This is a genomic window from Terribacillus aidingensis, assembly GCF_900215625.1.
Taxonomy (GTDB): domain Bacteria; phylum Bacillota; class Bacilli; order Bacillales; family Amphibacillaceae; genus Terribacillus; species Terribacillus aidingensis.
Genome location: NZ_OBEK01000003.1, coordinates 170202 through 226387, shown reverse-complemented (window position 1 = coordinate 226387; position 56186 = coordinate 170202). Strand labels below are relative to the sequence as shown.

Annotated in this window: 63 protein-coding genes (1 of these 63 only partly in view); 46 read left to right on the top strand and 17 right to left on the bottom strand. The window is 43.1% G+C overall.

Going from position 1 to position 56186, the window contains the following annotated elements; genetic code table 11:
• The first annotated feature begins 57 nt into the window (after positions 1 to 57).
• A complete protein-coding gene (locus CRO17_RS11705) occupies positions 58 to 678 on the top strand; it encodes a YhcN/YlaJ family sporulation lipoprotein (RefSeq protein ID WP_097042441.1) in 621 nt (206 codons plus the stop codon).
• A 29-nt stretch (positions 679 to 707) separates the two neighbouring features.
• Here the strand turns inward: CRO17_RS11705 and ltaE are convergent, their stop codons facing one another.
• Positions 708 to 1739 (bottom strand): low-specificity L-threonine aldolase, encoded by a 1032-nt coding sequence (gene ltaE, locus CRO17_RS11700; protein ID WP_097042439.1) that lies wholly within the window; start codon positions 1737 to 1739, stop codon positions 708 to 710.
• A gap of 193 nt (positions 1740 to 1932) precedes the next feature.
• Between ltaE and CRO17_RS11695 the strand changes: the two genes are divergently transcribed.
• From CRO17_RS11695 to CRO17_RS11680, 4 genes are read left to right on the top strand one after another with little or no spacing between them, the layout of a single operon-like run.
• Entirely contained in the window at positions 1933 to 2571 is a 639-nt protein-coding gene (locus CRO17_RS11695) for a class I SAM-dependent DNA methyltransferase (protein ID WP_097042437.1), read from the top strand.
• Between the two features lie 15 nt (positions 2572 to 2586).
• Positions 2587 to 3051: an S-ribosylhomocysteine lyase gene (locus CRO17_RS11690; RefSeq protein WP_097042434.1), complete on the top strand. Its 465-nt coding sequence runs from the start codon at positions 2587 to 2589 to the stop codon at positions 3049 to 3051.
• Positions 3052 to 3060: 9 nt separating this feature from the next.
• Entirely contained in the window at positions 3061 to 3987 is a 927-nt protein-coding gene (locus CRO17_RS11685) for a PLP-dependent cysteine synthase family protein (protein ID WP_097042432.1), read from the top strand.
• On the top strand, positions 3984 to 5123 hold the full coding sequence (locus CRO17_RS11680) for a bifunctional cystathionine gamma-lyase/homocysteine desulfhydrase (protein WP_097042430.1): 1140 nt from the start codon (positions 3984 to 3986) through the stop codon (positions 5121 to 5123). The genes CRO17_RS11685 and CRO17_RS11680 overlap by 4 nt, the downstream gene beginning before the upstream one ends.
• A 16-nt stretch (positions 5124 to 5139) precedes the next feature.
• Here the strand turns inward: CRO17_RS11680 and CRO17_RS11675 are convergent, their stop codons facing one another.
• Positions 5140 to 5910: a type 1 glutamine amidotransferase domain-containing protein gene (locus CRO17_RS11675; protein ID WP_179637006.1), complete on the bottom strand. Its 771-nt coding sequence runs from the start codon at positions 5908 to 5910 to the stop codon at positions 5140 to 5142.
• A 113-nt stretch (positions 5911 to 6023) separates the two neighbouring features.
• Between CRO17_RS11675 and CRO17_RS11670 the strand changes: the two genes are divergently transcribed.
• Positions 6024 to 7391, top strand: a complete 1368-nt coding sequence (locus tag CRO17_RS11670) for a dipeptidase (RefSeq protein WP_097042425.1) — start codon at positions 6024 to 6026, stop codon at positions 7389 to 7391.
• Between the two features lie 86 nt (positions 7392 to 7477).
• Positions 7478 to 8887 carry a SpoVR family protein gene (locus CRO17_RS11665; protein ID WP_097042423.1) on the top strand — a complete coding sequence of 470 codons (1410 nt, stop codon included), beginning with the start codon at positions 7478 to 7480 and terminating at the stop codon, positions 8885 to 8887.
• A 29-nt stretch (positions 8888 to 8916) separates the two neighbouring features.
• Here CRO17_RS11665 and CRO17_RS11660 read toward each other — a convergent pair whose 3' ends face one another.
• On the bottom strand, positions 8917 to 9282 hold the full coding sequence (locus CRO17_RS11660) for a thiol-disulfide oxidoreductase DCC family protein (protein WP_097042421.1): 366 nt from the start codon (positions 9280 to 9282) through the stop codon (positions 8917 to 8919).
• A gap of 169 nt (positions 9283 to 9451) precedes the next feature.
• Between CRO17_RS11660 and CRO17_RS11655 the strand changes: the two genes are divergently transcribed.
• From CRO17_RS11655 to CRO17_RS11640, 4 genes are all read left to right on the top strand, one after another.
• Positions 9452 to 9757 carry an MGMT family protein gene (locus tag CRO17_RS11655; protein ID WP_097042419.1) on the top strand — a complete coding sequence of 102 codons (306 nt, stop codon included), beginning with the start codon at positions 9452 to 9454 and terminating at the stop codon, positions 9755 to 9757.
• Complete coding sequence (locus tag CRO17_RS11650) at positions 9744 to 10337, top strand: nucleotidyltransferase family protein (RefSeq protein WP_097042416.1); 594 nt, start codon at positions 9744 to 9746, stop codon at positions 10335 to 10337. The genes CRO17_RS11655 and CRO17_RS11650 overlap by 14 nt, the downstream gene beginning before the upstream one ends.
• Positions 10338 to 10859 carry a GNAT family N-acetyltransferase gene (locus CRO17_RS11645; RefSeq protein WP_097042414.1) on the top strand — a complete coding sequence of 174 codons (522 nt, stop codon included), beginning with the start codon at positions 10338 to 10340 and terminating at the stop codon, positions 10857 to 10859.
• 156 nt (positions 10860 to 11015) lie between these two features.
• Positions 11016 to 11675, top strand: a complete 660-nt coding sequence (locus CRO17_RS11640) for a class I SAM-dependent methyltransferase (RefSeq protein ID WP_179637004.1) — start codon at positions 11016 to 11018, stop codon at positions 11673 to 11675.
• Positions 11676 to 11707: 32 nt separating this feature from the next.
• On the opposite strand, the gene CRO17_RS17305 is transcribed toward CRO17_RS11640, so the two are convergent.
• Positions 11708 to 11842, bottom strand: a complete 135-nt coding sequence (locus CRO17_RS17305; protein WP_101896434.1) for a small, acid-soluble spore protein L — start codon at positions 11840 to 11842, stop codon at positions 11708 to 11710.
• Positions 11843 to 11977: 135 nt separating this feature from the next.
• Here CRO17_RS17305 and CRO17_RS11635 point away from each other — a divergent pair, with 135 nt between their 5' ends.
• The 4 genes from CRO17_RS11635 to CRO17_RS11620 all read left to right on the top strand — a co-directional run bounded on the left by CRO17_RS11635 (position 11978) and on the right by CRO17_RS11620 (position 14319).
• Entirely contained in the window at positions 11978 to 12733 is a 756-nt protein-coding gene (locus CRO17_RS11635) for a C39 family peptidase (protein WP_245864779.1), read from the top strand.
• 84 nt (positions 12734 to 12817) lie between these two features.
• On the top strand, positions 12818 to 13348 hold the full coding sequence (locus CRO17_RS11630) for a mismatch-specific DNA-glycosylase (RefSeq protein ID WP_097042410.1): 531 nt from the start codon (positions 12818 to 12820) through the stop codon (positions 13346 to 13348).
• Positions 13345 to 14100, top strand: a complete 756-nt coding sequence (locus CRO17_RS11625; RefSeq protein ID WP_097042409.1) for an SDR family NAD(P)-dependent oxidoreductase — start codon at positions 13345 to 13347, stop codon at positions 14098 to 14100. The genes CRO17_RS11630 and CRO17_RS11625 overlap by 4 nt, the downstream gene beginning before the upstream one ends.
• 81 nt (positions 14101 to 14181) lie before the next feature.
• A complete protein-coding gene (locus CRO17_RS11620; RefSeq protein WP_097042407.1) occupies positions 14182 to 14319 on the top strand; it encodes a YjcZ family sporulation protein in 138 nt (45 codons plus the stop codon).
• A gap of 44 nt (positions 14320 to 14363) precedes the next feature.
• Here the strand turns inward: CRO17_RS11620 and CRO17_RS11615 are convergent, their stop codons facing one another.
• Together CRO17_RS11615 and CRO17_RS11610 are read right to left on the bottom strand one after the other, a co-directional pair.
• Positions 14364 to 15998 (bottom strand): putative ABC transporter permease subunit, encoded by a 1635-nt coding sequence (locus CRO17_RS11615; protein WP_097042405.1) that lies wholly within the window; start codon positions 15996 to 15998, stop codon positions 14364 to 14366.
• Positions 15991 to 16713 (bottom strand): ABC transporter ATP-binding protein, encoded by a 723-nt coding sequence (locus tag CRO17_RS11610; RefSeq protein ID WP_097042404.1) that lies wholly within the window; start codon positions 16711 to 16713, stop codon positions 15991 to 15993. Before CRO17_RS11610 ends, CRO17_RS11615 begins: the two co-directional genes overlap by 8 nt.
• Before the next feature lie 144 nt (positions 16714 to 16857).
• On the opposite strand from CRO17_RS11610, the gene psiE reads away from it, so the two are divergent.
• Positions 16858 to 17280, top strand: a complete 423-nt coding sequence (gene psiE, locus CRO17_RS11605) for a phosphate-starvation-inducible protein PsiE (RefSeq protein WP_097042402.1) — start codon at positions 16858 to 16860, stop codon at positions 17278 to 17280.
• Positions 17281 to 17377: 97 nt separating this feature from the next.
• Positions 17378 to 18133, top strand: coding sequence for a type I methionyl aminopeptidase (gene map, locus CRO17_RS11600; RefSeq protein ID WP_097042400.1), 756 nt, complete (start codon positions 17378 to 17380; stop codon positions 18131 to 18133).
• 41 nt (positions 18134 to 18174) lie between these two features.
• On the opposite strand, the gene CRO17_RS11595 is transcribed toward map, so the two are convergent.
• Positions 18175 to 19035, bottom strand: a complete 861-nt coding sequence (locus CRO17_RS11595; RefSeq protein WP_097042397.1) for a cation diffusion facilitator family transporter — start codon at positions 19033 to 19035, stop codon at positions 18175 to 18177.
• 119 nt (positions 19036 to 19154) lie between these two features.
• Between CRO17_RS11595 and CRO17_RS11590 the strand changes: the two genes are divergently transcribed.
• The 6 genes from CRO17_RS11590 to CRO17_RS11565 all read left to right on the top strand — a co-directional run bounded on the left by CRO17_RS11590 (position 19155) and on the right by CRO17_RS11565 (position 24015).
• Entirely contained in the window at positions 19155 to 19376 is a 222-nt protein-coding gene (locus CRO17_RS11590; protein ID WP_097042395.1) for a hypothetical protein, read from the top strand.
• 94 nt (positions 19377 to 19470) lie between these two features.
• Positions 19471 to 20733 carry an MFS transporter gene (locus tag CRO17_RS11585; RefSeq protein WP_097042393.1) on the top strand — a complete coding sequence of 421 codons (1263 nt, stop codon included), beginning with the start codon at positions 19471 to 19473 and terminating at the stop codon, positions 20731 to 20733.
• Positions 20734 to 20815: 82 nt separating this feature from the next.
• Complete coding sequence (locus CRO17_RS11580; protein ID WP_097042391.1) at positions 20816 to 21055, top strand: IDEAL domain-containing protein; 240 nt, start codon at positions 20816 to 20818, stop codon at positions 21053 to 21055.
• A gap of 121 nt (positions 21056 to 21176) precedes the next feature.
• A complete protein-coding gene (locus CRO17_RS11575) occupies positions 21177 to 22001 on the top strand; it encodes a M15 family metallopeptidase (protein WP_097042390.1) in 825 nt (274 codons plus the stop codon).
• A gap of 334 nt (positions 22002 to 22335) precedes the next feature.
• Positions 22336 to 23721 (top strand): class II fumarate hydratase, encoded by a 1386-nt coding sequence (fumC, locus tag CRO17_RS11570; protein ID WP_097042388.1) that lies wholly within the window; start codon positions 22336 to 22338, stop codon positions 23719 to 23721.
• Positions 23722 to 23808: 87 nt separating this feature from the next.
• Entirely contained in the window at positions 23809 to 24015 is a 207-nt protein-coding gene (locus CRO17_RS11565) for an alpha/beta-type small acid-soluble spore protein (RefSeq protein ID WP_097042386.1), read from the top strand.
• A 139-nt stretch (positions 24016 to 24154) separates the two neighbouring features.
• On the opposite strand, the gene CRO17_RS11560 is transcribed toward CRO17_RS11565, so the two are convergent.
• Entirely contained in the window at positions 24155 to 25033 is an 879-nt protein-coding gene (locus tag CRO17_RS11560; protein ID WP_097042384.1) for a PucR family transcriptional regulator, read from the bottom strand.
• A gap of 113 nt (positions 25034 to 25146) precedes the next feature.
• Here CRO17_RS11560 and CRO17_RS11555 point away from each other — a divergent pair, with 113 nt between their 5' ends.
• The 8 genes from CRO17_RS11555 (at position 25147) to CRO17_RS11520 (ending at position 34059) form a co-directional block, all read left to right on the top strand.
• Positions 25147 to 26253, top strand: coding sequence for a DUF445 domain-containing protein (locus CRO17_RS11555; protein ID WP_179637002.1), 1107 nt, complete (start codon positions 25147 to 25149; stop codon positions 26251 to 26253).
• 72 nt (positions 26254 to 26325) lie between these two features.
• Positions 26326 to 26679, top strand: a complete 354-nt coding sequence (locus CRO17_RS11550) for a YlbF/YmcA family competence regulator (RefSeq protein ID WP_097042380.1) — start codon at positions 26326 to 26328, stop codon at positions 26677 to 26679.
• A gap of 113 nt (positions 26680 to 26792) precedes the next feature.
• On the top strand, positions 26793 to 28022 hold the full coding sequence (locus CRO17_RS11545) for a metallophosphoesterase family protein (RefSeq protein WP_179637000.1): 1230 nt from the start codon (positions 26793 to 26795) through the stop codon (positions 28020 to 28022).
• A 2-nt stretch (positions 28023 to 28024) separates the two neighbouring features.
• Complete coding sequence (locus CRO17_RS11540; protein ID WP_097042376.1) at positions 28025 to 30838, top strand: AAA family ATPase; 2814 nt, start codon at positions 28025 to 28027, stop codon at positions 30836 to 30838.
• A gap of 86 nt (positions 30839 to 30924) precedes the next feature.
• The gene (locus CRO17_RS11535; RefSeq protein ID WP_097042374.1) at positions 30925 to 31473 is read left to right on the top strand and encodes a GbsR/MarR family transcriptional regulator; all 549 of its coding nucleotides are present in this window, start codon (positions 30925 to 30927) and stop codon (positions 31471 to 31473) included.
• A 70-nt stretch (positions 31474 to 31543) separates the two neighbouring features.
• Positions 31544 to 32491, top strand: coding sequence for a 3'-5' exoribonuclease YhaM (yhaM, locus tag CRO17_RS11530; protein WP_097042372.1), 948 nt, complete (start codon positions 31544 to 31546; stop codon positions 32489 to 32491).
• Between the two features lie 30 nt (positions 32492 to 32521).
• Entirely contained in the window at positions 32522 to 33790 is a 1269-nt protein-coding gene (locus CRO17_RS11525) for an MDR family MFS transporter (protein ID WP_097042371.1), read from the top strand.
• 62 nt (positions 33791 to 33852) lie between these two features.
• The gene (locus tag CRO17_RS11520; RefSeq protein ID WP_097042369.1) at positions 33853 to 34059 is read left to right on the top strand and encodes a sporulation YhaL family protein; all 207 of its coding nucleotides are present in this window, start codon (positions 33853 to 33855) and stop codon (positions 34057 to 34059) included.
• A gap of 21 nt (positions 34060 to 34080) precedes the next feature.
• Here the strand turns inward: CRO17_RS11520 and CRO17_RS11515 are convergent, their stop codons facing one another.
• Positions 34081 to 34959: a peptidylprolyl isomerase gene (locus CRO17_RS11515; RefSeq protein ID WP_097042367.1), complete on the bottom strand. Its 879-nt coding sequence runs from the start codon at positions 34957 to 34959 to the stop codon at positions 34081 to 34083.
• A 153-nt stretch (positions 34960 to 35112) separates the two neighbouring features.
• Positions 35113 to 35544 carry a DUF3267 domain-containing protein gene (locus CRO17_RS11510; RefSeq protein ID WP_245864785.1) on the bottom strand — a complete coding sequence of 144 codons (432 nt, stop codon included), beginning with the start codon at positions 35542 to 35544 and terminating at the stop codon, positions 35113 to 35115.
• A gap of 280 nt (positions 35545 to 35824) precedes the next feature.
• Here CRO17_RS11510 and CRO17_RS11505 point away from each other — a divergent pair, with 280 nt between their 5' ends.
• Entirely contained in the window at positions 35825 to 36172 is a 348-nt protein-coding gene (locus CRO17_RS11505) for a DUF1878 family protein (protein WP_097042364.1), read from the top strand.
• Between the two features lie 2 nt (positions 36173 to 36174).
• Here the strand turns inward: CRO17_RS11505 and CRO17_RS11500 are convergent, their stop codons facing one another.
• Positions 36175 to 36642: a GbsR/MarR family transcriptional regulator gene (locus CRO17_RS11500; protein ID WP_097042362.1), complete on the bottom strand. Its 468-nt coding sequence runs from the start codon at positions 36640 to 36642 to the stop codon at positions 36175 to 36177.
• A gap of 310 nt (positions 36643 to 36952) precedes the next feature.
• On the opposite strand from CRO17_RS11500, the gene CRO17_RS11495 reads away from it, so the two are divergent.
• From CRO17_RS11495 to CRO17_RS11485, 3 genes are read left to right on the top strand one after another with little or no spacing between them, the layout of a single operon-like run.
• Entirely contained in the window at positions 36953 to 38149 is a 1197-nt protein-coding gene (locus CRO17_RS11495; protein ID WP_097042360.1) for a quaternary amine ABC transporter ATP-binding protein, read from the top strand.
• Positions 38142 to 38996: an ABC transporter permease gene (locus CRO17_RS11490; protein WP_097042359.1), complete on the top strand. Its 855-nt coding sequence runs from the start codon at positions 38142 to 38144 to the stop codon at positions 38994 to 38996. The genes CRO17_RS11495 and CRO17_RS11490 overlap by 8 nt, the downstream gene beginning before the upstream one ends.
• A gap of 57 nt (positions 38997 to 39053) precedes the next feature.
• Positions 39054 to 39938, top strand: a complete 885-nt coding sequence (locus tag CRO17_RS11485; RefSeq protein WP_097042357.1) for a glycine betaine ABC transporter substrate-binding protein — start codon at positions 39054 to 39056, stop codon at positions 39936 to 39938.
• A gap of 136 nt (positions 39939 to 40074) precedes the next feature.
• On the opposite strand, the gene CRO17_RS11480 is transcribed toward CRO17_RS11485, so the two are convergent.
• Positions 40075 to 40443 carry a YtxH domain-containing protein gene (locus CRO17_RS11480; RefSeq protein ID WP_097042355.1) on the bottom strand — a complete coding sequence of 123 codons (369 nt, stop codon included), beginning with the start codon at positions 40441 to 40443 and terminating at the stop codon, positions 40075 to 40077.
• Positions 40444 to 40517: 74 nt separating this feature from the next.
• Positions 40518 to 40940: an HIT family protein gene (locus CRO17_RS11475; RefSeq protein ID WP_097042353.1), complete on the bottom strand. Its 423-nt coding sequence runs from the start codon at positions 40938 to 40940 to the stop codon at positions 40518 to 40520.
• Positions 40941 to 41378: 438 nt separating this feature from the next.
• On the opposite strand from CRO17_RS11475, the gene CRO17_RS11470 reads away from it, so the two are divergent.
• From CRO17_RS11470 to CRO17_RS11460, 3 genes are read left to right on the top strand one after another with little or no spacing between them, the layout of a single operon-like run.
• Positions 41379 to 42125 carry an ABC transporter ATP-binding protein gene (locus tag CRO17_RS11470; protein ID WP_097042352.1) on the top strand — a complete coding sequence of 249 codons (747 nt, stop codon included), beginning with the start codon at positions 41379 to 41381 and terminating at the stop codon, positions 42123 to 42125.
• Positions 42118 to 43332 carry an ABC transporter permease gene (locus CRO17_RS11465; protein ID WP_097042350.1) on the top strand — a complete coding sequence of 405 codons (1215 nt, stop codon included), beginning with the start codon at positions 42118 to 42120 and terminating at the stop codon, positions 43330 to 43332. Before CRO17_RS11470 ends, CRO17_RS11465 begins: the two co-directional genes overlap by 8 nt.
• A 12-nt stretch (positions 43333 to 43344) precedes the next feature.
• Entirely contained in the window at positions 43345 to 44058 is a 714-nt protein-coding gene (locus CRO17_RS11460; RefSeq protein WP_097042348.1) for an EcsC family protein, read from the top strand.
• Positions 44059 to 44094: 36 nt separating this feature from the next.
• Here CRO17_RS11460 and CRO17_RS11455 read toward each other — a convergent pair whose 3' ends face one another.
• Positions 44095 to 45258, bottom strand: coding sequence for a M20 metallopeptidase family protein (locus CRO17_RS11455; RefSeq protein WP_097042347.1), 1164 nt, complete (start codon positions 45256 to 45258; stop codon positions 44095 to 44097).
• A 191-nt stretch (positions 45259 to 45449) separates the two neighbouring features.
• Positions 45450 to 45911, bottom strand: a complete 462-nt coding sequence (locus CRO17_RS11450) for a ferritin-like domain-containing protein (protein WP_097042345.1) — start codon at positions 45909 to 45911, stop codon at positions 45450 to 45452.
• 98 nt (positions 45912 to 46009) lie between these two features.
• On the opposite strand from CRO17_RS11450, the gene CRO17_RS11445 reads away from it, so the two are divergent.
• Positions 46010 to 46663 carry a phosphatase PAP2 family protein gene (locus tag CRO17_RS11445; protein ID WP_097042343.1) on the top strand — a complete coding sequence of 218 codons (654 nt, stop codon included), beginning with the start codon at positions 46010 to 46012 and terminating at the stop codon, positions 46661 to 46663.
• Positions 46664 to 46730: 67 nt separating this feature from the next.
• On the opposite strand, the gene CRO17_RS11440 is transcribed toward CRO17_RS11445, so the two are convergent.
• A complete protein-coding gene (locus CRO17_RS11440) occupies positions 46731 to 47228 on the bottom strand; it encodes an antibiotic biosynthesis monooxygenase family protein (protein WP_179636997.1) in 498 nt (165 codons plus the stop codon).
• A gap of 165 nt (positions 47229 to 47393) precedes the next feature.
• Between CRO17_RS11440 and CRO17_RS11435 the strand changes: the two genes are divergently transcribed.
• From CRO17_RS11435 to hemY, 4 genes are all read left to right on the top strand, one after another.
• Positions 47394 to 49577 (top strand): transglycosylase domain-containing protein, encoded by a 2184-nt coding sequence (locus CRO17_RS11435; protein WP_097042339.1) that lies wholly within the window; start codon positions 47394 to 47396, stop codon positions 49575 to 49577.
• A 124-nt stretch (positions 49578 to 49701) separates the two neighbouring features.
• A complete protein-coding gene (hemE, locus tag CRO17_RS11430) occupies positions 49702 to 50751 on the top strand; it encodes a uroporphyrinogen decarboxylase (protein ID WP_097042337.1) in 1050 nt (349 codons plus the stop codon).
• Positions 50752 to 50766: 15 nt separating this feature from the next.
• Positions 50767 to 51714, top strand: a complete 948-nt coding sequence (gene hemH, locus CRO17_RS11425) for a ferrochelatase (RefSeq protein WP_097042335.1) — start codon at positions 50767 to 50769, stop codon at positions 51712 to 51714.
• Positions 51707 to 53128 carry a protoporphyrinogen oxidase gene (gene hemY / locus CRO17_RS11420; RefSeq protein ID WP_097042333.1) on the top strand — a complete coding sequence of 474 codons (1422 nt, stop codon included), beginning with the start codon at positions 51707 to 51709 and terminating at the stop codon, positions 53126 to 53128. Before hemH ends, hemY begins: the two co-directional genes overlap by 8 nt.
• Before the next feature lie 196 nt (positions 53129 to 53324).
• On the opposite strand, the gene CRO17_RS11415 is transcribed toward hemY, so the two are convergent.
• Positions 53325 to 53888, bottom strand: coding sequence for a DUF6434 domain-containing protein (locus tag CRO17_RS11415; RefSeq protein ID WP_097042332.1), 564 nt, complete (start codon positions 53886 to 53888; stop codon positions 53325 to 53327).
• Positions 53889 to 54048: 160 nt separating this feature from the next.
• On the opposite strand from CRO17_RS11415, the gene CRO17_RS11410 reads away from it, so the two are divergent.
• From CRO17_RS11410 to CRO17_RS11400, 3 genes are all read left to right on the top strand, one after another.
• A complete protein-coding gene (locus CRO17_RS11410) occupies positions 54049 to 54780 on the top strand; it encodes an MBL fold metallo-hydrolase (protein WP_097042330.1) in 732 nt (243 codons plus the stop codon).
• An 89-nt stretch (positions 54781 to 54869) separates the two neighbouring features.
• Positions 54870 to 55865: a lipoate--protein ligase gene (gene lplA, locus CRO17_RS11405; protein WP_097042327.1), complete on the top strand. Its 996-nt coding sequence runs from the start codon at positions 54870 to 54872 to the stop codon at positions 55863 to 55865.
• Positions 55866 to 55916: 51 nt separating this feature from the next.
• On the top strand, positions 55917 to 56186 hold the start of the coding sequence (locus CRO17_RS11400) for a M48 family metalloprotease (RefSeq protein ID WP_097042325.1). 909 nt of this gene lie beyond the right edge of the window; the window shows 270 of its 1179 coding nt (coding positions 1-270); the start codon lies at positions 55917 to 55919; the stop codon falls past the right edge of the window.

Below are 56186 nucleotides of genomic sequence, written 5' to 3'. Positions count from 1 at the left end.
TGATTGAATCCGTACATACTAAGCGCAGTATTGCACTTTTAAAGGAGGAAACACAAGATGAAGAAATGGAAATTGTTAAGTATGGCTGCACTAGCTGCTATCACGCTTACAGCATGTCAGAATGACGATAATAATGAATCAGGAATGGGAGGTAATGTTGAGCCGACCAGATTTAATAATACGGATAATAATCTTGTTCATCGTAATAGTGATGATACGATGGATGTAGATGACCGTCAAAAAAACGGAAATGACCAGCAGCCGCGTTATCAAGTTGCAGATGATATTTCAAGAAAAGTTAAAGAAGTAAAAGGCGTAGATAATGCGTATGTCTTTACAACGGATAACAACGCTTATGTTGCAGTTGACATGCAGAACAACAACGATGACAATGACAATTCCGGTAATAATGGAATGGGTAACATCAGTACCGGAGATACCCAAAACACGGGGGATAACCAAAACAATGATGTAACAGATGAAATGAAAAAAGATATAGAAAAAGCGGTTAAGTCAGTAGACGAAGACATTGATAATGTGTACGTATCAGCTGATCCGGATTTCTTAGGAATGGCAGAGGATTATAATAATAAGATCGATGAAGGACAGCCTGTTAAAGGATTCTTCCTTGAGTTCGGCAACATGCTGAATCGTGTCTTCCCGAATAACGAAAGATAAAAGAGAGGCTCCCCGCAAAGGGAGCCTCTTTAATTTGGCTGTTTAGTTAAAGATGCTGCAATAGACAGCGCTTTTTTTATGGCGCCTTTTCCAACATCATAATGTGTGACAAATCGGACGCTATGTGGTCCAAAACTATTTGCTAACACCTGCTGCTCCTTCAAAAGCTGCACATACGCATCAGCAGTCATACCCGTACCTTGAACATCGGCCAGTACAATATTTGTTTCCACTCTGTTTATAATTTCAATTCCGTCAATCTCAGCTAGTCCATCTGCTAAGAGCTTGGCATTATCGTGGTCCTCGGATAGCCGGTCCGCATTGTCACGCAGCGCAACAAGACCAGGAGCAGCTAGAATGCCTGCCTGTCGCATGCCGCCGCCGAGACGTTTTCTCCACTTTCGGGCTTTGTCTATAAATACTTTTGAGCCAGCGATAACAGAACCAACTGGGGCACCGAGCCCTTTTGACAGACAGATTTGAACCGTGTCCGTCAGCTGCGCGTATTTTGCCACACCAATACCAGATGCAGCGGCTGCATTGAAAAGACGTGCGCCATCCAAGTGAATCGGTATATGGTGTTCACGTGCTATCTGTGCAATTACCATCATGTTCTCAATCGGTATAACAGCACCGCCAGCTTTGTTATGCGTATTCTCAAGGCATATCAAGCCTGTCTCCGGGAAATGGATATCGTCCTTACGAATAGCAGAAACCAATTCTTCTGGGCAAATAGCGCCTCGCTCACCCTTCATTGTCCGTGTTTGCACGCCTGCAAAAATGGATGCAGCAGCTCCTTCATAAAGGAAGATGTGGGAATCTTCCTGCAATATAATTTCATTACCTGGACTGCAATGAGTAAGTATGGCGATTTGATTACCCTGGGTACCGCTAGGCACGAATAGTGCGGCCTCTTTTCCGAGTAAATCGGCAACCGTTTCTTCTAACTCATTTACAGTTGAATCTTCTCCGTATACGTCATCTCCCACTTCCGCTTCATAAGCTGCCTTGCGCATTGCTTCCGTTGGTTTGGTGACCGTATCACTGCGTAAATCAATCATTCGAACACTCCTCTCCTTCCTATTATATAGCAAGAATTTATAACTTTTCCACTATTTTATAGTTTAAAACAGCAAGACTGTCACCGTATGTTTTCATTGAATATATTGCGATATTATGGTATTCTTCTTGCATAAACATGATAATTCTTATTCGTTTACTTGGATATAAGACTATTACACTTGAGGTGATGAAATGGGTCGCGAATTTATCGATATGTTCGATGAATGGGCAAAATCGTATGATGATACAGTTACTGGCCAAGATCCGCAATATAAAGATGTGTTCGAGAAATACCACGAAATCTTACAATCAGTTGCGGATGCAGCAGAGGGAAATACGTTGGAATTCGGCGTTGGCACCGGCAACCTTTCCGAAAAACTGCTTGCAAAAGGGTTGAAGATTACTGGGATTGAGCCATCTAAAGAAATGCGAGAGCATGCATCCCGTAAGTTTCCGATGCTTTCCATTACCGATGGAGATTTTCTGTCATTTCCGGAACCTGCAGAGCAGGTTACTTCTATAGTGAGTACGTGGGCGTTCCACCATCTGACCGACCATGAAAAAGACCAGGCCATTGGCAGCTATGCTGCACTTTTGCCGAAAGGCGGGAAGATCATCTTTGCGGATACTGTTTTTTCAAGTGAAGATGACCGTGATAAACTTATTCAGGGTGAGACGGAGAAAGGTTATGACCGGCTTGTTAAAGACTTGACGACGGAATATTATACAACAATGGAAGTACTCGAGAAGATTTTCCTAGCTCACGGATTCTATGTTACATTTAAGCAAATGAACCGCTTCGTCTACTTGATTACAGCAGAAAAAGCGTAAGAGGAGAGAGATACAATGACTAAAAAAATGAATGTAGAAAGTTTTAACCTGGATCACACAAAAGTTGCTGCACCGTATGTGCGTCTTGTCGGTATTACAGAGGGAACACAAGATAAAGTATACAAATACGATATCCGCTTCAAACAGCCGAACCAGGAATATATGGAGATGCCGGGACTTCATTCTTTGGAACATCTGATGGCTGAGAATATCCGCAATCATATTGAAAACATCCTTGATATCGGACCGATGGGCTGCCAGACAGGTTTTTACGTATCAGTTTTGAATAACGACAGCTACGATGAAATTTTGGATGCATTAGAAAAGACACTCCAAGATGTTCTGCATGCAACAGAAGTGCCAGCATGCAATGAAGTACAGTGCGGCTGGGCTGCCAACCACAGCTTAGAGGGTGCCCAAGAGATTGCAAAAGAAATGCTTGCTAAAAAAGATGAATGGCGACAAGTCTTCGCTGAATAGAGGGAGAAAATGGCTGTTTATAAATCTGTACATGATCTCATTGGAAACACACCAGTTGTGCAAATTACGAACTTCTCTCTGCCTGAGGGAGTGCGTTTATTTGCGAAGCTGGAGTTTTATAACCCCGGTGGAAGTGTGAAGGATCGGCTTGGTGTTCATTTGATAAATGAGGCCGTCCGCACAGGCAAGCTGAAGGAAAACGGCACAATTATTGAGCCGACTGCAGGTAATACTGGTATCGGTCTTGCGCTAGCTGCACAGCAGCGCAATATATCCGTTGTTTTCTGTGTGCCAGAGAAATTCAGTCAGGAGAAGCAGGAGCTAATGCGAGCGCTCGGAGCAAAGGTGGTTCATACCCCAACATCGGAAGGGATGACGGGTGCTATTAAGAAAGCGAAAGCGCTGCTGGATGAGATTCCTGACAGCTATTGCCCGCAGCAGTTCGCAAATCCTTCTAATCCAGAAACATATTATAAGACGCTTGGTCCGGAGCTATGGCGTGACCTCAAAGGCGATATCGATATTTTTGTCGCAGGGGGCGGTACGGGCGGCACCTTTATGGGAACAGCGCGTTACCTGAAGCATCAGAATCCGGAGGTAAAGACCGTTATCGTAGAACCAGAAGGCTCTATCCTAAACGGCGGGGCTCCTGGCTCGCACCGGACAGAGGGGATTGGTATGGAATTCTTGCCAAGTTATATGGATACCGCTTATTTTGACACCATTCATACCATTACAGATGATGATGCATTTTATTACGTGAAAGAGCTGGCGGCGAAAGAAGGTTTACTTGTCGGGAGTTCATCGGGGTCTGCTTTCTGTGCGGCTTTGAAAGAAGCGGCAGACGCAAAGCCAGGAACGACAATTGTAACGATTTTTCCGGATAGCAGTGAACGTTACCTAAGCCAGCAGATCTATCAAGGAGGGTTAAAATGAGACGGAAAACAAAAATGATTCATGGCGGAATTACAACAGATGAAAAAACGGGAGCCGTAAGTGTTCCAATCTATCAGGTGAGTACGTATAAGCAGCCAGGACCAGGTGAACATACAGGATACGAATATTCCCGGACAGGCAACCCAACGCGACATGCGCTGGAAGAAACAATTGCAGCGTTGGAGAATGGAAAAGCGGGATTTGCCTTCAGTTCTGGTATGGCAGCCATCACTTCTATTATGATGATGTTTAAATCTGGTGATCACGTAGTAATGACGGATGATGTATACGGCGGCAGCTACCGTCTTATCACAAAAGTGCTGACACGTTATCAGCTAGGCCACACGTTTGCTGATACAAGTTCACCGGAAGCGGTGGAACAAGCAATCAAGCCGGAAACCAAAGCAATATATGTGGAGACACCAACGAATCCATTATTGAAAATTACAGACATAAAGAAAATGGCGGAAATCGCAAAGAAACATAACTTGCTGTTAATTGTTGATAACACATTTGCAACACCTTACTGGCAAAATCCAATTGATTTAGGAGCCGATATTGTGCTTCACAGTGCTACGAAATATATTGGCGGCCATAGTGATGTAGTGTCTGGTCTAGTTGTCGTAAACAGTGACAAACTGGCAGAAGAACTTCACTTTATCCAGAATTCAGCTGGTGCTGTACTTGGACCGCAAGACAGCTGGCTGCTTCTGCGCGGCATCAAGACGCTCGGTATTCGGATGGAAGCGATTGAAAAGAACAGTGCGAAACTGGTAGAGTTCCTTAAAGGTCATCCTGGTGTGAGCACAATTTATTATCCGGGATTAGCTGAGCATCAAGGGCATGATATCGCTGCAAAACAGACAGAAGGATTTGGCGGTATGATTTCCTTTGATGTCGGCAGCGGAGAAAAAGCAGACCAAGTATTGCGTAAAACGAAGTACTTTGTATTGGCGGAAAGTTTGGGAGCGGTAGAAAGTCTCATTTCGCTACCTGCTAAAATGACACATGCATCCATTCCGAAAGATCGCCGTGAAGAATTAGGCATCACAGAAGGACTGATCCGAATTAGTGTTGGTATTGAAGACAGTGAGGATCTTATTGACGATTTAAAACAAGCGATGACGACAGAATAAGCAAAGCCAGTCCCATTCAAGGGGCTGGCTTTCTTCTTAATATTTGATCCTCTTCTGAAATGCGCAAAACAGCGCGGAAAGAATCTGGATGCTCAGCGAATGCTTTCTGTTCTAATCGGTTAATAACGGCTTTCGCTACACCTTTAACGCTGGCTGGATTCTGACCAGTAATCACTCTGTCGTCTGCTTCTACATGTCCTTTGAATGGCATCTTGGCTTTACGGTAAGTGAGCGCACGATTTTTCAGCTGTTCTTCTAACGAATAAGGAATTTCGTGCTTGTTCAGGCTGGCTGTTTCTTCGCGATCCGAATAACCTGTGACCGTTTTATTTTGGATTAAGTATGATCCGTCTGACAATTTGACGTTAAGTAATGCTGCCGGACCATGGCAGACCGCAGCTACAACGCCGCCATTTTCATAAATCTCTCTTGTAAGCTGCTGCAGCTCTATGCTTTCTGGGTAATCCCACATAGTGCCGTGACCTCCAGTGAAGTAAATGGCATCATAATCAGCAGCTCTTACATCTTTAGGCGATAAACTTTCGCGTAATAATCTCCGAAAACCAGGTGCTCGATAATATTTGCGCAGTTTGTGACTCTTGAACAAGCCTGTCAGACTGCGATGATCAATCGGTATATTGCCTCCTCTGGGACTGATAACGGTCATATAATGGCGATTTTTCAGCTTGTCATAAAAGTTCGTCATCTCGCTGAACCAGAGACCTGTCGTTTTAGGTGTCTGCTTCAAGCTGTCATGATTGGTTGCAACAATTAATACCTTACCCATTTGGTAGCCTCCTGCAAATGTCATATTTCTTTTACGATTCCACTAGCAGGTGCAAGCTAAACAAGAAGCGCAAGAATTATGCTAAACTAGAAAGAAAAGAAAGGGTGGCATACATGACCAATCAAGTAGTCGCTTATTTGCAGGAAAATCGGGAGAGGCTGCTGGAAAAGCTTTATAGCTATCTGCGTATCCCAAGTATCAGCACAGACAGTACATACAAAGAAGATGTTGCAAAGGCAGCAGCCTTTACAGCTGATTATTTAAAAGACATCGGTTTTGATAGAGTGACCGTTCAACAGACAGAAAAACACCCTATCGTAACAGGAGAATGGCTTGGTGCAGGTTCTGATAAACCGACGGCGCTTTTTTATGGACATTATGATGTCCAGCCAGCTGACCCGCTCCCGCTTTGGGACAGTGAGCCATTTGAGCCGACAGAACGCAATGGACGCATTTACGCTCGCGGTGTGAGTGACGATAAAGGACAAGTATTCATGCATCTAGCTGTGTTCGAAGCCTTCATGAAAACAGGAGGAGCTCTCCCGATTAATATGAAAGTATGTATTGAAGGGGAAGAAGAAATCGGCAGCACGAATTTGCATGCTGTTCTGCATGAACAAACAGAGCAGTTCCAAGCTGATTTCGCGATTATCAGCGATTCTGGTATGGTGGAATCAGGACAGCCAACCATGCTGTATGGTTTAAAAGGAGCAGCCGCACTCGAGTTCTCGGTGTACGGACCAGACCGCGATTTGCATTCCGGCTTATATGGCGGAGCCGTCCGCAATCCGCTGCAAGCGATGACGCATATTTTAAGTTCTCTAAAAGATACAGAAGAAGTAATTCAAGTGGAAGGTTTCTATGACGGCATAGAGGAATTGCCGGAAGAAGAGCGCAAGTTAATGGCACAAGCGCCTGGAGAAAACTTTACAAAAACAGTGGGCGTCCCGGAAGCAGTTTCAGAAAAAGGCTACACAGCGAAAGAACATACAATGGCCCGGCCAACATTAGAAGTTAACGGCATGTATGGCGGTTATCAAGGAGAAGGCACGAAAACGATTATCCCATCTGAAGCAACTGCAAAAATAACGAGCCGCCTTGTGCCAGGACAGGATCCAGCGGACATTGTGGAAAAAATCATGGCGCATATTAAGAAGCATACGCCAGCTGGGGTGCGTGTCGAGGTAAGACCCGAACCTTTCAAAGCAAAAGCTTATAAAGTAGATCCAAATCATCCGCTGATACAAAAAGCAGCGGAAAGTTTAACTCAAGCCTTTGGCAAAGAAACAGTCTTTGTACGAATGGGCGGATCTATTCCAGTTGTGGAGTGGATTGATACAGTCTACCAAATGCCAGTCATCCTGCTTGGATTTGGCACACCAGAAGACAGACTTCACTCCCCAAATGAAAGCTTCCCGCTGGAAAGCTTTGATAAAGGGATGGAGACATTGGTTTATTTTTATGAAAAAGTTAGTGAATGAGTAAGGGGAGACGTCCATATGGGCGTCTTTTTTTTGCCTTCCCTGCATAAGTATAAATACTATTACGTACAAAGGGGAGAGAGCCCGTGCAGCTATCCGACACACAGGCATTGGAAAGGGCTATTGGAGAAATTACCGAAATTGCCAAAGGATTTGGACTTGATTTTTATCCTATGCGCTATGAAATTTGTCCAGCTGATATTATTTATACATTCGGTGCTTACGGTATGCCGACGCGGTTTACACACTGGAGTTTCGGCAAGCAATTCCATAAAATGAAGCTGCAATATGATCTGGGGCTAAGTAAGATTTACGAGCTTGTTATTAACTCAAATCCTTGTTATGCTTTTCTGCTTAACTCAAATAGTTTAATTCAAAATAAGCTGATTGTTGCACACGTGTTGGCGCATTGTGATTTCTTCAAAAATAATGTCCGCTTTCAAAATACGAATCGAAATATGGTAGACAGCATGGCGGCAACAGCAGAGCGGGTAGCAGCATATGAGAAGGAACATGGGAAGAAGGAAGTAGAAGATTTCCTTGATGCAGTGCTGGCAATCCAAGAGCATATTGATCCGTCTCTATTGCGGCCTAAGCTAGGGTGGGACGCTGAAGACACAGGAGAAGAGGAGTTTCCTGAAAGGGCAACAGAATATGATGATATCTGGTTTGTTAATCAGAAAAAAACGAACGAGAAAAAAGACAAGAAGAAAAAGGTCTTTCCTCCTCGTCCGGAAAAAGATATCCTGCTGTTTATTGAGGAGTACAGCCGTATTTTGGAGGATTGGCAGCGCGATATCCTTACGATGATGCGGGAGGAAATGCTGTATTTCTGGCCGCAGCTGGAAACAAAGATCATGAACGAAGGATGGGCGTCCTACTGGCATGCACGTATTTTGAGAGAGATGAATCTGACAAGTGATGAAGCGATTGAATATGCAAAACTAAATGCAGGTGTCGTACAGCCTTCACCGACGCAGATTAACCCCTATTATTTAGGCATTAAGATTTTTGAGGATATTGAAGAACGTTTTGACAACCCAACGGAAGAAATGCTCCGGTTTGGAGTTAAGCCGGGTTCTGGCAGAGAGAAGATGTTTGAAGTCCGAGAGATTGAATCTGATATTTCCTTCCTGCGCAATTATTTAACCAAAGAGTTAGTTCACCGTGAAGATATGTATCTTTTCCAAAAACAGGGAAACGAGTATAAAGTGACGGATAAAGAGTGGGAAACGGTACGAGATCAGTTAATTACGATGCGTGTGAATGGCGGGTTTCCGTTTCTGACAGTGACAGATGGTGATTATATGTCAAACGGAGAGCTGTATCTGAAGCATGAATATGAGGGCGTCGAATTAGATTTGACGTATTTGGAACGGACATTGCCGTATATCTACCAGTTATGGGGCAGGTTTGTTCACATGGAGACGGTTGTGGAAGGGAAAAACGTACTGTTTAGTTATGAAGGGCAGCGCGTTTTGAAGAAGTATTTATAAAGAAAAACGGGCAGCGCTGCCCGTTTTTTTTATATGGCTTTCAATTGTTTTGTACCAAACCAGTCATGGCGGTTGTCTGATATCCATTTATATAAGGATTCCAAATAGGGATCTAAAAATGGCAAATACAACAGCCAACCTAATACTACGGTAGCAGGCAGCAGTGTTAATATTTTTTTAACAGTTTCATGTCCTCTGTAAATGTCTCCTTTGAAGGACATCATATGGATGCGGTCATACACATCTCCTTTGGCGAGAAAACGGAAACGCTCATAATTCTCGATATTCTGTACCGGAATCCATTTCACATTATCCAGCCAATCCAGTTTTTGGATTATTTGCTTTGCAGTGGAACAAAGGGGGCAGCTTGCATCAAAAAACACGATATGTTTCATTACACATTCTCCTCTCGTTTACTACATAGCCCGTCTGGCAAGATGTTAAACAGGTGATGATCTTTTAGACTATTTAAGTAGAGTCTATCATATTCTAAATGGCTTATCATAGCGACAAGATGTTCTGCTATACTAATTGACAGATAGTTCTAAAAAAAGGGGGGATACGATGGATTCATTTACGGTAGAGGTAATCCGTGTTATACGGTCCATACCTAAAGGCAAAGTAATGACATACGGTCAAATCAGTGCAGCAGCTGGACGAGCACGCGGAGCAAGACAAGTATCTAGGATTTTACATAGCATGAGCCAAAAATACGAACTGCCGTGGCACCGTGTGCTAAGCGCGGATGGCAAATTAAAAATACGAGATGAAGAAACACGAAATGAACAAATGGAACGATTGTACGAGGAAGGGTTGGAAGTACAAAACGGGCGTGTGAATTTGGAGGAGTATCGCTATGAGCCTAGGTAACCCACGCGCATGTCCGCTGCAGACAGAAGCTGACTTGCTAGAAGCAATCAAACAAGATAAATGGATGATAACAATATTGGACACAGCTGCCAAGTTAGAACTTCCAGATTGCTGCATAAGTGCAGGATTTGTCAGGGCAAAAGCATGGGATATGCAGCATGGCTACATAGAAAGAACGCCGCTTATGGATGTGGATGTGGTTTATTTTGATGCGCACGACATAGACAAAGCAACGGAGAAAGAACTTGAAAACATGCTTGCAAAAATGATGCCTGATGTACCTTGGTCAGTGAAAAACCAAGCGAGAATGCATCATGTCAATCAGATGCCTTCGTTTCGTGATACAGCGCATGCGATTGCTTGCTACCCGCAAACAGCCACGAGTATTGGGGACAAGCTAAAGGAAGGTAAACTGCAATTGATCGCACCGTATGGAGTAGATGATCTGCTCGCTTGCCGTATTGCTCCGACACCTCTTTATGTGAGTCGTACACCATATCATTACATCTATCTTGACAGGGTGAACAAAAAGAATTGGCAGCGGCTGTGGCCGCGTGTCCGAATGGAGGAAAGTATATAAATGACTGCTGTAACAATTAGACCGCCAAGAGAGTCAGAAGGAGCCCTTATATGGGAGCTGAAATATGGAGAACAGGAACCAGAATGGAAAAAGTGGGATGCTCCCTATTTTCCTTTGATGCACAAAACAAAAGAGGAGTTCTTAGCTAGTTACCAATTTGGAGTGAACTCACCAGATCAATGGGTAATAGAAGCTAAAGAAGCGGTCATTGGAACTGTCAGCTATTATTGGGAACACAAACCGTCCAGATGGCTGGAGATGGGTATAACAATATTTGATCCAACATACTGGAATGGCGGCTATGGAACAGCAGCGTTGGAACAGTGGATCACGCATTTATTCGACACCATGCCAATTGTGCGAGTAGGGTACACTACATGGTCCGGGAATAAACGGATGATGCGGCTGGGAGAAAAACTTAACATGACATTGGAAGCTCGGATGCGGAAATGCCGTTATTATAACGGTGAATATTATGATTCTATCCGTATGGGGCTGCTTCGAGAAGAATGGATTAAGTGAAGAATTGCACAAATTGTAGTGATTATTTCTTTACATTTTTTTTCAGAAAATAACCTTTCAACATTGTCTAAACATGTTACACTATGTCTAGTAAATTCTTTGTAAAGTAATTTACTAAAACAATGTATAACACTCTATGCTGGGGGAAATGGCACTGTGAGTATAACGTTACAAACCTATTGGAATAATCGTTTTGAAGCAGGGGACATTTGGGGAACGGAAGCAACACCATCAGCAGTGATGGCATATCCATACTTTGCAGCAGATCAGGCAAAGCGGCTATTCGTACCAGGCTGTGGGTATGGAAGAAACAGTAATTTCTTTGGAGAATACGCTTTTCATGTAACAGCTTGTGATATTTCAGAAGTGGCAATAGAACGTGCCAGTAATTATGCAAAGGCAGTTGGTTTGTCCAATGTAAAACATTTTGTCGGAGATTACTTGAATTTGCCTTTTCCTTCGACAGAAAGATTCGATGGCATTTATTTATCAAACATACTTCATATGTATACAGGGGAAGAAAGAGAGAAACTATTTCACCATTTCACTTCTCATTTGCGTAAAAATGGTCTTTTGATTTTCTCCTGTTTGTCAGCGAGAGATGAAAAGTACTACGGTGCAGGTGTGGAATTGGAGAAAGATACCTTCCTAGTGGAGAATCGAATCATGCATTTCTTCCACGAAAACGAATTGCAAGAGATGCTTCAAGATACTTACCAGATTGTCGAAATGACCCTTCATAATCAACGGATTGATTTTGAAGCGGGTGCAGAGAAAGATGTGCAGTCTTGGTTTGTCGTCGCAAGGAAAAAATAATGTACACAGCCTCAATAGGAGGCTGTGTTTTTTTATATTTTTGTATTTTTTTTCTTGGCACGCTGCTCCAGCTGACTTTTCGGTTCTTGATTAGCTGTGTCTTCTGTAAGACCCTGCTTATTCACGCTTGTAGCCGCATTCTTATTTCGACTGTTGTTTTTCGGCATCTTTATCACCTCAAGCATTAGTATGTCGTGCATCTTAATTTTTTATTAAATAGATGAATGTATATTGTTCCGCAGGTCTTGGATAATTTATAATGGAAAGTAAACCTGCTGATCCTTTTGTACAGGAGAGAATATATGAATAATAAATACGTAATAATGCTAGGTACACTGGCAGTCATAGCAATTGTTCTAGCAGTGCTGACATATCAAAACAGATCAGATGAACTGCGGGCAGAAGCATCAAATATCTCTGCTAGAACATATAAGGCTTCTAACAAAGAGGAAGTGCCAGAACTTTCCGCCGTTAAAGACAGTCCTTTAGATGTGCCGCTTTTAAACCAAATGGATGCACCGCGTTTATATAATGGGTGTGAAGTGACGAGTTTAGCAATGATTCTCTTATACGCTGGTTTTGATGTGACTAAGAATGAATTGGCTGAACAAATCCCGTATGTGCCGCTGCAATATGGTAATGGGCTTCGAGGAGATCCGAACGAAGGATTTGTCGGTGATATGCAGAGTGGACCAGGACTTGGTGTTTATCACGGACCTATCATGAATCTTGCTAAGAAAATAGCCGGTGACAAAGCAGTTGATAAAACGGGCTCATCAGTTGAAGAAGCGATTTACGAACCGCTTGATCAAGGTAATCCGGTATGGATTGTTACCACTTCAAGTTTTACACAGACTGACGATATGGAGTCTTGGGAAACGCCGAATGGGAAAGCAGATGTCACATACAGTGTTCATAGTGTGGCAGTAACAGGCTACACGGAGGATAGGGTATTTCTTAATAATCCATACGGACAGAAAAACCAGGAAGTAGACAGGGAGAATTTTGAGAAGGCTTGGAAACAGCTAGGCAGTCAAGCTATATATATTGAGAAGTAAGGAAGAAGCACAGCCGCGAGCTGTGCTTCTTTTTGCGTCTGCAAGTAGTCCGGGCTACAATGTAGAAAGACGGAGGTGCTATAGATGGAGCTTGAACCAATACCGGATCATTTAGAGAAGGGGCTGCGGCTCTTGTTTATTGGATTTAATCCGAGCGTACGTTCTGCTGAAACCGGTCATCATTACGCAAATCGAAATAACCGCTTTTGGAATATCCTCTATCAAGCGGGTATTACGGATCGCAAATATGAGCCTTACGAAGATCGGGATTTGCTTAAAGAAGGAATAGGATTCACAAATATCGTGGCCAGGCCGACGAAAGCAGCCGCTGATATTACGAAGGAAGAATACATAGAAGGGGCGGATTTGCTTCAAGAGAAATTAGCTTACTACCAGCCGAAGATTGCATGCTTTGTCGGAAAAGGTGTGTATCAGCAGTATGGTAAAGTGAAACAAACGAATTGGGGCTTGCAAAAGTCTCCGGTTACATCTGATGTACTCGAATTTGTTGCCCCGTCGTCCAGCGGACTTGTACGAATGCCGATGGCTGATATTGTGCACATTTATGCGGAATTACCAGCTATTTTAAAAGATACAGAGGAGGAGATTAAATGAAAACAGCAGTAGTAACAGGAACTTCCCGCGGGTTGGGAGAAGCAATTGCGAAGCATTTAATGGATAAGGAATTCAAAGTGATTGGCGTTGCCAGAAAAGATAGTAATGCACTTCCTTCCTATAAAGGGAAGGGAACTGCAAGTTACTCTTATCGTTATGGTGACTTACAGGATACAGCAGCGTGTGCGCAGATTTTTGAGGAGTTAGCCGCAGATATATTTTCTAACGCGAAAGATTCCGTGTACTTGATTAATAATGCGGGGGTAGTCGGTCCCATTGCGACAGCGGATGCTTATAGTCTTCAGGAACTGGAAGCACATCTGGCAATTAATCTGACGGCACCGATGCTAGCTTGCTCCATATTCTTAAAGTATGCGAAAACACATAACGTACCGCTTGTAATCGTAAACGTTACTTCAGGTGCAGCAGAACGTTCTGTGCATGGCTGGAGCGCATACAGTACATCGAAGGCTGGATTGAACCGTTATACGGAAACAGTTGCCTTGGAAGAAAGTGAGGCAGGATCCGGTAATATCGCCATTGCTTATAATCCGGGTATCATGGACACAGATATGCAGGCAGACATACGGTCCAGTGAACCGGAACAATTCCAGGATGTACAAAAATTCAAAGACTATGTCACGAACAAGTCATTGCGCGACCCAATGTTTGTAGGTGGTGTTCTTGTCGATATTCTCACAAGTGAAAGTATAGAAAATGGCAAACGATATGCTGTAAAGGATTATGTTTAAATAGAAATGGGTATCTGCCCTTTCCTTTTCTAGGTGGTGTACATACGATACATTATCCTGTAGGAAAAGGGGGAAGTACAGATGTCAAAAGAAAATGGAAACGAAGGTTTCGGTTTTGCATTTCTCGTGGTATTGTTTATTCTTTTAATTATCGTGGGTTCTTGCTACGTAGGTGGCAGCAATTACGATTATGGATATGGCAGTGGCTATTGCTATTAATAGATGAACACGAAGAAGCTTTGCACGCGATGGTGCAAAGCTTCTTACTTTGTCAGTGTTGTGCGATCAGCAGACCGCAGCAGCCGCCTGACAGAATACAATAATGCAGCAACAAGGACACAAATGTATAAAACAGTGAAAAGCAGCGAAACAAGCATCTGCATATTCAGTAAAAGCAACAAGGCAATCAACATACCTAGGGAGCCAACAGAAACAACAATGGCGATGAGGCTGGCAAGTCTGTTTTGGAACAGTTCCGATTCCTCTGTCCAGCCGAGCTTAGGATAATACAGGTCACTGAGCATCCCGATGATTGTCACAGCTGCATTCACTAACAAAGCAAGGAACAGCCAAAGTACTGCCTGCCAAATAGTCAGCTGCAAAACAAAAACGGCAGCGATGAACATGACGGTGATTGGCAGAAGGTTGATGAGAAAAGCAGCTTGCAGCTTGGCAAAAACAATTTGCCGCATCTTCAACGGCAGGAAAAGATGGGCTTCCCAGCTGTGACCATCTTTTGAAAAGCTTACAATACTTACCGGATTAAGTCCTATAGTGAGAACGTTTGCTGCTAGTATGGCAACGTAAAGGCCGCTGCCGTCCAAGCTTTTTGCCAAGGAAGCTGCAGAAGTAAAATCACCCATGAGAATAATGACGACGAGTAAAACCGGCATAATGAGTGTGCCAGCTACACATTGCAGAAAGAATGTTGGCGTCCGGAATATCGTCTGTATTTCCTTTCTGCGGTAAGCATACACAACGGATTTTTCTTTGCGGTACAGTCCCTTGCCGTTAAATTGCTTACCGGATCCCGTATTCAGTCCTAATGCACCTTTCAAATATAGCTTTTGTGATGCCGCATAGAAAAGCCAAAAGGCAGCTGAGGCAATCACTAGAACAATAATCAGGTACAACAGACTTATCCAGAAGCTGTCTGCTGTCAAGAGGTTTGTCATGAGCCATGCAGGAGGATAATACATGGTTGCCATATGCAGCAACCCGCCTCCTTCAGCACTGGTGGCAATGGTGTCGGCAATCTTTTCTGGATCATGCTGTAACCGAAGTACGACATTTAACAAAATCAGCAAGATAAAGCCGATGATCCCGCCGATTACTTTGCTTCTATCTTTATTCTTGCCTTTGTTAACAAACAGCATCACAAACATGACAGTTACGGATGCCAGCGAATAAGGAATAACTGGTATAACGAAAAATAGAAGCAAAGCGAAAACATAATACATCGCGGCTGCATCAGACAGAGCCCCATAGTACATGCTGACTGGAAAGTAGGTTCCCGCCGTAACTAAATAAACATAAACAAGCGGATTCACTGATTTCGCAATCAGCAGCTGATAGGAATATACTGGAAAGTGCAGGAAAGAGCTGATATCTTCGGTGAAGTAAAAAGCATTCATAACTAAAGTTAAGGACAAAAGAAGCAAAACAATGAAATTCATGAGAAAGAGCGCGCCTAAAATAATATTTGAGTTTCCTGACGGTTCGAGCATGGTGTAGATTAGATCAATTACTTGCAGGACAAATCCGCCAAACATCAGCCCTATAAAAAGCAAACCTAATAACCCGAGAACCAAGCCAAGGAAGACGCTTGGTTTCTTAAAAACATTACTGTACTGCATCTTTAACTGAATACGAATGAGAGCACGAATTGGCTTATGCATCTTGTGTCAGCTCCAGGAAAATATGCTCCAAGCTTTCATCAGAATGGAATTTCTCTCTCATCTCCGGCAAGGTGCCATGAAACAACATTTCTCCTTTTCGAATGATAGCCACTTCATCACACAGCTGTTCAACGACTTCGAGCACGTGAGAAGAGAAAAAGACGGTGTTTCCTTTTGCTGTGTGCTGCCGCATCAACTCTTTCAGCTGATAAGACGATTTCGGGTCCAGGCCAGTCATTGGTTCATCGAGAATCCACACAGACGGCTGCTGCACGAGCAAACCAGTAATAAATAATTTCTGCCGCATGCCGTGTGAATATGTTTTAATTTGATCGCTAAGCGCTTCATAAATGCTGAACAGCTTGGCATACTCCTCAATTCGTGCAGTTCGATCGTCTGCTGAGATTCCGTAAATATCCCCGATGAAATGCAGGTAGTCAATCCCATTCAGACGCAAAAATAAATCAGGACTATCCGGCACATAACCAAATTCATGCTTGGCTGCTATCGTATCGGTTGATATGTCTTTGCCGTTTATAGTGATAGAGCCAGAATCAATCGGCAGGATGCCTGTTACCATCTTAATGGTAGTGGATTTACCAGCGCCATTTGGTCCGAGAAAACCGAAGATCTTTCCGCTCGGAACGGTCAAATGAATGTCGTTGACAGCTATCCTGCCGCCGTATTGTTTATGTACATGATCAAGTTGTATCAATGCTTTACCTCCTGTCTGTTACTTCCATTCTGTCTGTTATCTTCCAATTGTTCAAGCGTATTCTCTATAAAAAAAGCTTATATGTCCTCGCATATTCTATCGTGTTTTTCATATATTTTTAAGACGAGCTTAGGGGGGATAGGGATGCGGGAGTTACAAAAGAAAACAGCATTAATTGCTGTTTTACTACAGACAGTACTTAATATCACGTTAACCATCCTTGCGATGATTCTGGTTGTCTTTCTATTAAAAAAGACAGTATTTATTTTTGATGTGCTGCTAATTCGTAACGAAGAAGTTACGTATTTTTACCTGGCAGAAGGAATTTTAGTTTATTTCCTTTATTTTGAGTTTATCAGTTTGATTATTAAATACTTCACCCATGACTATCATTTTCCGCTGCGTTACTTCATTTACATCGGTATTACAGCTATCATCCGGTTGATTATTATTGATCATGAAAACCCGCTGACAATTTTGTTATATGCGATGGCTATCGTACTTCTTGTATGTGCGCTGCTCATTGCTAATCATTCTAATATAAGAGGAAGTGAAGAGCTGGATTGACTAAAATAAGCTGCGTTACAATTTAACCGTGCTGGCATAATATGATACACTCTATTATGGATTAAGAAGCTTTGTCGTCAGAAAGGAAGAGAAACGAATGATCAATCGTAAAAGTACGCGTGAAATAGAAATGATGCGAGCAGCGGGTAAGCTGCTTGCTGCTATTCATAAAGAAATCCGCAAAATGATTAAACCCGGTATTACAACGATGGAAATTGACCAATTTGTAGAAAGGTATTTGGAAAAGCATGGTGCAACTGCTGAGCAGAAAGGCTACAATGGCTATGCTTATGCTACATGTGCTTCTATTAACGACGAAATCTGCCACGGATTTCCGAGAAAAGAGCCTTTGAAAAATGGAGATATTGTAACCATTGATATGGTTGTCAACTTGAATGGCGGTTTAGCTGATTCTGCTTGGACTTATGCGGTGGGAGAAGTAAGTGAAGCAGCTGAGCGTTTGCTTGAAGTTACGAAGAATTCCTTATACAAAGGAATTGAGAAGGCACTTCCTGGTTCTCGCATTGGTGATATTGGTCATGCAATCCAGCAATATGCGGAAGCAGAAGGTTATTCTGTCGTACGTGACTTCACTGGTCATGGTATTGGACCGACTATCCACGAAGATCCGCATATCCCGCATTTCGGCTTGCCGAATAAAGGTCCGCGCTTGAAGGAAGGCATGGTCATTACAATCGAACCGATGATTAATATCGGGGAATGGGGCAGTCAAATGGATGATAACAACTGGACAGCACGTACGGTTGATGGGTCACTGTCTGCTCAGTACGAGCATACGATTGTTATTACGAAAGATGGTCCTGTTATTCTGACAGATCAAGATGAGGAATAAGATGATGGAAGCCTATACCGGCAAACGGTATAGGCTTTTTTCTACGGTTCGATATGAATTAATGTATGGAATATATCATGCTTCTTAGCGAGCAACGTTTCCAGCCTTTCGGTGATGGCATGTCCCTGGGCAACATTGAGGGAGGCATCTACTCGGATAATCACATCAACAAGCGATTGATTTCCATGCAATCTCGCCTTAATTTCTACTACCTCCAGCACATCCTCATCCTGTACAATTGTATGACGTATTTTTAATAACCTGTCCACATCATAACCGTCCGTAAGCGAATACGTAGCATCATAGAAAATATCCCACGCTGTTTTACAAATTAAGACCCCAACGATGAATCCTGCCAGCGGATCTAGCCAATAATAACCGAACTGGGCTCCAAAAATGCCGATAAATGCGCCAATACTAACCATTCCATCTGAACGGTTATCTTGCGCTGCGGCCATCAGAGCTGGACTTTGGATGCGTTTTGCTAATGCTAAATTGTAGCGATATACCGCCCACATGACGAATGCTGATCCTAAAGCAGTCCAGCCTGTCAGCATATCCGGCTGCACATAATCGGGTCTCATGAGCCGTTCAAGTGTATCAAGCAACACGTGAAGACCGACGGAAATCATAATAAATGCAGCAACAAGCGAAGCAATTGTTTCTGCCCTGAAATGACCATATTTATGTTCCAAGTCAGGCGGTTTGCGAGAGATTCTTAATCCGGCCAGTACAGCGACAGAAGCAACAACGTCAGTTGTGTTATTCAGGCCATCTGCCAGCAGGGCATCTGAATCTCCAATGTAGGCAACGAGTAATTTAATAAATGAAAGCATTAAGTAAGCCGCGATGCTAAGCATTGCTCCTCTCTCGCCTGCTTTAAGGTTATCATACTGGCCCATATGTAAAGATTCCTCCGATCTCATTCCGGGGCAGGAAAGATTACTGCATGTCCAGAATGGGTACAAGATAATACATTATATTCTTCATTTGCATCAATATACGAAGGGGTTGGAAAAAAATGAACCAGGAAAAAGTTATTATTGAAGGCAGCTTGGAAGGGATGCGTTTTTACAAAGAACTGGATATCGTTATAGACCCCGGGGAGGTAACTCCCGAGCAAGCAATCATTCGTTTTTATGAAAGCGACGCAGAGAGTTTTGACATGCTGGCCAGAGAACAGGGATGGCGCAATTGTTATTGGACTTATTTGGATAATACTGAACTGCTGCAGGCGAATTAATCCCAGCCAATGTGCCGGGATTTTTTATTTGGATAAAAAGTACTTGCTTTGCAAACGATAGGAGTAGTGTTTGCGAAAGGCAGGAGACAAGTTCATGGCCACAACCAAAAAGACATCGAACAGCAGTTCACCAAAAAACATGCGCTGGGCAATAGTTGCGTTGGCATCCATTCCGCTGATAATGACACTCGGAAATTCCATGTTGCTCCCCGTACTTCCATTGATGGAGGAAGAATTGGGAATAAGCAAGTTACAATCAAGCTTTATCATTACATTCTATTCAATCGTAGCCATTATTTTCATCCCAGTTGCTGGTTTTTTATCCGATCGGTTTGGGCGGAAGGTAGTCATTTTGCCCTCCCTGATAATCGCTGGGGCAGGAGGGCTTATCGCTGGCATATTTTCGGTAGGCAGTGAAAGCCCGTATCTTTGGATTATGATTGGCAGAATACTGCAAGGAGTAGGCGTGGCAGGTGCAGCGCCAGTCGTACTGCCGCTTGTAGGAGACATGTTCGAAAAAGAAGAAGATGTCAGTGCAACTCTCGGTATAGTTGAAACTGCTAATACTTTGGGAAAGGTGTTGAGTCCAGTACTGGGAGCGCTGCTGGCAGGTTTTCTCTGGTATCTGCCTTTTTATGCTATTCCTGTATTCTGTGCTATCTCATTTGGCCTGGTTCTCTTTCTCATTAAAAAGCCGAAAGATGACAAGAAGGGAAACGACTTTAAAACATTCCTAAAGAGCACAAAAGCAACGTTTCATAAACATGGCGGCTGGCTGACGGCAATTTTCCTAATAGGTGCAATTCTTATGTTTATTCTTTTTGGTATTCTTTTCTATCTGAGTACAGTTTTAGAAGAAAAATATGGGATGCACGGAATCGTGAAAGGGGCGGTACTGGCAATTCCGCTTGCTGCACTGTGTCTCGCTTCCTATTTGACAGGGAAGTGGATTAAAAGCAACGGCAAACTGATGAAGTGGATTACGTTCGCTGGTATTGTTTGTGCCGGAGTTGTCACGATTGCTTTGTACTTCTCAAAAGGAGTCATCTTCATGATGGCTGTGTTCCTTATTGCCGGAATTGGAATTGGAGCAGGTCTGCCTTGTCTGGATTCTCTTATCACAAGCAATATGGAGAAAGATGTACGAGGCACAGTTACTGCCCTATTTAGTGCGATGCGCTATGTCGGCGTAGCTGCTGGTCCGCCAGTTGTTGCTCTGCTCTTAAAAACAGAGCTTATCTGGCTGATTGTCACTTTTAGCGGTACAGCTTTTCTTGCAGCATTATTAACATTGAAATTCATTAATCCCCCCGATCCAAAAGATCACAAGCACCAACCGGTTCCGCATTTACATTAATTTAACGAACAAGTCAGAAAATTGTTGCAAAATTGATGTATATCCAGCATAATGAAAAAAAGGAACCAGGGGGAATCGTTCCATGAAGAAGCATAAAGTTGTCTACCGTCTGCAAAGAACGAATCGAAAGCGTTCTTATGTAACTGCTAAACGAGAGATTGCGTTTGAAGTGAAACTTGCTGCTAAACTTATGCTGGATGAATTTCTTTTTACTTGGAACAAGAACAGACTAGAAGCCCAAATCAATGACAGTATTGATCAAAACGACCAAGAGCTGTTCAACGAATTAAGTGCCGCATACCGACCTTACACATGGGAATAATTATATAATCGAAAAGGACCCGTTTTGCAGTGGACAAGACGGGTCTTTTTGTGTGCGAAATAAATATACGGCTATGCTATAATAATTGCATAATAGAAGTAATACAGAGGAGAAATTCGAAATGAAGCGTTTGATGTTGTTTGCTGTACTAAGTGCCGTGCTCGTAGCAGCTGGCTGTCAAGACCAGCAAACAAGCCAGAAAGAAAATACGAACGAATTAACAGAAAAGAAGACAGAGTATCAACAAGCAGCGGAAGAAGAAACAGCCGTTGAGGAAGAACCAGCAGAAGTGAAGCCGGATCAGCATCAGAAGGAAGCAAACGATGTCATTGGCACAATTGAAGAACCAGTAACTGTCGATAATCCAGATAGCATAGAAGTGGTTGTTAATAAGACAAGACAGTTCCCAGATGGATGGGCGCCAAAAGATCTTGTGGAGCCGGATGTACCATTTTACTTTAACGAACATCTGGAGAAAAGAAAGATGCGCAAAGAAGCTGCCGCTGCACTGGAGGAACTATTCGCTGCCTCGCAGAAAGATGGTATGGAGCTCGTAGCAGCAAGCGGATACCGCTCAGAATCGCGGCAGAAGCAAATTTATGAAGATAATGTCTCTGCACAAGGCCAGGAAGAAACAGATAAAGTGTCAGCAAGACCAGGCCGCAGCGAGCATCAATCTGGTTTGGCGATTGATTTAACATCGGCCGAGATGGCACTAGCACTGGAAGAGACGTTCATTAATACGGATGAAGGAAAATGGCTGGCGGATCATGCCTATGCGTATGGTTTTATTGTGCGTTATCCGAAAGGGAAAACAGACATTACAGGATACAGCTATGAACCTTGGCATATCCGCTATGTCGGAAAAGATCTTGCAAAACAGATACATGAAGAGGGCGTAACATTAGAAGAACATTTTCAAATGGAATCTGACTTAAAAAGCTGAAAAAGAGCCACTGCCTTCAAGAAGGCGGTGGCTCCATATTTATGTGATGGGAGGTCACATACTAATTCAGCGGCATAAAGATGCCTAAAACTTACTTGTCCATTTGTGCTTGTAAATACTGCACCTCATTAACTAATCTGTGTACGAATTCAATTTGATTTTAACATATTGTAAGGAAGATGGGTAGTGAATTTATTAAATTTTTTCAAAAATGAAAAGATACGCAACCTTGTATCGCAGAAGCCGCAAAAATGCAGATTATTTGATACAATAGGAATGTCTGATCAAGAAGATTACAGTTTCAAAAATGAACATTTGGAGAGGGGAACGCATAATGAAATTTCGTATGGAAAAAGATACAATCGGTGAAATTCAGGTACCAGCTGATAAATTTTGGGGAGCACAAACGCAGCGAAGTAAAGAGAATTTCCCGATTGGTACAGAAACAATGCCGAAAGAAATTGTATACGCTTTCGCTTTACTTAAAAAAAGTGCTGCAAAAGCTAATTGTGCACTCGGTCTTTTAGAGCAAGATAAAAGTGATGCAATTGGCTATGCGGCTGATCAAATTATAACAGGCGATTTGGATGCTCATTTTCCGCTTGTTGTTTGGCAGACTGGCAGTGGTACGCAATCCAATATGAACGTGAATGAAGTCATTGCATTTGTCGGCAATAAGTGGCTGGAGGAACAAGGCAAGGAAACAAGGCTTCATCCAAATGATGATGTTAACAAATCACAAAGCTCCAATGATACGTATCCGACAGCATTACATATAGCTGCTGTGACGCAGTTAGAAGATACAGTCTTGCCTGCACTCAAACGGTTGAAGACGACGCTGAAAGAAAAGTCCGATGCATACCAAGATATTGTGAAGATTGGGCGTACACACTTACAAGATGCAACGCCACTTACGCTTGGGCAGGAGATTAGCGGCTGGCATCGAATGCTGGAGAAATCAGAGCAGATGATCCGGACAAGTCTTCCATACATCCAAGAACTGGCAATCGGCGGAACGGCTGTTGGTACGGGGTTAAATGCACATCCTTCGTTTTCGGAAAAGGTGTGCGAAGAATTGGTTGCTGCTACAGGTAAAGCCTTCCGTTCTGCTGAAAACAAGTTCCATGCACTAACAAGCCATGATGAAATCGTCTTTGCACATGGTGCACTAAAAGGCTTGGCTGCCGATATGATGAAGATTGCCAATGATGTCCGCTGGCTGGCAAGCGGTCCGCGCTGCGGTATCGGTGAAATTGAGATTCCGGCTAATGAGCCTGGAAGTTCGATTATGCCAGGGAAAGTGAATCCAACACAGAGTGAAGCAGTTACAATGGTAACCGTGCAAGTAATGGGGAATGATGCAGCAATTGGATTTGCGGCAAGTCAAGGGAATTTCGAATTGAATGTATTCAAACCTGTTATTGCTTATAACTTTATCCAATCGGCACAGCTTTTAGCGGATAGCATGCTTTCCTTTAATGATCGCTGTGTTGCAGGATTGGAACCAAATCGGGAAAAGATTGCGAAGAATTTGCAGGATTCCTTAATGCTCGTAACTGCTCTTAATCCGCATATTGGTTATGAAAATGCTGCGAAGATCGCTAAAAAAGCTTTCGCAGAAAATACGACATTAAAAGAAGCAGCTGTAGCAAGCGGTCTATTGACAGAGGAACAATTTGATTCCTATATCAAACCGGAAGAGATGACATACCCTAAATAATTGCCATGTTTGACCAGCAGTTCCATTATATAAGTCTGATAAAAAACACCTTCTTGTTCAAACTATAGGCATAGGAGGTGAACAAACATGGCGAACAACAACAGCTCAAACCAATTGCTAGTACCTGGCGTACAACAAGCTCTTGATCAAATGAAATTCGAAATCGCACAAGAATTTGGTGTTTCTCTAGATGGTAACGAAACATCTCGTGCAAACGGTTCTGTCGGTGGAGAAATCACAAAACGTCTTGTAGCTACTGCTCAGCAGCAGCTTAACGGCGGACAACAATTCTAATTTCATATCTGAATGGCTGAAGGGGCACCTAATAGGTGTCCCTTTTCGGTGGGTGCACCTGCACGAACGATGCGCTGGTTATAACCCGCTCGCTGAACGGCAGTGTTATCAGAGCGATTCCTATGCTGAAAACGAGAGCTTACATATTCTGAATGGCAAAGTAAAGAGCAAAGGCATCTTGAAATTTTCGGATATCCAGTCCAGTGCGTTCTGTTAGTTTTTCTAATCTGTAATGAAGGCTATTCCGGTGGATAAACAGCTTTTTAGCAGTCAGCGTCAGATTTTGGTTGCAGGAAAAATACATGTGAATAGTCCGCAGCAGTTCCTCATCTGTATCTATACCTTGCAGAATATGCTGCACGATGTAATTTCGATCTGTGTTCGGCAGCAGTGTACTTACAAGCTGCGGAATGCTGTCGTGAAAATGAAGCACATGTTTAGCAGAGTGAAGCGGCATCTGTTTATAAGCAGCATGCAGCCACGTATATTGAGCTGGTGCATCTTCCGCAGAAGCAAGCCACGGACTGACAAAGAGACGGAGAGAAACAGATAAATCATACATCACCATATCCACCACTTTCTCGTACGAAATGGGCTCTTTTTGGCGGCTTTCGATCAGTATTCCGGATTGCCGATTATACCAAACGCAGGCAAGCGGGTGATCGCTCAGGCTGTCCATCGCTTCTCTGAAAACATCAGCATCGATATAGCCGTCAATATGAAAGAAAATAAACCGGCAGCCATTTGCATACAGCGGATCTGCAATAAAGTTGTTTGTGTCCTTTATGCCGTGAAGCAGGTTGTACCAGTCGGTATCTCTGCTTGATCCTCGCGGGACAGTGATGGGGGAGCCGAGATAATGAAGTAAAGCGAGTTCACGCTCGTTCAGCTGCTCTCTTGGGAAACCAATAATATCACCATCTTCTAAGCGAAACCAATGATAATTTTCCATATCAAGCGTTTCCGTACCAGCAGCTCTTATAATGCCCGAAATCATTTTTTCCAGTTCATCCAGCATATGTACCTCTCCTATTCGTACAGACAGTTTCTTTGTATTTGGTGTTAATTGTATTATACTAAAACCGAAGAAAACAGAAAGGTCGATAAAACATGAATAGTGGAGATATTTGGTTGATATTATCTATGGCGGTAGTGGGAGCACTGATCGGGGGAGTTACAAATCATTTAGCGATCAAGATGCTGTTTAAGCCCCATCGCGCCATTTATATAGGAAAATGGAGGGTGCCTTTTACACCGGGATTAATTCCAAAACGAAGAGATGACTTAGCACGTTCCTTAGGTAAAACGGTAGTGGAGCACCTGCTTACACCTGCAGGCATGCAGGTGAAGCTGCGCGATGAAAATTTTCAAAGCAAAGTGGATGCTGGGGTGCAGCGAGAAGTTCTTCGCTTCCTTCGTTCTGAACGGACAGTCAGACAGCTGCTTGCGGAGATGAATGTCGAGCTGGAAGCTGAAACGCTTTATACAAAAGCGGCAAACCTTGTAAGGGAACAGCTTCATCTGCATGGAGAAAAAGAACTGGGGAGTTTACTTCCTGAAGAACTAAAGCAAAGGAAAGAAGCTGCAGCAGCCCATGCTGCTTCACATATTCAGCAAATGCTGCTTTCTTATGTCGAGAGCTATGATGGCCGCAGAAAAATACAAGATCTTGTCCGCAGCTTCTTGCAAGGAAGAGGTTTTCTTGGCAGCATGCTGTCTTCCTTCATGGATCCTGATAGTGCCGCAGATAAAATCCAGCCTGTTATTACAGAATCAGTAGGATCTGAGGGCACGAATCGCTGGTTACAACAGCTGCTAGCCGGAGAAATGGATAAACTGTTAAACAGAAAGGTAAGCGAGGTAACAAATGCGATTGGACAAGATACGGTGGAAGAAGGAATAAAGCAGCTGCTCGAACACACTATTCCATTGGACGATTTACTTGATACACCGCTTTCCGTGTATACGAAAGCCATCCAAGACGATGTATTAGCAGAAAAAGTATCGCTGCTTGTACATCGATTGCTGGAGCGTCTAGCAGGACAAGTGCCAGTTCTTATGGAACAGCTGGAGCTTGCGAAGATGGTGGAACAAGAGGTGTCTGGTTTTCCGCTTGACCGTGTCGAAGACCTTGTACTTGCAATTTCCAAACGGGAATTCAAACTAATCACGTATCTTGGTTTTCTGTTAGGCGGGATTATCGGAATTGTCCAAGGGGTTATTGCATTATTTGTCTGATAGCTTGAACTATACAGTGGTTCGCTTGTTTGTTATAGTGGAACTTGAGTAAATTTGAGGAGGTACGTACCCATGGCTAATATGTACGATCATGCGTATGAACTAGAGAAAGCAATTCGTGAAAGTGAAGAATTCCAAGGCTTGAAAGCCGCTTATGATACGGTAATGAACGATTCTTCTTCTAAGCAGATGTTCGAGAATTTCCGTAACGTTCAGCTGGAGCTTCAGCAGAAGCAAATGCAAGGACAGGAAATTACAGAAGAAGAAGTACAGCAAGCACAAAGCGTTGTACAAGTAGTGCAGCAAAACGAATCCATTGCAAAATTGATGGAACAAGAACAACGCTTGAATGTTGCAATCAATGATATCAGCCGTATTATTACAAAGCCGCTTGAAGAGCTTTACGGTCAATCAGAAGAACAATAATGTAAAAGAACTCCTTGCCAAAATGGTAAGGAGTTCTTTTACATTTATAAACCGAACGTGCATTCGCACATTGTGCATGCTACTATAGAATTAAAAAACGGAAAGGGATGCCTATGCTGCCAAAATTAACGTTTATTCATGCCGCTGATTTGCATCTGGATAGCAAAATGGAAGGTTTGACCGCTGCACACCCAGCGATGAAAACGCGTCTTCAGGAAAGTACATTTGAAGCGTTACAACGGCTTGTACAATATGCTATTACATTAAAAGTTGATTTTGTATTACTGGCCGGTGATATTTTTGATTCTAACAGACAATCGCTGAAGGCGCTGGTTGCGTTGCGCGAAGCATGCAAACAGCTGCAAGCTGCGCAAATTACTGTATACATGCAATATGGCAATCATGATTATACCGGGAATAAACCAGTGATGAGGTATCCGGACAATGTACATATATTTCAATCTGAGCATCTAGAAACGTTTATCCATTCAAAAAACAATGAGCCTGCAGCAGCTATCCATGGATTCAGTTACACTGCCCGTCATGTAAAAACGAGGGTAAGCAAGCATTACAAATCTACAGGAGATAATATGTATCAGATTGGCATGCTGCATGGAGGCATTATGACAGGCGGACCAGAAGATGTGTATGCACCTTTTACGATAGAGGACTTAAAACAAGCGGACTTTGATTATTGGGCGCTGGGTCATATACATAAACGAGAAATACTGACAGAGCAGCCGCCTATTGTATATCCGGGCAACATTCAAGGCAGACACCGCAAAGAAACAGGCGAGAAAGGCTGTTATTTAGTGGAATTGGAAGGACCGTCAAGTTCCCTGACATTTCTTCCTCTGCATGCTATCCGATTTGAAGAAGTAACTTTTTCGGTCAAAGAAGGCTGGGCACTATATGAAGCAGAAGCTAAACTAATGGAGGCAAGTGCCGGATGGGAAGAAAAGTACGGGGATGTGGTCTTGTACGTGCATTTTCATGGAGCAGCCAACCCGCTTGTGGGATGGCTCCAGGAAGATCAGCTGGAGGAGCTAATTGATATGGTCAATGAACAGCTAATGCAGCTCGGCAGGTTAACGATACTGGCAGGGTTCACGGTGCAGATTGATTCTGAGATAGATGAAGAGCAGCTTTTGGAGCGGAATGACTTTACCGCTGCCTTGTATTCTTACTCATACCAAGCGGAAGAGGTAAAGCGCAGCTTGAACGAGCTAATGGCAAATCGTCAGTTCCGGAGAATTCAGCAAGCTTTTACTGATGAGGAGATTCAGGAGCTGGTAGGTGAAGCGAAACAGCTGCTGCTTCATACCATGATGGAGGTAGACTGAACATGCGCATTAGCGGCGGACACATTTATGACTTTGGCAAACTGCATGATTTTACCTTTGATTTCTCAGATCAGTCGCTTGTTATCGTGCATGGCGAGAACGAAACGGGTAAATCCACGTTTAAAGCTTTTCTTATTTATATCCTTTTCGGCATGCGCTCACGTGAGCTGAAGCGGTATCTTCCGAGAACTGGAGGAACACCAGGCGGCAGGCTCAAGCTGCTTTTTCCAGAAGGGGAGGTAGTGGTTGAACGTATCCAGGACCGACATAACGGACAAGCAGTTTGTTATACAAAAGCAGACCAGAAAGATCAGCAGTGGCTGGAGCGGCAGCTTGCCGGAATCGACGCTGCCATATACAAGCAAGTATTTACGCTGGACACCGAAACGTTATCTTCCTTGCAGCTTACAGATAAAGAACAGCTGGGCCGAGTACTGCTTGAAGCTGGGCAGGCCGGGACTGCGGCCATTCATAAGTTAGAGAAAAAGCTGTTTCAGGATTTGCAGCAGCTATATCGCCCGCAAGGCCGGAAACCCGAAATCAATTTTATGCTGCGTGCGTTCACAGAACAGGAACAGCATGTCCGAGAACTGCACGGCAAGGAAGCGGCCTACTTGCCTGACAAAGAAAGCCTGGAGCATACAGCAGCTAGAATTCACGCCTTGCACATTGAAAAAACAGACTTGCGCAGACAAATCAATGTGCAAAAACAATATTTGCAAGCTGTTCCTTGGCTAAAGAAAGTTTCTTTTTCAAAAAAGAAGCTGCGGCAGCTAGAACATATAGAAGCATTCCCCCCAGACGGAATGAAGCGTATGCAAGCGCTGCAGAACCAATTGCAGCCGTTGGAAGCACAGGCACATGTACAGCAGCAAGAAGCGGAACGAATGAACCAGGAATTATCCACGATAGAAGGTCAGCTGATAGATGAAGATGCATATAACCAATTACATGAACTGTTGACGCACTCCGACTGGCGAGGACAGGATGTACGCATCAAAAAACTGCAGGAAACAGCAGCAGAACTGCAGATGGAAGCAAGGAATATGAAGCTTCATTATGCATATCCGGAGCGTTTTACCGGTGATATCAGAGCAAAAACAAAAGATGAGTGGCGGCTTTTACATGAACAAGTCATGATTCACGACGCAGAAAGAGAGCGTACAAAAAAAGCAATCATGGGAAAGAAGCGAGAATTAGATAAAGTGAACACGTTGCAGGAACGACTGCAGCAACATCTTATTTCAGAAAAAGAATACCGAGAGCTCCATGATCAGAAAGACAATGACAAACGGCATTCTCCCAATGCGAGTGGCAGGTTCGCAATAAAAATGCAGATTTTCTTGTCTGTTCTGCTCGCTGGAACTGGACTGCTAATGACTAGCTGGATGTTAGCAGCCAGCGGTATTATTTTGCTTGGCGGCGCATGTCTGCTATGGTGGTTGGAAAAGAAAAATGACAGGAGCTCACCGGAAACAATTTCGTACATGGAGGAAAAGATAAAGGAGCAGCAGGAGCTGCGGCTCAGGTGGCGTCAGTTAGAGGAGCAGCGTCATCCTTTTGAAGTACAGCTTGCTGATTTGCAGCAAGAGCAAAACATGCAGCTATTAGCATATGAGAAACTGCATGCCCAAGAAACTGCACATCTGGAAAGCTATCCTTTTTTACAAGCTATACCGCTGTCTGATTGGGAAAAAGCAGTGCGGGAGTGGGAAGCCAAGAAGCAGCTGGATCAAGAAATAGAAAAAATAAATCAAGAGTTGGAAAAACTGCAGTATACGCACACAACTGCAGTGGAACAGGCAGGCACGATTGCTGGCGTATCTGCATCATTATCAGCGAGTCAGATTATGAAGGAAGCAGAATATGTAATGGAAGGGCAGCGAAAGCTAAGACATGGCAAAGAACAGCTGTTAGTTCAAACAGCCGACATTCATCATCGTATGGAATCGTTAGCAGTACAGCTAAACCCCTTGAGAGAACAAAAAGCAATGCTGCTTGCTGCTGTCGGGGCAGAGAATGACAAGCAGTTCCAGACCTTATCGGACCTATATGGAAAAAGAAAACAGGTAAATGCAGATTTAGATCATTATGAAGCAGAGGCGCGGTCATTTCTGCCCGAGAAAGTTTCGGTTGCAGAAGATCCTGGCTGCTTACAGGAAGAGGCAGAACGGAAAATTGCCGAGCTGGAAACAAAGCTGGAATCTGTTGAAGAAGAATTAGATACATGTCGAAAGCAAGCGGCAATGCTGGAGGTTAAGCTAGCTGCTATCGAATCGGACACAGCTGCTTCAAACGCTTATCATGAGCTGCAGCATCAAAAGCAAGTACTGCTCGCCGCTGGTCGCAAGTGGGCGGTAAGGAAACTGGCATATGATATGCTGCTGCAAACAAAGAGAGCGTTTCAAGAAGACCGATTTCCGGACATATTAGCGGAAGCTTCTCGTCTTTTCTCGAAAGTAACTGCTCATTATGAGCGTTTGTTACTAACAGAGTCGGGAGATTTAGTTGTAAAGGATTACCATGGCAGGGAATTTGCAGTCGAGACTTTGTCAAATGGAACGGTGGAGCAGCTTTACCTTTGTTTAAGATTGGCGCTTTCAAGGAAAATAGGAAGCAAACAAGCTTTTCCATTATTAATCGATGATGCGTTCAGTCATTCAGATCAGAGCAGAAGGGCAATGTTTTACAGCATCCTTCAAGAAGAAAAAGATGTACAGCAATTTATATTATTCACGTGGGAAGAACCTGCAGCGGAGCTATCACAGCAAGCAAAAGTAATTTGCCTGAAAAAAATGCAAGAAACGCATCAGTGAACGTTTTAGCAGTCGCAAAAATACGTTAATGATGGTAAACTTATAGGATAAAAAAATTGGATTATTGTAAGCTGGAGGGACGGGCATTGCCGAGTAATGAAGAAAATTGGGCTAAGTATGAGGAATCGATTGAAAAATTCATACAAGTCATCGCCAAGAATATGAATTTGTATGGAATAACCTCATCTGTCGGCCGTCTATATGGAGCTCTATATTTTGCAGGTCGCCCCATGACATTAGATGATATGAGAGACGCGCTAGAAATGAGCAAAACGAGCATGTCCACAGGCGTACGCGCATTAGCAGAGATGAAAATGGTGGAGCCTGCTTATAAAAAGGGTATGCGCAAAGATTTATATAAATCAGAGGAAGACTGGTATAAGTCATTTACAGCTCTCTTCGGAAATAAATGGGAAAAAACAACGCAATCTAACTTGGAAGAAGCAGAAGAGACGATTGAAGAGCTGCATCAGCTGAAGGAAGAGACAGATGACCCGGAGCTTCGTCAGCGAATTGAGCAGGATATTGACCGTCTTTTATATGCTTGTGATTACTATACATGGCTTCTGCAATTCTTACATGTTGTAGAATCAGGAGAGATATTTAAGTACGTTCCAAAGCCGCCAAAGAGATAAGCATTGGAATGAAACGTAAACGCCCTTGCTAGTATAGTAAGGGCTGTATTTATGAGGGAGGAGAAAGACGTTGAAAAAAGGGATTGGATATTTTCAAGTAGGAGACAAATTCGACAGCTATCTACTAATCAAACAAGCAGACAAAGCTGTAGCTAGTAACGGGAAAGCTTTCCTTACCTTAATACTCGGAGACGACACCGGTGATATTGAAGCAAAGCTGTGGGATGCTTCACCTGCTGATGAACAGCGGTACCAAGCTGACCAGGTCATAAAAGTACAAGGTGAAGTGAATGCATTTCGCGGCAGACTGCAGCTGAAAATCCAAGCCATTCGTCTGGCCGAGCCGAATGACGGGGTGCATCCGCATGATTTCGTCAAACGGGCGCCGCTCACGAAAGAGCAGTTATTAGAGGAACTCACTTCATTTATTTTTGAAATGGAAAATCCGAACTTGCAGCGAATCACACGCTACTTTCTTTCTAATTATCAGGAAGACTTGCTTGCATTCCCGGCAGCGGTTCGCAATCACCATGAATTTGTGTCGGGTTTGGCATTCCACGTTGTGTCGATGCTCCGCATTGCACGAGAGCTAAAAAACCTTTACCCCGAAATCAATAAAGATTTGCTGTATGCCGGCATTATTCTTCATGACATTGGTAAGCTGCGGGAATTATCAGGTGCCTCTAATCCATCTTATACAATAGAGGGCAAGCTGATTGGCCACATTTCCATTATGTCAGATGAGATCGCCAAGGCTGCTCGGGAGCTGAAAATAGAAGCAGAAGAAGTAATGGTGCTGCAGCATATGATCCTAAGTCACCATGGCAAAGGCGAATGGGGAAGTCCGAAGCCGCCGCTTGTACGTGAGGCAGAGCTGCTGCATATCATTGACTTAATTGATGCAAAAATGAATACCTTGCAGCGGGTGATGGATAAAGTCGCACCTGGGGATTTCTCTGAACGTATCTTTTCAATGGAAAACCGCAGTTTCTATAAACCTGCTTTTGAGCGGGAGTAAATAGAGAGAGTAATAGAATAGAGGGAAAATATGAGATGGAAAGATTGGGATCGTAACCTGAAAATCCGTTTGTTCGGGGAAGCAATGATGCACTTCTTGTTTTGGGCTTATTTTCCCTTTATGACGATATTTTTTCAGGACGCGTTCGGGAAGGGACGTGCCGGGATCTTGCTCATGTTTTCGCAAGCTCTTTCCGTTCTGGCGAGCTTGGTAGGAGGATATTGTGCGGATCGTTTCGGCAGAAGAAAGATGATGAGTATTGCTGTAGCCGGTCAATCCATCACTTTTCTGGTATTTGCATTTGCTAATTCTCCTTGGCTCTCATCATCAGCCCTGACTTTTGCGGCATTTAGCTTTCTTGGTATATGGAGCGCTTTATATTGGCCGGCATCGCATGCCATGGTAGCAGATGTCGTCAAGGAGAAACATCGGGCTTCCGTATTTGCAGTCTTTTACACAAGTCTTAATATTGCCGTTGTCGTCGGCCCGTTAATTGGCACGATATTATTTTACTCTTACCGATTCCAGATGCTGCTTGCTGGATTTACACTTACTAGTATTTTATTCGTCATCATGCAAGTGTTTATCAGAGAGACTGTTCCGGAACAGAAACAGGCGAAAGCGGACCATGGTACCTGGTACAAGGCGGTCTGGCAGGAGCTGCAAACTTATCGGCTTATTGCGCAAGACCGGACATTCCTGCTCTTCATTGTTGCAGGGGTACTCGTGGCGCAGACGTTTATGCAGCTGGATATTCTAATTGCAGTTTACACGAGTGAGGTAATAGCTAATCAGACTGTTTTTGCGATTGGCGATTTTAGTCTGCAAGTAGATGGAAAGCAAGCATTTTCGCTTATCCTGGCTCTGAATGGGCTGTTAGTTGCTTTATTAACCGTTTATATAACAAAGCTGGTCACGAAATTCCGGATTGCACGTGTTTTCGTTGCTTCTAGTATTGCGTATGCAGCTGGTATTTGGTTATACGGCTTGACCGAAAGCTTCTGGATCTTTGTTACTGCGATGGTCCTGTTTACAATGGGAGAACTGATGGTAGTTGGTCTGCAGGAAAGCTTTGTGGCAACATTGGCGTCAGAAGAGAGCCGCGGACAGTATTTTTCAGCAGCAAGCTTGCGGTTTACGCTTGGTAAGCTGCTGGCACCGCTAAGTCTCGTATTAGTGAGCTATATTAGCTATCAGCTGACATTTACAATTCTCGCAATGTTGGCGCTGCTAAGTGCTTTCGTCTATCAAGCGATGTTCAAACGCTATCACAAAGAGCAGCGAGCCTCTTCTTCCTGACTTGACATAATTGCTTGCCCTATTGCATAGATATTAGCCAATAGGACAAGGAGGAATAAACAATGCCAGATATACCGATGTGGGTCATGCTCGTTTTTCTTTGTATGATAGGCAGCGGCTTCATGGCATTCCGAACGCAGCGGCACGATTACCAAACAGAGCAGCAATTCATCGAGCGGGAAGGAAATGTCTATATGGAGCGAATGGAAGAGGAGCGAGCTAAACGAAACACACAAATAAATGCACACGAAAAAGACCGAAACGAATGACGTTTCGGTCTTTTGCTTGTATTAGCCAGCTGTTGCAGAAGCAGCTGTCATATTATCAATCAAGTCTTCGTACTGTTCGATCTTGATATCGAAATCAGCATCTTTCAGTAATTTATTAATCTTTTCTTGCTGTTCAGCAGAATCAACTTTTTGAACCGCAAGTTCTGTTTTAATCTGTTCTTTTTCTTCTTTAAGTGAGCCAACTTCATTTTCTGTATCACGTTTGTCATCTAAACGGATAATATGCCAGCCGAAGCTGCTTTCAACAGGCTCGCTGATTTCGCCTTTATCCAATGCATATGCTGCATTTTCAAAAGCAGCGTCCATTGTGCCGGCGCTAAACCAGTCCAGAGAGCCGTTTGCTTCAACTGTAGCGGTATCAGTGGAATATTCTTCAACAAGTGCATCCCACTTTTCGCCATCGTCAAGTTTCTTTTTTACTTCTTTTGCAGTATCTTCATCTGCTACAAGGATATGACTTGCATTTAGATCTGACTTCATATGGTCATAGCGAGTTTGAATTTCCTCATCAGTAACTTCCACTCCGTCAGCAATAGCCATTTGCTGAAGTAAGCTTGTTTTCACTTGTTCACGGAAAGCATCTTCATCACTGTAACCTGCTTGTTGAAGAACAGATTCGAATGAATCACCGTATTGATCTTTTAATTTGTCCACTTGTTCGTCGATCTGTTCTTTCTTCACGTCGTATTTATCATCAAGGGCCTTCTCAAGCACCATTGTCTGTAATACTTGTTCGCCGTATTTGTCACTCAATTCTTGATAATAGTTTTCCTTGGAAATGTCCCCAGCTTTTGATTCTACCACTGTCTCACCGGAACCACATGCTGATAGTGCGACAACACTTGTCGCGAATACTGCAGCGATAGCCAATTTCTTCATGTAAATAAACACTCCTAATCCACTTGAATTTGAATGGCGGCTTGTCCGCCGTTTCCCCATAAGACAATATATCACATATTAGATACGAAAAGGCAACCTAAGGGAGCAATTCCACAGTTTTTCCATATGTAAAAACGCTCCTGATGCGGAGCGTTACTTCGTTAATATATCATAACTCTTTTCTGTACCGGAAATAACACATTTACGCGGTGCCTGCAGCAGGTTGCATAAATAGAAGCCATCCGAGAATGTCATAGCCGCATTCACACTGACAAGGAGCAGAAAATAAATCGGCATCGTATTTGAAAGTACAGCAGCTACAAACGAAGGTATTGTTATTAATACAGTTGGCATTATTAAAGAAAAGAAAGGGATAAGCCGGCTGGTTTCCGTTCTTACTTTAAAATGAAACATTGGCGCGCACTGGCCAATCCAATGCAATTTGTATATACAGCTTTTATTAGTCAGCCAAAAAGGTATCAAATGTGAGATACTATGGGTAAAAGGAAGTATATAAATAGATAGCAGGCTTAACAATAAATGTGTTTCTTCAATTTTGAAATTGGGATGGATCAGCGTCAGCATCGGGTAAAGTATAATGAACGTCAAAATTCCTATGAGAGTGGATACAAGTAGAATTCGGTGTTTCCCGAGATCTTTCTTAACGTTGACACTTCTCCAGCAGTTCATTTTTCATAGCTCCCTTCGGTCATCTAGAAAATTACGGTGAGCCTTCGTCACTTAAGAGATATTAGTACGTTTTAACGGGAAAATCAATAGCTTTCTAAGAAAATTTACTTTAAAATAAAAGGACAAGTTACGATCGTGCAAATCGGTCAGTTTTAAAGACAAAGGAAGCGTTTTTATGGAGGAAGAAAAAAAGAGTACGCTGTCTTTTCATTTACAGTTAATAGCAGAGACGGGTGTGTTAGACAAATATCCTTTTCGGAAGCTTCTCATCGAACGCAATGTAAATGAGGAGGAGTATGCTGCTGTCTTAAAATTGTTTCAGCGATTGAATAAGTTATTTCTGGAACAAAAAGAGGAAGGCTTACTCGATTACACGTCACTTTTACTAGAATTTGTCGGCATGCTGCCGGAAAAGCTTCATTATTGGGAAGTGCTACTGGCACTTCGAGAGGAAAAAGAAGATGATACATACAAAAATCTGGTAGATGAACTAATCTTACTGGACATGAAAAACCGCTATTAGCTCTAGCTAATAGCGGTTACTTTTTTAAGTATACCAGCTGCTTGTTCGTGAAATTGTAAGCTGGAAGTTAGTTTCTCTTGCATCTGCTGCCACTGCGGATCATCCTTCGGTACTGCCTGCTTGAATTGCTCCATCGCTTCTACCTGCCGAGTGGTCTGTGTATGCCACTGTTTTACTTGCAGCGTCATCAATTTGCTGTATACAGAATTGACGCTAGTATAAAAGTCCTTTCTTTCACCTTTTACCCACACACGATCAACAAGTCCTAAGTGAGATAAATTGCGAATAGCTATATTGACAGCAGTTTTGCTTTTTCCAATTATATTAGCCATTTGATCTAATGTTTGCGAATGGTTTTCTACATATAAAACGGCAAGCAGCCGTGCTTCCGTAGCTGACAAACGGAACAGTTCTCCGGTCCGTGTTAATTCCATTATGAGAGAATCGTACAATGAGGTTTGTGCTTTCATTTATCAGAGTCCCCCCTTTGTTTCTATTAAATATGTAATCCGTATGTAAAGCTTACATGAAACTTTTACAGAAAGGAAATATCTCTTAACAAAGCATTATAGAGTAAATCAAAGGAATTCAAAGCATACACAACGTTTAGTGCGTACGGTATATTCTGTACGTACTAAACGTTCAGTAATCACGTTTCATAACGTTTGATTTGTTTTTAGTTTATGTTTAGTATTAATAGGGTCGAAACATTGTAATAGGTAAATGTTCCTGATTGTTACAGGGACATGACAGAAAACTATTGAAAAAGAGGTGAATACTGTGCCAATCATTCAAGTAAATAATCTTTCTAAAGTGTTTGGAAAGAACACGAAGGCCGCGCTTCAGCTGGCTGAGTCTGGAAAAACAAAGGAAGAGATACTAAAAGAAACAGGGAGCACAGTTGGGGTTAATCGCGCTTCATTTGAAGTGGAAGCAGGAGAGATATTTGTTATTATGGGTCTCTCAGGCAGCGGTAAATCCACTTTAGTTCGTTTGATTAACCGTTTGATTGAACCAACAACCGGAGATGTCTTCATTGAAGGTGAAAATCTAGCTAAAATGGATAAAAAAGAGCTTCGCCGTGTGCGTCGTGAAAAGCTGAGCATGGTATTCCAGCGTTTTGGACTGTTCCCGAATAGAACAATCTTGCAAAACGCGGAATATGGACTGGAAGTGCAAGGCGTGGATAAGCAAGAAAGAGCGGAAAAAGCAAAGAAATCATTAGAACTAGTTGGCTTAGGCGGCTATTTGGAACAGTATCCAGGTCAGTTATCCGGAGGTATGCAGCAGCGTGTTGGTCTTGCTCGAGCACTTGCGAACGATCCGGAAGTCTTACTTATGGATGAAGCATTTTCAGCATTAGATCCGCTTATCCGTAAAGATATGCAGGATGAGTTACTGGATCTCCAAGAAACAATGAAAAAGACTATCCTGTTTATTACACATGACTTGGACGAAGCACTTCGAATCGGAGACCGCATTGCTTTGATGAAAGACGGTAATATTGTACAGATTGGAACTCCAGAAGAAATCCTCATGAATCCTGCTAACAGCTACGTTGAGAAATTTGTTGAGGATGTCGATCGTGCGAAAGTGTTGACTGCTAATCAAATAATGAAACGTCCAGAAACAATCAATATTGATAAGCATGGTCCGCGTGTTGCTTTAGAACGGATGCGGGAGGCTGGATTGTCCAGTATTTTTGTTGTCGATAGCAAACGTACGCTGCAAGGAATCATTACGGCAGATGCAGCGAATGAAGCTCGTAAAAATGAAGTGACAAACTTATCAGAAATTATCCAGCGTGAAGTACCGACAGTAGAGAAAGATACACAGCTGCATGATTTGTTCGCAGTTATCCATGATTCGCCAGTTCCTCTAGCAGTAACGGAGAATGGCAAGCTGTTAGGAATTATCGTCAGAGGTGCTGTTATCGGAGCACTTGCTGGTGAAGGTGAGGTGAACGTGAATGCTTAATTTTATGGAAAATGTCGAATCACTGCCAGTTGCAGACTGGGTAAGTGAATTCGTTGACTTACTAACAGATACATTTGCTTTCTTGTTTGATCCGATTAAAGAAGGATTAGGCAACTTCATGGACATGGTTACGCAAGGTCTTGACGCGATCCCGCCTGTCATCTTTATCATAGTAATCGCTATCTTAGCATTCTTCATGACAGGGAAGAAGTTTGGTTTGGCGATATTCAGTATTGTCGGCCTGCTGTTTATTTGGAACCAAGGATTATGGAGTCAATTGATGGACACATTTACGCTCGTGTTAACAGCTAGTATTTTATGTGTCATTATTGGTATTCCAATTGGAATCTTGATGTCTAAGAGTAGGATTGCAGAAACGATTATTACACCAATTTTAGACTTCATGCAGACAATGCCTGCATTCGTCTATCTAATTCCGGCGGTTGCATTCTTTAGTATTGGTGTTGTGCCTGGAATATTTGCATCTTTAATTTTCGCTACACCGCCAACAGTTCGTTTTACAAATCTTGGTATCCGTCAAGTATCCGACGAATTGGTAGAAGCAGCGGATGCATTCGGTTCTACTGGGCCGCAAAAACTGTTTAAAGTTGAACTGCCGATGGCGAAGTATACAATTATGGCTGGTATTAACCAGACTGTCATGCTGGCTCTATCGATGGTTGTTATCGCATCCATGATCGGTGCGCCTGGACTAGGACGTGAAGTATTGTCATCTCTTCAACGTGCACAAGTGGGGCCGGGATTTGTTGCTGGACTAAGTATCGTTGTGCTTGCTATCATCATCGACCGTTTTACGCAAAATGTTTATAAAGACAGATCTAAATAAGTAGAAATGCCTGTTTACAGGCTTTCAATAAACGTTAGAAAAGGGGAGTTTGATTATATGAGGAAATGGAAGACATTAGGTGCAGCTGCAGGGTTAGCTATGACATTGGTAGCAGCTGGGTGTGGTAATGACGATTCTGCTTCTGGCAGCTTTAGTGAACAAGTTGATTATAAGATTACTGGTATTGAAGCTGGTGCCGGTGTAATGAAAGCGACAGAAAAAGCCCTTGAAGATTATGAAACGCTAGAAGGCTGGACATTGCAGCCATCTTCCAGCGGTGCTATGGCGACAGAGCTAGGCAATGCTATTGAAGACGAAGAACCAATCATCATCACAGGCTGGACACCGCATTGGATGTTCAGTAAATATGATCTGAAGTATTTGGAAGATCCAAAAGGTTCCTTCGGTGAAGAAGAAACAATTAATACAATGACGCGTCAAGGTTTTGCAGACGATATGCCTGATGCTAACAAAGTGCTAGATCAGTTTAACTGGACAACCGAAGATATGGGAGAAGTAATGCTGGAAGTTAGTAATGGTACAGACCCAGCAGAAGCAGCTCGCAACTGGGTAGACAACAACCCTGACAAAGTTGCTGAGTGGACAGATGGCGTAGAGAAAGGCAGCGGCGACGTAAGCCTTGCATATGTAGAATGGGACTCTGAGGTAGCTTCTACGAACGTTATGAAAGTGGTCCTTGATGATCTAGGATTCAATACAACTATTACACCAATCGATAACGCTGTTATGTGGCAGTCTGTCGCACAAGGTGAAGCAGACGCAATGGTAGCAGCTTGGCTTCCGACGACGCATGGTGATTTGTATGACCAATACAAAGACCAAGTGGTTGACTTGGGACCAAACTTGGAAGGTGCGAAAACAGGACTTGTCGTACCTGACTATGTAGATGCAGATTCCATTGAGGATCTTGAAGCAAAATAATAGCGTAATTGGAGAAACCTCTTCCGTTCGGGAGAGGTTTTTTTGTATGAAGGAGCCGCTGGGGCTGGCATTTTAATGATATAGCCATGCACTAAATCAAGCACCAAAAAAAGCTCTCCATCACGGAGAGCTTTTTTTACTGATTATTTTTTTGGTTTGCTTTTTCTTCCAGATCTTTCAAACTTTTCTCGATTTGAGTTAAGCTTTTCTGGATATTTTTTTGATGCGGTTCAACTGTTCGTTTCCAGCTGTCGATGGAGTTTTTAACTTCGGTTGACAGTTCCTTGAACATCGCAGAGCCTTCTTTAGAGGTCTTGGCAATCTGTTCTTTCAGCTGCATTCCTTCGTTTTTTAGATTATTAAATGTAACCTTCCATTCGTCGCTGCGCTGTTTCGCATCTGTACGCAGATCCTTCCCGGAGGATGGTGCTGTCAGCAGTGTGATTGCGGCGCTGACTGTACTCCCGACAAGGATACCTAAAGCGATTGATTTGCTACTAGCCATCATCTCACTCCTTCCTACTTCATTATACTATTTTCTCTTCTTATGTAGCAGTGAAACCTCTTCGTACAAGCTAATTAAATCTTGCTGCTGATTGTCTCTGCTAATTCGCCAAGATGATCGCTGGCAATAGAATCGTGCTGCTCGAAGGTAGCGTGAAAACCATCATCTTTTCCGTAACGAGGGATAAGGTGTACATGCAGATGGAACACTGTCTGACCTGCTGCAGCTTCTGTGTTGCTAAGTATGTTCATTCCAGCAGGCTGGAATGCCTCTTTAATGGCATTTGCTACTTTTGGTACACGAGCAAACACTTCCTGAGCCACTTCTGGCGGTGTTTCGTATATATTCTTCGTATGTGTCTTTGGAATAATGAGGGTATGGCCTTTTGTTACTTGACCGATATCCATAAAAGCAAGAACTTGATCATCCTCATACACTTTTGCAGATGGCAGTTCACCTGCGGCAATTTTACAAAAAATACAATCCTTATCGTGCATACGATCACTCCTTTGGCATGTATACATATTGTATAAAGGAATGGACATGCTTGTAAAGTAAGTCGAATGAAAATAAGCAGACATCCCGTAACGGCCGGAATATTGGAATTCTTCGCGTTTTGGGAGTGTCTGCCTCAGAAGCAAGGCTGCCAAGAGGTAAAACCATTTCGAACTGTACAGCGGCTTACGTAGTTAGCGCCAGTACACTTTCAGCTTGCTTACGAATGTAAATCAGCTTACTTTCGGACGTAGCGGTCTGTATCTCCTACCAACACCTCATCTCATTAATGGGTCCTGCTTTGGAAACCCTCTTGGCAACTTCTTTGCTTCGAGAATAGTATGTGCAGGCTGACAGAAGTTATAACCGTTTTATTTTGGCAAATACGGCTTCCTTTGGTAAACTTTTAGCAGTAGAGTGTGGAGAAAGGGGAAAGGGCCATGCAGCCTTTATTACATATTGATGCACTAACCGGTGGGTATACACATAAAAATGTGTTGAAAGATGTGTCATTTCACGTTAACGCAGGCGAAATTGTCGGATTGATCGGCTTGAATGGAGCCGGAAAAAGTACAACAATAAAACATATTATTGGTTTGATGCAGCCAAAAGGAGGCAGTATTCGAATTAACGGAAGTAATTTTGCTGAATCACCAGAAACATACCGAAGCAATTTTTCCTATATTCCGGAGATGCCGGTCCTTTACGATGAGCTGACGCTATATGATCATCTTCGCCTTACTGCACAAGCATATGATGTATCAAAAGAGGATTTTGACAAGCGGCTGCCGCCTTTGCTGAAAGAATTTCGCCTGGAGAAAAAGTTAAAAATGTTTCCCGTTCATTTTTCAAAAGGGATGCGCCAAAAAGTGATGATTATGTGCACGTTCCTTGTAGAACCTGATCTTTATATAGTGGATGAACCATTCGTTGGTCTGGATCCGCTTGGTATTCAATCGTATTTACAGCTAATGAATCAAGCAAAGGAGAATGGAGCAGGTGTATTAATGTCTACTCATATACTTGCTACTGCGGAGCGCTATTGCGACCGAATTGTTATTTTGCATGATGGGAAGCTGCGCGCAGCTGGTACGATGGACGAGCTTCGTCATGAATTTCATATGCAAAATGCTACACTGGACGATTTGTATGTGCAGCTGACAAAGGAAGAAGACAGCCATGTTTAATGCGGAGATCTTTTTCAAACAGCGGCTTTCAGATCATATGAAGGAACTGAACCGCTATCTGCGTTATATTTTTAATCAGCACTTAGCCATTGCCATGCTTTTCATCATTTCTGGACTGGCATATTATTACCAGCAATGGCTGGAGACAATATCTCCGGACTTTCCTGCGGCGTTGCTAATTGGTGCTGTGTTCGGCCTGCTTGTCAGCTACAGTCCAGTGCGGACACTGCTAAAGGAAGCAGACTTAATTTTCTTGCTTCCGCTCGAACCAAAAATGCATCGTTATTTTCGATTAACGATTGGGTATAGTTTCTTTACGCAGCTTTATTTACTGCTTTTAGCAGCTGCGGCACTTGCACCGTTGTTTTTTGCAGCCAATTTAGGAGATAACTTTACTTCTTATTTGCTTGTTTTCGTTGTTATGCTGATCTTCAAAATTTGGAATTTGTATATGAATTGGTGGATGCTGAAGATACGCAATGTAAATTACAGAAGGCTGGAGCAAACACTCCGGGTTATTCTCAATGTGGGCTGCTTTTGGCTGCTCGTACGCGGCGATTTAGTCGCGGCAGGTATCTTAACTGTTTTATTGGTGGCTCTTCTGTTTACCGTCTATAGCGTCAGTCGCAAGCAAGGCGGTTTGGCATGGGATTTGCTCATTGAGAAGGACCAAGCCCGCATGCAGGCGTTTTACCGCATCGCAAATCAGTTTGCTGATGTACCGCATTTGAAAACAAAAGTACATAAGCGACAAGCGATTGTGAATCTGTTTATAAGTAGGGTTCCATTTGATCAGCGGCATACGTATGATTATTTGTTCCGCGTAACTTTTGTCAGAGGCGGGGACTACTTCGGTCTCTTTTTGCGGCTGACGATTCTTGCTGGCGTGATTATTTACTTTATACCGAATCTTTGGGTTCAGCTGGCATTTGCAATTTTGTTCCTTTATTTAACGGGTTTTCAGCTTGTTGGTATGTGGAAGCATCATCGGACAATTGCATGGATGGATCTTTACCCTGTACAAGATGATACACGAAAACGTGCGCTTTTATCTCTTTTGCAGATACTGGGGATTATGCAAGCAGTCCTATTGAGCCTTGTCTTCTTGCTGCATGCAGATGTTATTGGTTTTGGCTTAGCGTTAGCTGCCGGAATCATTTTCACGATTGGATTTGTGCGTTTGTACGTATCCAAACGGCTAAAATAGGAGGGATGGAAGATGCAGGGCGATCATTACAAAGAAAGAAAACGGAAGGAAGCATTGTTCTACTACAACTCTTTGCAGCGCCGTGGCGGCAGGTTTCAACGCATGTCCAAGGGGACGCAGGATATCATTACAGATAGAATTCCCAAGGCTGTTCACAGCACGATTACGACAGCTGTCCGGCAAATGATCGAACTGAGCCTGACGTCTTCTAAATATATTCTTCCTATAAAGGTGGAGGAAAGCTGGAGTTTTGAAGAAAGAGAAAAAGAAGTGCGAAAAGTAATCAATCGCTATAAAACGACTGCAAGAATTGAAGGAGCAGGCACAGGTGCCGGCGGTGTGATTCTTGGAATGGCGGATTTCCCCCTTCTGCTGAGTATTAAAATGAAATGTCTATTTGAAATAGGCAGGATTTACGGATTTGATGTTACGGCATTCAGTGAACGTGTGTTTTTATTGCAGATTTTCAGTGCCACTTTTTCCAGTGGAGAAACAAGAATACATCTCTGGGAAGAGATTCGTAATTGGAATCAAGTAACAGGTGCAATTGATGATGTGAACTGGCGGGTCCTGCAGCAGGAATATCGTGATCACATCGACTTGGTAAAAATGATACAGCTTTTGCCAGGTGTCGGCGCTTTTGTTGGTGCCATTATCAATGGCAAATTTCTCGAACAATTGGGAACTGCAGCGATGAATGCTTATCGAATCCGCATGTTAACTTAAAAAAGATCAGCGTGAAAGCATCACGCTGATCTTTTTTTATTGATAAGCAATATAGGTGCTAAGCAGTGTTTTCGCTGCAACAATCATCGCGCGCTCATCAAAATCAAACTTTGGATGATGGTGTGGATAATAATGATCTTCTTTCATAGCGCCAGTGAAGAAGAACGCTCCTGGCTTGTTTTGCAGATAGTAAGCGAAATCTTCTCCGGTCATTGTCGGCAGTACACTATTTGCGTGCTTCACTTCTGTTACCTGCTCAGCAGCTTTCAGCACCAGTTGTGCTTCAGCTGGGTGGTTGATTACTGGTGGATAACCTTCAATATATTCATACGAGTAGCCGGCATCGTTGGCTGTTGTGATGCCTTGGAGCACTTTCTCAATTTCCGCTTTGATCTGCTCTTGTACAGCTGTATCAAATGTACGAACTGTTCCTGTCAGTTTGGCTGTTCCGGCAACCACGTTAAATGCAGCGCCTGCTTCAAATGTTCCAACTGTTACAACAGCGGTGCTTAGAGGGTCCAACCGACGGCTGACAATTTGCTGAAGGGCAGTCACAACTTGGGAGCCGATTAAAACGGCGTCTTTTGTTTGGTGCGGTTGAGCACCATGGCCGCCCTTCCCGATAATTTCGATTTCAAAGCGGTCGGCACCAGCCATAAACGCTTCATCAGCAGTTTCAATGGTGCCAAGCGGGGTATTAGACCAGAGATGGGTGCCAAACACTGCGTCCACATTATCAAGGATACCAGTATCAATAATTGGTTTGGCTCCGCCTGGTGCATATTCCTCGGCATGCTGATGGACAAATACAAGTGTACCTGGTAATTCATCTTGCAGCGCTTTGGCTGCCTTCGCAATACCGAGCAAGGTTGCAGTATGGCCATCGTGACCGCAAGCGTGCATCACATTTGCTACAGTCGATTTATAGGAAACATCATTTTCTTCCTGAATTGGCAAGGCATCAAAGTCGGCACGCAAGGCAATTTTTTTTCCGGGTTTTCCGCCTTGCAGCGTAGCAACGACGCCATTTCCTCCAACGTTCTTTTGGTAAGGAATGCCGAGTTCCTCATATGTATTGGCAATATATGCTGCTGTCTTTTCTTCTTTAAAGGACAGCTCCGGATGCTTGTGCAGGTATCTTCTTGTCGCAACCATATCTTCATACAGTTCATCAATCTTACTAAATAATTTCGTTAACATCATAACCCGCCTCCTAGTATGAAATAAATCCAGTATAGCATATCTCCAAAAGCTAATAATTACTTTATTCAGAAAACAAGCTGCGAAAAAAGGCTAGTAATCGGTATTCAATTCATAAAAAAGTCCAAACCGTCCTAAAATGGATGGTTTGGACTATAGCTGAAACGCAAATGCTTCAGCTTTTCTATTGCTTAGGATAAACGAGAGTCATTTAAAAGGCGGTTCAGCTCATCACGATGATTTGTTTCATCGGAGATAAGATCTTCCAGCTTAGTAACAAGCTCGGTCATGTTAAGCTCCTCGGCCTGCTGTTTCCGTTGTTCGTAACGGTCAATAGTAGCTTGTTCCGCGTCACGTGCTTCTGTAAGCATTTTGGTAACATCTGTATGGTACGGTACGTCCGCTGGAGAAGTAGTAGGTGTGCCGCCAAGTGTTACAATCTTATCTGCCAAATACTTCGCGTGTCCGATTTCATCAGTAATTTCATCCTCGAAGAATGGTTTCAAGACGGTGCGGTATAAGCCGGAAACAGCTGCACCGTACGTTGTATACATGATGGAGGCGGCATATTCATTCGCTAAGTCTACGTTCAAGCCGTCAATCAGTTCCTGTAATTGAGAGTCATCTTTGATTTTTCTAATATTGTCTGCCATGTTTATCATCCTTTCTGATTGGCTATCTATTTTGTATATTCCCCTTTGATTTGTTTTCTAAACAATACGCATAGTACAATGCTGGATGAGGTGAAATAATGGAGCTTCCGCACAGAAAAAGATATATACTGCTATTTACTATTTCAATTATACTGGCATTTCTATTAATGATGGATGTCAGATTGCACGCAGAACCTTTACTTGACCAATGGACATCTGCTTATCCTGCATCTTTGGAAGGAACATTTTGGTATGACTTATTCCGCTGGATAACAGAGCTTGGCTCCAGTACGGTTTTAAGTGTATTGGCTTTTGTATTCGGTCTGTTTCTAGCTGTGAAAAGAAAAGATCTAATCGGAGCAGGTATTGTGTTTACAGCAACAGCTCTCGGTTATCAATTCAATTTTCTTATAAAAGGAGTGGTGCAGAGAGAAAGACCGTTGATATTAGCAATCGTTGATGGAGAGGGATTTAGTTTTCCATCTGGTCACTCGATGGTATCTTTTATTACATACGGTATCATCGTCTACTTTCTCTGGAAGCACCTGAAGAAAAAGCTGCGTCTTACTATTGCTGTCTTGGCTGGTTTTCTTGTGTTGTTAATCGGTATAAGCCGCTATGTTTTACGCGTTCATTACTTAACGGATATTTTGGGCGGCTATTCGTTCGGATTAATCTTCCTGATTATTTGGATTCTGCTGTATAAGTGGCTTCGGCATAAATATGGAAGAGAGAAAGTACGCTCGTATTAATTTTGTACCTAAAACCGGACTGCATGCGATTATGCAGTCCGGTTTTTTTATAGAACAACTTATTTGCTTATGCTTCATTGTCGATATGATACGTTGTAACGTAAGCAGGACCACCGCTGAATGGAGGTCTTTTCGGCTGATCAGTATCTTTTTTATGCGCATGCTGGAATGCTTCTGATTGCTTCCAGTCTTCAAAATGCTGCATTGATTCCCAAGCTGTCAAAACAAGGTATGTATTGCCGGATTGCGGCCTTAGGACGCGTAGTGCGTGAAAGCCTGGGCTCTGGTCAATTTTACCTGCTCGGCGCTTGAACATATCCTCAAATATTGGCCTTCCTTCGTCGGTTACCGGAATATTATTAATTGCAATATATCCTTGATCAGGAACGTCACCTGTTCCAATTACTAGTTCATACGTGCGCGGGGAAGTAAAGCTTGCAGCATTTGGCTCCTCTGTGTATGCAAGTGCACCTTCAGCACCTTCAAAAACCCATACCTTAGCTGTTTCCTGTGCTTTTAGCTTGCGAAGAAATTCAGTTGTACCATTGGTGAAATATGCGACCATTCTATTCATCCTCCCGGTAGTATGTTAGAGTCAGTTTAGCAATTGTTGCCATTCAAAAGCAAGCAGTGTCCTGCCTTTGAATGGAATGATGGGTAAATGGCATAAATTGTCGTATAATAAAGCTATAGAATGACATGGGGGATACGTAAGAGGTGAAGGAAACATATGAAACGATCAGAACATAAATTGCGAATGCGTATGCGCCGGAAGACGTTTTATCTTTTCGGAGCTGGTATTGTGCTGGCACTTGTTACCGCTGCCTATATCCTGCTCTTTTTCGGGGGAAGACTCGTTATTGATAAAGATGATTTAACGTTAAAAGCTGCTTCGACAGTCGAGAATCAAGACGGAGAAGTAATCGCGGAATTTTATGAAGAAAACCGGGAGCCGGTGAAGTTTGATAAGATTTCGGAGCATGTGAAGAATGCATTTGTCTCAATAGAAGACGCCCGTTTTTACGAACATCACGGCATTGACCTCCGGGCAACTGCCCGAGCATTGTACCGGGATATCATTGCAATGAGCAAAGTAGAAGGCGGAAGCACAATCACACAGCAGACAGCGAAGAATCTGTTCTTTAAAAATGACAAGACGTTCACGCGAAAAGCGAAGGAAGCAATGGCTGCTGTTTATTTAGAGCGTCATTACACAAAGAAGCACATTCTTGAATATTATTTGAATGAAATTTATTTTGCGCACGGTTTGTATGGCATTGAGTCGGCTGCCAATTATTATTTCAATAAAAGTGCCAGTGATTTGACGCTTTCGGAGAGTGCGATGCTTGCTGCCCTCTCAAAAGCACCAAATACTTACTCGCCGAACAACAATCCGGATTTAGCGAAGGAAAGACGGAATTTGGTTCTAGAAGAGATGGAGGAACATGGTTATATTACGACCGAAGAGAAAGAAGCTGCCCAAGCAGAAGATCTAGGCGTAACAGAGCCGGAAGAAGAAGAGGAACGTCCGTGGATTGAGAGTTATATTGATTTGGTTGCAGAGGAAGCGGAAGAAAAATATGATCTTTCCTTGGAAGAATTGCGCACAGGCGGATATCGAATTGTCGTAAATGTGGATGAAGATATTCAGCGCACCGCGTACAAAACGATGCAGGACGATACGTATTTTAATGGCTCATCAGAAGGTATCCAAGGGGCGTTCGTCATGCTCGACCAAAAGTCAGGTAAGATTATAGCAGCCGCTGGAGCACGTAAGTTTGAATATGGTGACTTAAACCGAGTTACGGTACAGCGGCAGCCAGGATCTGTTATGAAACCTTTAGCTGTCTATGGACCAGCGCTGGAGACAGGAGAGTATAACCCATACAGCGAACTGCCGGATGAGAAGAAGTCGTATGATGATGGCAAATACAGCGTATCGAATTATAACGATGAGTATGAGGGCGACATTACGATGTACGAAGCACTGCAGGAGTCGAAAAATACGACGGCAGTTTGGCTGCTTGACCAAATTGGTATAAAGACAAGCAAGTCATATCTGGAAAAAATGAAAATTGAGCTGCCAGAGGACAAAGGTCTTTCCATTGCCTTGGGTGGTTTAAAGGTAGGACTAACGCCGCTTCAGATTGCAGAAGGTTTCCGTACATTTGCACATGAAGGACAATGGATTGAAGCGCAGTCTATTAATGCCATCTATGATCGAAATGGAGAGGCTGCTTACAATGCGGAACCGCAGACTGAACAAGTATTCTCGGAACAAACTGCTTGGGATATGACGCGTATGCTGCAAGGAGTCATCACAGGCGGAACCGGAACTGCCGGCACTTATTATGGTGCCTTGGCTGGTAAAACGGGTACAACACAGCACGGTTCAGTAGAGGGTAAGGATAAGGACGCCTGGTTTGCTGGTTACACACCGGAGTACGTGGCAGTCAGCTGGATCGGCTATGATAATTCCTCAGAAGATAACTATCTGGAAAGCGGCAGCTCAAAACCGACTGCACTGACGAAATCAATTTTGCGCCAGGTATCACAGTATCGAACGATGTCATCTAGCTTTGAAAAACCGGAAAATGCTGAGGATATTGGCGGACCGGTAGAGCTGCCGACGATTACGGATGCTTCCATCGATTATGGTTTTGGCGGTCTGCGTATTGTCAATGCTGATCTGACGTGGACGGCAAGTGATGACGAACGGATTGTGTATCATATTTATGAAGAAACCGATGACGGTGCGGAAAAAATAGGGGAAGTACAAGGCAAAGGAACGTATACAGTAGATAAAGTCAGCTTGCTGAAAGATACTTCTTATTATGTAGTGCCTTTCAATCCGCTGACAGATGAAAGCGGCACAGAATCCAACCATACAGTCCTTTCTGGTTTTGGATTCTGACGAATTTCACGACTCTGACACAATTCGTCAAAAAATAGGGTTTTTATGAGTTAATCGCTATACAAATGCTCTTAAAATTTCGTATAGTTGGAAACGGATAATGAGGAGACAAAGGAGAACGATTATGTCTAAGATCAAAAATGATACGATACTGCGTGCTTTCCGTGGAGAAGCGACGGATTACACGCCTGTATGGTATATGCGTCAAGCAGGTAGATCGCAGAAAGAATACCGGGAATTAAAAGAGAAATATTCCTTGTTCGAAATTACGCATCAGCCTGAGCTTGCAGCGTATGTGACAAGATTGCCAGTCGAACAATATAATGTCGATGCAGCAATTCTGTATAAGGATATTATGACACCATTGCCAGGCATCGGCGTGGATGTAGATATTAAGTCGGGTATTGGTCCAGTCATTGCCAACCCGGTTCGTAATCTACAGGATATAGAAAAACTCGGAAGCTTAGACCCGAATCGAGATATCCCTTACATTTTAGAAACAATCAAACTGCTGACAGAAGAACAGCTGGAAGTACCGTTAATTGGATTCTCTGGTGCGCCGTTCACGCTTGCGAGTTATATGATCGAAGGGGGACCATCTAAAAACTATCATAAGACAAAATCGCTTATGTATAGTGACCCGGCAGCATGGTTCGCTTTAATGGATAAACTCGCGGAAGTTTCTATTACGTATGCGAAAGCTCAAGTGAATGCTGGCGCTTCTGCCATTCAGATTTTTGATTCATGGGTTGGCGCATTAAATGCTGCCGATTACCGCACATTTATTAAGCCGACAATGGAACATATTTTCCAATCACTTCGTGAATTGAATGTGCCGCTTATCTTGTTTGGCGTAGGTGCAAGTCATCAAATTATGGAATGGAACGATCTGCCGGTAGATGTTATTGGACTGGATTGGAGACTTTCCATTAAGGAAGCAAGAGACAAAGGTATTACGAAAACATTGCAAGGCAATCTAGATCCAGCTTTCCTCACAAGCGATTGGAAGGTGCTGGAGGAACGGACGAAGGACATCTTGGACCAAGGCCGTCAAGCTGGTCCCCATGTATTCAACCTTGGGCATGGCGTGACGCCGGAAATAAGCCCAAGTGTCCTGAAGCAGCTGACAGCCTTCATTCATTCATATTCTGCAAAACAAAACTCAATTCTATAACCAGAGGTGTAAGACATGGCAAAGAAAACAGTTGGTTTACTTGTAATGGCGTACGGTACGCCATATAAAGAAGAAGATATTGAACGTTATTATACAGATATTCGGCATGGACGTAAGCCGACACCGGAAATGCTGGAGGACTTAACTAGCCGCTATAAAGCTATCGGCGGTATTTCCCCGCTTGCACGTATTACAGAAGAGCAAGCGCAAGCTTTAGAGACAGCTTTGAACAAATACCAGGATGTTATTGAATTCAAAGCCTATCTTGGCTTGAAGCATATTGAGCCTTTCATTGAGGAAGGCGTAGCAAAAATGGCGGCCGATGGTATTACAGAAGCTATCTCTATCGTTTTGGCACCGCATTACAGTACATTCAGTGTAAAATCTTACAATGAACGTGCCCATAAAGCAGCAAAAGAAGCTGGCAACTTACAGATTACGTCTGTAGAAAGCTGGTATGACGAACCAGGTTTCATCAAATACTGGTCTGATAATATTGCGGAGATTTTTGATGGTATGGATAAAGATGAGCGTGACAAAGCAGCATTAATTGTCTCTGCACACAGCCTTCCGGAAAAAATCCTGCAAAATGGTGACCCATACCCTGATCAGCTGAAACGTACTGCTGATTTAATTCAAGAACAAACTGGTATTAAGAATGTGGAGCTTGGCTGGCAAAGTGAGGGTAATACACCAGATCCTTGGCTTGGACCAGATGTACAAGACCTTACACGCGAACTTTACGAGAAAAAAGGGTACCGTTCCTTCGTATATGCGCCAGTTGGCTTTATTACGGACCATTTAGAAGTGCTTTATGATAATGACTATGAATGTAAGGTCGTATGTGACGAACTAGGTGCAAAATACTATCGTCCTGCTATGCCAAACACAGACCAGCTATTCATCAATACATTAGCGAAGGTGGTATTGGAACAGCAGGCAAGAGTTGAGCGTCATGGGTGATAAAAAACAAATAGCAATCGTTGGGGGCGGCATAACCGGCCTGACGACCGCCTATTACTTGCAGAAACAGATTCGTGCCTATCGTCTTGATTATGAAGTGAAGCTTTTTGAAGCATCCAGCCGTCTTGGCGGGAAGATTGATACGTTAAAAAAAGACGGATATACAATTGAGCGGGGACCAGACTCCTTTTTAGCACGTAAAGAATCTGCGTCTCGCCTGATCTATGATATTGGTATGGAAAATGATCTTGTCCGCAACAATACGGGACAATCTTATATTCTTGCTGGGAAAAAACTGCACAAAATGCCTAAACGTGCTTTCATGGGTGTTCCGACCGACTTGAAACCATACTACCAATCGCGTCTGTTGTCCACGAAAGGAAAGGCGCGCATTAGTGTTGAACCGATGCTGCCTAAGGGTAAAAAGATGCAGGATCAATCCATGGGATTATTCTTCCGCCGCCGTTTCGGTGACGAACTAGTTGTAAACGTGCTGGAGCCGCTATTATCTGGTGTTTATGCTGGTGATATTGATGAACTGAGCATAATGGCTACATATCCAAAGTTTTATGAGTTGGAGCAGCAGTATGGCAGTGTCGTCAAAGGGCTGCAGGCAACGATGCCGAAGCCGCCGAAACAGAAAAAAGACGTTAAACCTCCAGGTGCATTCCTTTCATTAAAGAATGGTTTGCAGTCGTTGGTAGAAGGTTTGGAAGCGCAGCTTGAACCAGACACTGTCCAGCTGGAAACAAGTGTTGACCATATTGAACGCAAAGCGGACCATTATCACTTGCTGCTAGGCAATGGGGAAGTCTTCCGAGCTGATGCTGCTGTGCTCGCTTCACCTTTCTTTGCTGTTCAGCGTATGCTGAGCCAGTATGACTTCATGGATCAGCTAAAAGAAATGAAAGCAACTTCTGTTGCGACAGTTGCAATGACATTTGATGCCTCTGCAATTAAAAAAGACATCGATGGAACAGGATTTGTTATCTCACGTAATAGCAAATATCGCATCACCGCTTGTACCTGGACACATAAAAAGTGGGAAGGCACAACGCCAGAGGGTAAGGTGATGCTGCGCTGCTACGTTGGCAGACCAGATGATAGTGGTGTAGTGGATTTATCTGATGATGAGATTGTTCAGATTGCTTTAAAAGATTTGAATAAAATCATGAAAATAAAAAGCAAGCCGCTTTTTTCTGTCGTCAGCCGCTGGAAACAAGCGATGCCGCAATACGTTGTCGGCCATTTGCAGCGCGTTGCAGACGTACGGGCAAACATGGCGATTCATACTCCGGGTGTCTTCCTGGCAGGCGGTTCTTACGACGGAATCGGTATTCCGGATTGTATCGACAGCGGGGAACAAGCGGTGCAAAATGTACTTGCTTACTTACGTAATAAAAGCTTCTCCTAAGGGAGGAGCTTTTTTAATACGTAAAATACAGCCGAGGTTCTATTGCATTCGTAATCAAGTGCTGCATCGATCGAGCTGCTAATTGCTTACAGCATATCCTCGAGTGAATTTTTGGTGACCTTAAGCAATGAACTTTATGAGTTCTTTTTAGTGCACAAAAATAACCTCTTTGTACAAAGAGGCATCACATATTATCTTAAGAACTGTGCGAGTAAGGCTCGTTTTTATTGTGGGTCCAAGTATCTAGCGGCTGTTTTTGTTCTCCCTCTTTGTTTACAGCATCCGTGAAGAGTGCTCGAATAAATCGATTGTACTCACTCCGCGGCGCAATTATTTTTTTGGATGCGGAACACTGCTGATGTTTTTTTTCTTCTTCATGCCATGCATCAATTGCGTCTTGATAGGTCTTACCAGCATTTGTTCGAAAATATTGCTGAATATAAGTAGAGAAATGAAAATGCGGTCCAATCTCCTGTTTAAAGAATGTGCGTACAGCTTGGCTGCAGCGATGATCTTCTGTAATGATAGTGGAGCGGCTGAGTGGTTGATTGGATCGTTTTTTATTTCGAAGTCTTTTTTTAGCAGGTTGTTTCTCTGTCATGCGATTTCGTAAAAAATGCTCAATTCTTGCACTAATCTCCATTTTAGAACCGGAAACAGGCAAGTCATTTTCACGGCAGAATTGTATAAGTTCTTCTTTCAGCCAGTAATAATCCAAAAAAGCATCTGCATCTGTTGTGCGTGTCAATTCTGGTCTCATCAGTTATCCCCCGTCAACTGTTTTTATGCTCTCTTTTTGTTATATTATGTCATATATGTAGCTTGCAGACTAGTCTTGACAAACAATTTCTCAGTCAATGAGCAGGTTTAGTTAGGTAACAATCGGTAAATGGTAATAACAGAAGGAGAGGTGCACAACTATGAAATTGACAGTGATTGGCTTTTGGGGCGCATACCCCGGCTGGGAAAGTGCCAGCTCTTGTTATTTAGTAGAAAAGGATGGTTATGCGTTATTGCTTGATTGCGGCAGCGGCGCTTTATCGCGGATGCCAGGGTTTATAGATCCGAAAAAATTGGATGCCGTAGTCTTAAGTCATTACCATCCCGATCATGTGGCGGATATAGGAGCGCTGCAGCATGTATGGCAGGTGCAGAATAGCTTGAAGGGAACAGAGGACGTACTGCCAATTTATGCGCATGAAGAGAATGAGACAGGCTTTAAGAGCTTAACTCATAAATTTACTGAAGGTATAGCCTACAAACCGGATGAAATTCTCAGCGTTGGTCCTTTTGCGATTAGCTTTATGAAAACGAAGCATCCAGTACCATGCTATGGGATGCGTATATCAGATGGTGATTCGGATATAGTCTATACAGCTGATTCCAGTTATTTGGACGAATGGGCAGCATTCAGCAAAGGAGCAGATCTTCTTATTACCGATTGCAACTTCTATCAAGATCAGGATGGGGAAGCAGCCGGTCATATGAATAGTCTCCAAGTCGGCGGTATTGCTGAACAAGCTGGTGTGAAAACATTGTTTCTAAGTCATCTGCCGCATTTTGGAGAGCATCGTCAGCTATTAGAGGAAGCAAGCAGTGTTTTTAGCGGCAAAGTGAATCTCGCATATGAAGGATTGACATGGGAAGGGTAACCTTCCCTTTTTCTCTGAATTGCTATCGGGCTTCGGATTCGGTAGAATATTACTAGGATAAACATTTATTGACACTGGGGGTTTTTATTTTGCGTTTTATTGATAATGAAGGGATTAACGATCCGAGGATTAACCTCGCTATCGAAGAATACGTTTTAAAAAATTTCGGACAAGACGATACTTATTTGCTTTTCTACATAAATGAGCCATCCATCATCATTGGCCGGAACCAAAATACAATTGAAGAGATTAATACCAAATATGTAGACGATAATGGTATTCATGTGGTGCGCCGCTTATCCGGAGGCGGAGCCGTGTACCATGACCTGGGAAATTTGAACTTCAGCTTTATCACACAAGATGACGGCAACAGCTTCCAAGACTTTGCTAAGTTTACAAAACCGGTGACAGATGCCTTGAATAAGCTTGGTGTACCGGCAGAGTTAAAAGGACGAAATGATTTGCTTGTAGGCGAAAGAAAAATCTCAGGCAACGCACAATTCTCTACAAGAGGCTTGATGTTCAGCCACGGTACATTGATGTATGATTCAGAGATTGAACATGTTGTTTCAGCGCTGAAGGTGAAAAAAGAAAAAATCGAATCGAAGGGAATCAAATCGATTCGCAGCCGTGTAGCGAATATCTCTGAATTCATGGATCATAAACTTCCGATGGACGAGTTCAGGGATATGCTGCTTCGTTATATCTTCAACGTTGAAGATACGAAAGACGTACCGCGTTACAAGCTGACAGAAGAAGATTGGAAAGCTATCCACAAACTTAGCGAAGAACGATACCAGCAATGGGAGTGGAACTACGGCAAATCACCTAGCTTCAATATCCAGCAAACACACAAGTTCCCGGCAGGAAATGTCGACGTTCGTTTAGATGTGAAAAAAGGGATGATTGAGCAAATCCGTATTTTTGGTGACTATTTCGGTGTTGGAGAAGTTAGCGAACTTGAGGAAAAACTGCAAGGTGTTCGCTATGAACGAGCTGCTATTCAGCAAGCACTGGCGGATGTGAATGTAAGCCATTATCTTGGCAAGATTGAAAAAGATGATTTCATTGATTTGATGTATTGATTAGCATAGAGACGACCTGCGGGCCGTCTCTTTTTTTCTAGGAGGAATGTGATGAGACGGCTCGTTATTGCTTACAGTTTGTATGTAATTGCTATATGGATCTTCTTTCCGTTGGTTTATCCGGAGCTTCATACGGCTGCAAGCCGTTACGCCAGTATTGGGCATGCGGTATATTTTTCGCGTCTTCCCTTATTGCCAATGTTATTATATATCGTCTGGAAAAACCATCGCTGGAAGGAGCTTGCGGCCAGCCTGGAAAGACGCCTCTCCAGACTGCCAGCTGCAGCTGTCTTTGTATTGATTCTGGTTTTGCTGTACGGT

Coding starts and splice junctions, on each gene's coding strand:
- CRO17_RS11705 (WP_097042441.1), top strand. CDS start 58: ATGAAGAAATGGAAATTGTTAAGTATGGCTGCACTAGCTGCTATCACG.
- ltaE (WP_097042439.1), bottom strand. CDS start 1,739: ATGATTGATTTACGCAGTGATACGGTCACCAAACCAACGGAAGCAATG.
- CRO17_RS11695 (WP_097042437.1), top strand. CDS start 1,933: ATGGGTCGCGAATTTATCGATATGTTCGATGAATGGGCAAAATCGTAT.
- CRO17_RS11690 (WP_097042434.1), top strand. CDS start 2,587: ATGACTAAAAAAATGAATGTAGAAAGTTTTAACCTGGATCACACAAAA.
- CRO17_RS11685 (WP_097042432.1), top strand. CDS start 3,061: ATGGCTGTTTATAAATCTGTACATGATCTCATTGGAAACACACCAGTT.
- CRO17_RS11680 (WP_097042430.1), top strand. CDS start 3,984: ATGAGACGGAAAACAAAAATGATTCATGGCGGAATTACAACAGATGAA.
- CRO17_RS11675 (WP_179637006.1), bottom strand. CDS start 5,910: ATGGGTAAGGTATTAATTGTTGCAACCAATCATGACAGCTTGAAGCAG.
- CRO17_RS11670 (WP_097042425.1), top strand. CDS start 6,024: ATGACCAATCAAGTAGTCGCTTATTTGCAGGAAAATCGGGAGAGGCTG.
- CRO17_RS11660 (WP_097042421.1), bottom strand. CDS start 9,282: ATGAAACATATCGTGTTTTTTGATGCAAGCTGCCCCCTTTGTTCCACT.
- CRO17_RS11655 (WP_097042419.1), top strand. CDS start 9,452: ATGGATTCATTTACGGTAGAGGTAATCCGTGTTATACGGTCCATACCT.
- CRO17_RS11650 (WP_097042416.1), top strand. CDS start 9,744: ATGAGCCTAGGTAACCCACGCGCATGTCCGCTGCAGACAGAAGCTGAC.
- CRO17_RS11645 (WP_097042414.1), top strand. CDS start 10,338: ATGACTGCTGTAACAATTAGACCGCCAAGAGAGTCAGAAGGAGCCCTT.
- CRO17_RS17305 (WP_101896434.1), bottom strand. CDS start 11,842: ATGCCGAAAAACAACAGTCGAAATAAGAATGCGGCTACAAGCGTGAAT.
- CRO17_RS11635 (WP_245864779.1), top strand. CDS start 11,978: ATGAATAATAAATACGTAATAATGCTAGGTACACTGGCAGTCATAGCA.
- CRO17_RS11630 (WP_097042410.1), top strand. CDS start 12,818: ATGGAGCTTGAACCAATACCGGATCATTTAGAGAAGGGGCTGCGGCTC.
- CRO17_RS11625 (WP_097042409.1), top strand. CDS start 13,345: ATGAAAACAGCAGTAGTAACAGGAACTTCCCGCGGGTTGGGAGAAGCA.
- CRO17_RS11620 (WP_097042407.1), top strand. CDS start 14,182: ATGTCAAAAGAAAATGGAAACGAAGGTTTCGGTTTTGCATTTCTCGTG.
- CRO17_RS11615 (WP_097042405.1), bottom strand. CDS start 15,998: ATGCATAAGCCAATTCGTGCTCTCATTCGTATTCAGTTAAAGATGCAG.
- psiE (WP_097042402.1), top strand. CDS start 16,858: ATGCGGGAGTTACAAAAGAAAACAGCATTAATTGCTGTTTTACTACAG.
- map (WP_097042400.1), top strand. CDS start 17,378: ATGATCAATCGTAAAAGTACGCGTGAAATAGAAATGATGCGAGCAGCG.
- CRO17_RS11595 (WP_097042397.1), bottom strand. CDS start 19,035: ATGGGCCAGTATGATAACCTTAAAGCAGGCGAGAGAGGAGCAATGCTT.
- CRO17_RS11590 (WP_097042395.1), top strand. CDS start 19,155: ATGAACCAGGAAAAAGTTATTATTGAAGGCAGCTTGGAAGGGATGCGT.
- CRO17_RS11585 (WP_097042393.1), top strand. CDS start 19,471: ATGGCCACAACCAAAAAGACATCGAACAGCAGTTCACCAAAAAACATG.
- CRO17_RS11580 (WP_097042391.1), top strand. CDS start 20,816: ATGAAGAAGCATAAAGTTGTCTACCGTCTGCAAAGAACGAATCGAAAG.
- CRO17_RS11575 (WP_097042390.1), top strand. CDS start 21,177: ATGAAGCGTTTGATGTTGTTTGCTGTACTAAGTGCCGTGCTCGTAGCA.
- fumC (WP_097042388.1), top strand. CDS start 22,336: ATGAAATTTCGTATGGAAAAAGATACAATCGGTGAAATTCAGGTACCA.
- CRO17_RS11565 (WP_097042386.1), top strand. CDS start 23,809: ATGGCGAACAACAACAGCTCAAACCAATTGCTAGTACCTGGCGTACAA.
- CRO17_RS11560 (WP_097042384.1), bottom strand. CDS start 25,033: ATGCTGGATGAACTGGAAAAAATGATTTCGGGCATTATAAGAGCTGCT.
- CRO17_RS11550 (WP_097042380.1), top strand. CDS start 26,326: ATGGCTAATATGTACGATCATGCGTATGAACTAGAGAAAGCAATTCGT.
- CRO17_RS11545 (WP_179637000.1), top strand. CDS start 26,793: ATGCTGCCAAAATTAACGTTTATTCATGCCGCTGATTTGCATCTGGAT.
- CRO17_RS11540 (WP_097042376.1), top strand. CDS start 28,025: ATGCGCATTAGCGGCGGACACATTTATGACTTTGGCAAACTGCATGAT.
- CRO17_RS11525 (WP_097042371.1), top strand. CDS start 32,522: ATGAGATGGAAAGATTGGGATCGTAACCTGAAAATCCGTTTGTTCGGG.
- CRO17_RS11520 (WP_097042369.1), top strand. CDS start 33,853: ATGCCAGATATACCGATGTGGGTCATGCTCGTTTTTCTTTGTATGATA.
- CRO17_RS11515 (WP_097042367.1), bottom strand. CDS start 34,959: ATGAAGAAATTGGCTATCGCTGCAGTATTCGCGACAAGTGTTGTCGCA.
- CRO17_RS11510 (WP_245864785.1), bottom strand. CDS start 35,544: ATGCTGACGCTGATCCATCCCAATTTCAAAATTGAAGAAACACATTTA.
- CRO17_RS11505 (WP_097042364.1), top strand. CDS start 35,825: ATGGAGGAAGAAAAAAAGAGTACGCTGTCTTTTCATTTACAGTTAATA.
- CRO17_RS11500 (WP_097042362.1), bottom strand. CDS start 36,642: ATGAAAGCACAAACCTCATTGTACGATTCTCTCATAATGGAATTAACA.
- CRO17_RS11490 (WP_097042359.1), top strand. CDS start 38,142: ATGCTTAATTTTATGGAAAATGTCGAATCACTGCCAGTTGCAGACTGG.
- CRO17_RS11485 (WP_097042357.1), top strand. CDS start 39,054: ATGAGGAAATGGAAGACATTAGGTGCAGCTGCAGGGTTAGCTATGACA.
- CRO17_RS11480 (WP_097042355.1), bottom strand. CDS start 40,443: ATGGCTAGTAGCAAATCAATCGCTTTAGGTATCCTTGTCGGGAGTACA.
- CRO17_RS11475 (WP_097042353.1), bottom strand. CDS start 40,940: ATGCACGATAAGGATTGTATTTTTTGTAAAATTGCCGCAGGTGAACTG.
- CRO17_RS11470 (WP_097042352.1), top strand. CDS start 41,379: ATGCAGCCTTTATTACATATTGATGCACTAACCGGTGGGTATACACAT.
- CRO17_RS11465 (WP_097042350.1), top strand. CDS start 42,118: ATGTTTAATGCGGAGATCTTTTTCAAACAGCGGCTTTCAGATCATATG.
- CRO17_RS11460 (WP_097042348.1), top strand. CDS start 43,345: ATGCAGGGCGATCATTACAAAGAAAGAAAACGGAAGGAAGCATTGTTC.
- CRO17_RS11455 (WP_097042347.1), bottom strand. CDS start 45,258: ATGTTAACGAAATTATTTAGTAAGATTGATGAACTGTATGAAGATATG.
- CRO17_RS11450 (WP_097042345.1), bottom strand. CDS start 45,911: ATGGCAGACAATATTAGAAAAATCAAAGATGACTCTCAATTACAGGAA.
- CRO17_RS11445 (WP_097042343.1), top strand. CDS start 46,010: ATGGAGCTTCCGCACAGAAAAAGATATATACTGCTATTTACTATTTCA.
- CRO17_RS11440 (WP_179636997.1), bottom strand. CDS start 47,228: ATGGTCGCATATTTCACCAATGGTACAACTGAATTTCTTCGCAAGCTA.
- CRO17_RS11435 (WP_097042339.1), top strand. CDS start 47,394: ATGAAACGATCAGAACATAAATTGCGAATGCGTATGCGCCGGAAGACG.
- hemE (WP_097042337.1), top strand. CDS start 49,702: ATGTCTAAGATCAAAAATGATACGATACTGCGTGCTTTCCGTGGAGAA.
- hemH (WP_097042335.1), top strand. CDS start 50,767: ATGGCAAAGAAAACAGTTGGTTTACTTGTAATGGCGTACGGTACGCCA.
- hemY (WP_097042333.1), top strand. CDS start 51,707: ATGGGTGATAAAAAACAAATAGCAATCGTTGGGGGCGGCATAACCGGC.
- CRO17_RS11415 (WP_097042332.1), bottom strand. CDS start 53,888: ATGAGACCAGAATTGACACGCACAACAGATGCAGATGCTTTTTTGGAT.
- CRO17_RS11410 (WP_097042330.1), top strand. CDS start 54,049: ATGAAATTGACAGTGATTGGCTTTTGGGGCGCATACCCCGGCTGGGAA.